Genomic DNA, 45,181 nt, shown 5'->3' with positions numbered 1-45,181 from the left:
CGCGAAGTCGGTCGAGGACAACGGCGGCGCGTACTTCGTGCCCGCCTTCTCGGGGCTCTTCGCCCCGTACTGGCGTCCGGACGCGCGAGGCGCGCTCGTGGGCCTGACCCGCTACGTGAACAAGGGGCACATCGCGCGGGCGGCACTCGAGGCGATCGCGTTCCAGACGCGCGACGTCGTGGAAGCCGTGAACGCCGATGCGGGGATCGACCTCACGGAGCTGCGCGTCGACGGCGGCGCGACGGCCAACGACACGCTGCTGCAGTTCCAGGCCGACATCCTCGGCGTGCCCGTCGTCCGTCCGGTGGTCGCCGAGACGACCGCGCTCGGCGCCGCGTACGCGGCAGGCCTCGCGGTCGGCTTCTGGGCCGACCTCGACGACCTCGCCAAGAACTGGCAGGAGGACCGTCGCTGGGAGCCGGCGATGGACGAGGCCGAGCAGGGGCGCCTCGTGCGCAACTGGAAGAAGGCCGTCACGAAGACCCTGGACTGGGTCGACGACGACGTCCGCTGACGCGGGCGGGATGACACGGGCCGGGCGCACGGGAAGGCGCTCGGCCCGTTTCCGTGCCGCCACGGTGGTCGAGTCCCACGCGGCGGAGCCGCGCACCCTCCGGTGGTCGAGTCGCACGCGGCGGAGCCGCATCCTCCGGTGGTCGAGTAGCACGCGGCGGAGCCGCGAGCGTATCGAGACCCTCGCACCCTGGTCTCGATACGCGCCGGCCGACGCCGGTGCTACTCGACCACCGGCAGCGCGACCGGCGCTACTCGACCACCAGCCGGTCGGCGAGGAGGGGCGCGAGCTCGGCGAGCGTCCGGATCTCGAGCACGCCCGCCGCCGCGGCATCCGTCGCCTCGGGCTCGGCGGGGCGCTCGCCCGAGCGGTTCAACCACACCCCGACGAGCCCCGCCTCGGCCGCCCCGATCGCGTCGGTCCGCAGGCGGTCGCCGACGTACGCCGCCCCGGAGACCGCGGCGTCGCCGGCGAAGCGCTCGACCGCCACCTCGAAGATCCGCGGGTCGGGCTTCGTCACGCCCTCGGCGCCGGATGCCACGAGGTGCTCGATCCGGCCCGGGTGGCCGACCTCGAGGCCGAGTCGCACGAGCTTGGCCAGCTGGAAGTCGGCTTCGCCGTTCGTGATGATGCCGAACCGCACGCCGGGCAGTGCCCGCTCGATCTCGTCGAGCGCGGGCAGGACGTCGTCGTGCAGCGCCCACGACTCGCGGTACCGCTCGAAGTACGTCGCGAACCACGCGCCCGCGGACTCGTCGTCGAGCTGGTCGCCGTGAGCGAGCGCGAACTCGGCCGCGCGGGCGCGCCGCTGCCCCTCGAACGTCAGCTCGCCTGCGAGGTACGCGTGGTAGTGCCGCTCCTCGAGTTCGTGCCAGAGCGCCTGCGCCGCGGCCTCCTCCGCGGCGTACCCGCGCTCGCGCAGGTGCAGCGCGATGCCCGTCGCCACCGCCTCGCGGTGCGCCATGAGCGTGTCGTCGAGGTCGAACAGCACGACCGGCCCGCCGGCCGGAGTGGCCGACCGCGAGCGCTGCACTCCGCTCACGCCCGGCGCAGGAACCCGACCCGGTCGTACACCGTCGCGAGGGTCCGCTCGGCGCGCTCCGACGCCTTCTCGGCGCCGATCGCGAGCAGTCGGTCGAGCTCGGCCGGGTCCTCCATGAGCTCGAGCGTGCGCTCGCGGATCGGGGCGACGCGCTCGACGACCACGTCGGCGAGGTCCTTCTTGAGGTCGCCGTAGCCCTTGCCGTCGTACTCCGCCTCGAGGTCGGGGATCGAGCGGCCCGTGACCGTCGCGTAGATGTCGAGCAGGTTCGCGATGCCCGGCTTGGCCTTCGGGTCGTAGCGGATCTCGCGCTCGGTGTCGGTCACGGCGCTGCGGATGCGCTTCGCGATGACCTTCGGATCGTCCATGAGGTTGATCAGGCCGTTCGGGCTCGCCGCCGACTTCGACATCTTCGCGGTGGGTTCCTGGAGGTCGTAGATGCGCGCCGACTCCTTCGGGATCATCGCCTCGGGCACCACGAACGTGTCGCCGTAGCGCGAGTTGAAGCGGCCCGCGAGGTCGCGGGTGAGCTCGAGGTGCTGGCGCTGGTCGTCGCCGACCGGCACGAGGTGCGTGCCGTAGAGCAGGATGTCGGCGGCCATCAGCACCGGATAGGTGAAGAGGCCGACCGTCGTCGACTCCGCCCCGTAGCGCGACGACTTGTCCTTGAACTGGGTCATGCGGCTCGCCTCGCCGAACCCCGTGAGGGTGCCGAGCACCCACGCGAGCTCGGCGTGCGCGGGCACGTGCGACTGCACGAACAGCGTCGAGCGCGCAGGGTCGACGCCGGCCGCGAGGTACTGCGCCGCCGTGCGACGGGTCGCCTCGCGGAGCGTCGCCGGCTCCTGCGCCACGGTGATCGCGTGCAGGTCGACGACGCAGTAGATCGGGTCGTGGTCCTCCTGCAGGGCGACCCAGTTCACCAGGGCGCCGAGGTAGTTGCCGAGGTGGAGCGAGTCTCCCGACGGCTGCATGCCGGAGAAGACGACGGGGCGTGCGGTGTTCATCGTGGTTCGGGGGTCCTTCGGTCTCAGATGGCGTAGTCGACGACGACGGGAGCGTGGTCGGACCATCGCTCGTCGTAGGCGTCGGCACGGTCGACGGCGTAGGAGACCATCGCGTCGGCGAGTGCCGGGGTCGCGAGCTGGTAGTCGATGCGCCAGCCGCTGTCGTTGTCGAACGCCTTGCCGCGCCACGACCACCACGTGTACGGGCCGGCGACCTCGCCGGCGGAACGGCGGCCCAGGTCGACCCAGCCGAAGCCGGCGCCGGCGTTGTAGCCCTCCTCGCCCTCGGCGCCCATGAAGCGGTCGAAGTAGGCGCGCTCCTCGGGCAGGAAGCCCGCGCGCTTGACGTTGCCCTTCCAGTTCTTGATGTCGAGCGTGCGGTGGCCGACGTTCAGGTCGCCGACGACCACGGCCAGCTCGTGCGACGCGAGCTGCGACATCCGCTCGCTCATCGCGTCGAGGAAGCGGTACTTGTCGACCTGCTTCGGCGTCTCGGCCTCGCCCGACGGCACGTAGCAGCTGACGACGGTCACGATCCGGCCGTTCACCTCGTAGTCGGCCTCGAGCCAGCGCCCGGCGGTGTCGTGGTCGGCCGCGCCGAGCTCGACGCGGTGGATGTGCGCGCCCGCTCGGCTCGCGATCGCGACGCCCGCGCGGCCCTTGGCGGTCGCCGGTTCGTGCAGGATGCTCCACTCGTCGCCGAGGAGGCCCGCGAGGTCGTCGGTCGACGCCCGCACCTCCTGCATCGCCAGGATGTCGACGTCGCGCGCGGCGAGCCAGTCGCCCATGCCGCGGCGGAACGCCGCCCGGACCCCGTTCACGTTGGCGCTGACGATCCGGAGCGGGGCGGGGGAGGGCATGCCTACGATCCTAGGTGCTGCCACCCCCACGGCCGTTCCCGTTCAGCCACGGGTGCGCCTTCGTCGGCGGGGGCGGCGGGGCGGATGCCACGAGCTCGTCGAGGTCGCGCCGGGCCCTCGCGAGCCGTCGGCCCGCGGGGACCCGTTCGTACCAGCGCGCCGTCTCGGCGACGGCCCGGGCGTCGCGGACGCGGACCTTCGCAGCGGTGAGGAGCGCCTCGTACTCGCGCTGCCGGCGTTCCGCCTCCAACTGCGCTGCGGTCACCCGACGGAGCGACTCGTTCCGGTCCGCCGCCTCGACGGCGATCCACGCCGCCGCCACCAGGATGATGATGCTCGCGATGCGGAACCACAGCAGCAGCGCGACGATCACCGTGAAGGTCGCGAGCAGCGGGTTGCTGCCGGCCCACGAGAGCACCCACCCGCCGAGCATCTGCAGCACGCTGAGCGCCGCCGAGCCGAGCAGCGAGCCGGTCCACATCCGGCGCCACGGCATCTCCGCACCGGAGAGGAATCGGAACATCACGGCGAGCGCCAGGGTGTCGATGATGAACACGATGATGATCGCGCCGAACTGCAGCCCGACCCGCACCACCGGCGACTCCGTCGTGAGGTCGATGCCGAGGAGGCCGAACATCCAGTCGAGGAACCCCGTCGCGACGATCGACAGCACCGCGGCGACCAGGATGGCGACGCCGAACATGAACGCCGCGGCGAAGTCGCGCGCCTTGAGGTAGAGGTACGCTCGGTCGTCCTTCGGCAGCAGGAAGATGCTGCGCACGGCCATGCGCGCGTACGTCACCCAGCCGATGGCGGTCCAGATCAGGCCGCCGAGCGCGACGGCGCCGGTCCAGCCGAAGAGGCTCGTGCTCGCCGTCGCCGCCTCCTGCAGGTCTTCCGTGCTGATCACGCCGTCGGGGCCGACGAGGCCGGGAGCGTAGGTGTTGATCAGCAGCAGCAGCGCGTTCAGCGTCTCGGTGTCTCCGAGCAGCCAGATGCCGGCGACCGCGAACACGATGTAGACCGCCGCGAACACCGCGAACAGCGACTGGTAGCTCATCCCCGCGGTCAGCAGGAAGCCGTTGCGGGCGAGGAAGTGCCGCCACACGCGCACCGGGAACAGCGCCATCGTGCGCTGCGTGAGCCGTTCCATCCGCGTGATCGGCTCGTCGAGCCGTTCGCGGATCGGCGCGCTGGCCGCCTCGAACCGCTCCCGCACGCGCGCGCTCGTCGAGGACGTGTCCTCGTCCGGCGCCTCGGTCGTCGGGGCGCCGTCCGCGCGCGCCGACGCCCTGCCGCGCCCCCGATCGCGATCGCTCACACGCTCACCCTAGCGAGCGGATGCCGCGCACCGGCCCCGCCCGTCGGCGTGCACGCCCCCCATCGCGACGTGCGGAGCGCGGCATCCGCCCCGACACGACGGAGGGGCCGGTGCGTCGCGCACCGGCCCCTCCGCATCGCGGTCGCCCTCGGTCAGGGCGTTCCGCGCAGGATGGCCTGCTTGACCTCGGCGATCGCCTTGGTGACCTCGATGCCGCGGGGGCACGCGTCGGTGCAGTTGAAGGTCGTGCGGCAACGCCACACGCCCTCCTTGTCGTTCAGGATGTCGAGGCGGACCTTCGCCTCCTCGTCGCGGGAGTCGAAGATGAAGCGGTGCGCGTTCACGATCGCGGCCGGGCCGAAGTACTGGCCGTCGGTCCAGAAGACCGGGCACGACGAGGTGCACGCCGCGCAGAGGATGCACTTCGTGGTGTCGTCGAAGCGCGCACGCTCGGCCACCGACTGCACGCGCTCCTTGCCCGCGACGGGGGCGGAGCTGGCCTGGAGGAACGGCTGGACCTCGCGGTAGCTCGCGAAGAACGGCTCCATGTCGACGACGAGGTCCTTCTCGAGGGGAAGGCCCTTGATCGCCTCGACGTAGATCGGCTTCGTGATGTCGAGGTCCTTGATGAGCGTCTTGCACGCGAGGCGGTTGCGGCCGTTGATGCGCATCGCGTCGGACCCGCAGATCCCGTGCGCGCACGAACGGCGGAACGTCAGGGAGCCGTCCTGCTCCCACTTGATCTTGTGCAGCGCGTCGAGCACGCGGTCGGTCGCGTACATCTCGACGTCGAAGTCCTGCCAGCGCGGCTCGGCGTCGACCTCGGGGTCGAAGCGGCGGATCAGGAAGGTGACGGTGAACGACTTCGTCGCGGCATCCGTCGACGTCGTCTCGAGCGTGGCGGTCGTCACGTCAGTACTTCCTCTCCATCGGCTGGTATCGGGTGATCGTCACCGGCTTCCAGTCGAGCCGGATGTGATCGGAGGCGACCGACGAGTGCGCGTCGCCCGACAGGTAGGCCATCGTGTGCTGCATGAACTTCTCGTCGTCGCGGTTGGGGAAGTCGTCGCGCATGTGGCCGCCTCGGCTCTCCTCGCGGTTGCGGGCGGAGGCCACGACGACCTCGGCGAGGTCGAGCAGGAATCCGAGTTCGACGGCCTCGAGCAGGTCGGTGTTGAACCGCTTCCCCTTGTCCTGCACCGCGATGTTCCGGTAGCGGTCGCGCAGGCCCGCGATCACCTCGGCGACGTGGTCGAGCGACTCGCTCGTGCGGAACACCTGGGCGCCCTTGTCCATCTCGTCCTGGAGCTCCTTGCGGATCGCGGCGATCCGCTCGGTCCCGTTCGAGTCGCGGAGCACCTCGAGGAGGCGCCGGACGTCGCCGGCCGGGTCATCCGGAAGCGGCGTGAAGTCGACGCCGGAGTTGACGTACTCGACCGCATTGCGGCCGGCGCGCTTGCCGAACACGTTGATGTCGAGCAGCGAGTTGGTGCCGAGGCGGTTCGAGCCGTGCACCGACACGCACGCGCACTCGCCCGCGGCGTAGAGACCGGGGACGACCGTCGTGTTGTCGCTCAGCACCTCGGCCTTCACGTTGGTCGGGATGCCGCCCATCGCGTAGTGCGCGGTCGGCATCACGGGCACCGGCTCGTACACCGGGTCGACGCCGAGGTAGGTGCGCGCGAACTCGGTGATGTCGGGCAGCTTCGTCTCGAGGACCTCCGCGCCGAGGTGCGTGCAGTCGAGCAGGACGTAGTCCTTGTCGGGGCCCGCGCCGCGGCCCTCCGCGACCTCCTGGACCATGCAGCGCGCGACGATGTCGCGGGGCGCGAGGTCCTTGATCGTCGGGGCGTAGCGCTCCATGAAGCGCTCGCCCGAGGCGTTGCGGAGGATGGCGCCCTCGCCGCGGGCGCCCTCGGTGAGCAGGATGCCGAGGCCCGCGAGGCCGGTCGGGTGGAACTGGAAGAACTCCATGTCCTCCAGCGGGAGGCCCTTGCGCCAGACGATGCCGACGCCGTCGCCAGTGAGCGTGTGCGCGTTCGAGGTCGTCTTGTAGATCTTGCCGAAGCCGCCGGTCGCGAAGATCACGGCCTTCGCCTGGAAGACGTGGAGCTCGCCGGTGGCGAGCTCGTAGGCGACGACGCCCGAGGGCTTCTGCCTGGTCGTCCCATCGCCGGCGTCGACCTCGGTCATGACGAGGTCGAGCGCGTAGTACTCGTTGTAGAACTCGATGCCGAGCTTGACGCAGTTCTGGAACAGCGTCTGCAGGATCATGTGCCCCGTGCGGTCGGCCGCGTAGCACGCGCGACGGACCGGCGCCTTGCCGTGGTCGCGCGTGTGGCCGCCGAACCGCCGCTGGTCGATCTTCCCGTCGGGCGTGCGGTTGAACGGCAGGCCCATGTTCTCGAGGTCGATGACCGCGTCGATGGCCTCCTTCGCGAGGATCTCGGCGGCGTCCTGGTCGACCAGGTAGTCGCCGCCCTTGATCGTGTCGAAGGTGTGCCACTCCCAGCTGTCCTCCTCGACGTTCGCGAGCGCTGCGGCCATGCCGCCCTGCGCCGCGCCCGTGTGGGACCGCGTCGGGTAGAGCTTCGAGATGACGGCCGTCTTCGCGCCGGGCCCGGCCTCGATGGCCGCCCGCATGCCCGCGCCGCCGGCGCCGATGATGACGATGTCGTACTGGTGGTGGTGGACGCCGTCGACGACCGTCGTCTCGACGTGGTTCTCGCTGGTCACGTGTCTCCTATGCGGCGGGGCAGAACGAGGGGAGCAGCTCGGCGGGCGAGCCTGCGGGGCACGGGTCGAAGGTGAAGACCACGAGCGTGCCGAGGACGAGCAGCACGATCGTGGAGAGGAGCAGCGCGCCCTTCAGGATCCGCTGCACGGTGCCCGGGTTCGTGTAGTCGCTGACGATGGTCCGCATGCCGTTGGCGCCGTGGATGAGCGCGAGCCAGAGCATCAGCACGTCCCACCACTGCCAGAACGGGTCGGCCCACTTGCCGCCGACGAAGCCGAAGTCGATGGCCTTCACGCCCTCGCCGACCATGAGGTTGACGAAGAGGTGGCCGAAGACGAGCACGACGAGCACGACGCCCGACGCGCGCATGTAGATCCAGCCCCACTTCTCGAGGTTGACGCCGCGCTTCGGCGCGGGGCGGGCGGGGGTGCGCGGGGATTCGATGACGGTCATCTCGGCGCTCCTAGTGGCTGAAGACGTTCATGAGGTGCCGGGGCACGAATCCGAGCATCGTGACCACCCAGAGCGCGATCACGATGTAGAAGAGCACCTTCTGGTTGCGGGTCGCCCAGGACCAGAAGTCGACGAGGATGACGCGCAGGCCGTTGAAGGCGTGGAACACGATCGCGCCGACGAGTGCGACCTCGCCGAGGCCCATGATCGGCGTCTGGTACGTGCCGATCACGGCGTTGTACGCCTCGGGGCTCACGCGCACGAGCGCGGTGTCGAGGATGTGCACGAGGAGGAAGAAGAAGATCGCCACCCCGGTGATCCGGTGCAGCACCCACGACCACATGCCCTCGCGGCCGCGGTAGAGCGTGCCGCCCGGCTTATGCGTCGCCGGCTTCTCGGGTGCGATCGGGGTCCGTGTCGTCGTTGCTGACATGGACGTCCCTCCTGGCGGTGTACGTCGCCCGACTGCGGGCATACGGGACCGATGGCCCGGGTCCGAGTCTAATGCGCTCGCGGAGGTGCTCCGTTCGCCGCCGTGGCGACGCATCCGCCTGCGGATCTCCCGGGCGGCCCGCGGCTATCCTGATCGGATGCGACAGGCTCCGCTCGACCGCTTCTACAGCGTCATCCCCGCCGGCGGCGTGGGATCACGGCTCTGGCCGCTCTCTCGCGCGGACGCCCCGAAGTTCCTGCACGACCTGACCGGGTCGGGGCAGACGCTGCTGCGCGACACGTGGGATCGGCTGGCGCCGCTCTCGGGCGAGCAGCGCATCATGATCGTCACGGGCCGGGCGCACCGTGCGGCCGTCGAGGCGCAGCTGCCCGAGCTGGCCGACGCGAACATCGTGCTCGAGAGCGAGCCGCGGGACTCGACCGCGGCGATCGCGCTGGCCGCGGCGATCCTCGAGCGGCGCGAGCCGGGCGTCGTCATCGGCTCGTTCGCGGCCGACCACGTCATCTCGGGCACCGCGCTCTTCCGCGACGCCGTGACCGCGGCGGTCGCCGCCGCCGACGCGGGCTACATCGCGACGATCGGCATCACCCCGACGGAGCCCGCGGTCGGGTTCGGGTACATCGAGTGCGGCGAGCCGCTCGACGTCCCCGGCACCCACGAGGTCACCGCGGTCTCGAGCTTCGTCGAGAAGCCCGACCTCGAGACCGCGCGCGGGTACCTCGAGGGCGGTCGCCACCTGTGGAACGCCGGCATGTTCATCGCCCGGGCCGACCGGCTCCTCGAGGAGCTCGCACTCACCGAGCCCGGCCTCCACGCGGGCGTGGTCGAGCTCGCGGAGGCGTGGGACGACCCCGAGGCCCGCGGGCCCGCCGTCGACCGCATCTGGCCCACGCTCGAGAAGATCGCGATCGACTACTCGGTCGCCGAACCCGCGGCGGCGAGGGGCCGGCTCGCGGTCGTCCGCGCCCACTTCCAGTGGGACGACGTCGGCGACTTCGCCTCGCTCGCGAAGCTGAACACGGCGGGCCGCTCCGGCGAGCTCGCGATCCTCGGCGAGCACGCCCGGGTCCTCTCGGACGCGTCGAGCGGTATCGTCGTGAGCCGGGCCGACCGCGTGATCAGCCTCATCGGCGTGAAGGACATCGTGGTCGTGGACACGCCCGACGCGCTGCTCGTGACGACGAGCGAGCACGCGCAGCGGGTGAAGGCCGTCGTGGACGCACTGCGCCTCGGCGGATCGAACGACGTGCTCTAGGCACGGGAAGGTGGTCGGGCGGATGTCGCTGCGACGGGTCGTCACGTTCGGGGCCGCGCTCGCCGTGGCATCCGCGGTCCTCACCGCCTGCGCGCCGGCGCCCGAGGGCGGCGGTACGACGGATGCCGCGGAGTGCGTGCGCATGGTCACGAACTCCGGTGGCCTCGAGGACCGCTCCTTCAACCAGTCGAGCTGGAAGGGCCTGCAGCAGGCGGAGGACGAGCTCGGCGTCGAGGCGGAGGCACTCGTGTCGACGAGCGAGACCGACCTGGCGCCGAACGTCCGCCAGGCCGTCGACTCGGGGTGCCCGCTCGTGGTCACCGTCGGGTGGGAGCTCGCCGAGGCGACGCTCGCCGAATCCGAGGCGAACCCCGACGTGTCGTTCGCGATCGTCGACGAGACGGTCGACGCGGAGAACGTCAAGCCGGTCGTCTTCGACACCGCGCAGGCGTCGTTCCTGGCGGGCTACCTCGCGGCGGGGGTCTCGAAGACGGGTGTCGTGGCGACCTTCGGAGGCGGCAACCAGCCCCCGGTGACGCTGTTCATGGACGGCTTCGTCGACGGGGTCGCCCGGTACAACGAGGTGCACGGCACGGACGTGCGGGCGCTCGGCTGGAACAAGGAGGAGCAGGACGGGTCCTTCACGGGCGACTTCGAGGACATCAACAAGGGGAAGGTGCTCGCCGAGGGCTTCATCGACCAGGGCGCCGACGTGATCCTGCCCGTCGCGGGCCAGGTGGGGGAGGGAGCCGCGGCGGCGGCCGTCGAGCACGGTTCGACCTCGGTGATCTGGGTCGACAGCGACGGCTACGACACGCTCCCGGCCGAGTTCCGGCCCGTGGTGCTGACGAGCGTCCTCAAGAACACCCAGCAGGCGATGGTCGAGATCGTGCGCGCGGTCCAGGACGACACGTTCTCGAGCGAGCCCTACGTCGGCACGCTCGAGAACGGCGGTGTCGAGATCGCTCCGTTCCACGACCTCGAGTCGCTCGTGACACCCGGGTTGCAGGGCGAGATCGAGGGGCTCCGGCAGGCGATCATCGCCGGCGAACTCGTCGTCGAGTCGCCTTCGGCGCCCTGAGTGTCCCCTGCTCGGGGGAGCCTCGAGACTGCTCATATGAGCAGAAGGTCGCGGGTTCATAACCTTTGACCGCTGCGGGTCGGACGGCCGATGGCGCGGGTCGAAACATTGGGTAACGTGACCTCACGGTCCCCGCGATCGTTCGGGGTGCACTGTCTTTTGGAGGACACTGTGACGTTCACGTTCAAGAAGGCCGCGGTCGGCGGTCTCGCGACCATCGGTGCGGTCGCGCTCCTCGCAGGTTGCGCGTCGGCTCCCGAGGAGACCGACGGCGACGGCGGCGAGGCGCTCGACTACATCCCCTGCATGGTCTCCGACGCCGGTGGCTTCGACGACAAGTCGTTCAACCAGCTGGGCCGCGAGGGCCTCGAGGCGGCGTCCGAGGAACTCGGCGTCGAGCCGACCCTCGTCGAGTCGGCCGCCGAGACCGACTACGCGTCCAACCTGCAGAGCCTCGTCGACCAGGGCTGCAACACCATCGTGACGGTCGGCTTCCTGCTCGCGCCCGCAGCGCTCGAGTCGGCGACCGCCAACCCCGACCTCGAGTACGTCTCGATCGACGACACCGTCGACACGGACTTCGACGGCACGACCGACGCCGAGAACATCAAGCCGATCATCTTCGACACCGCCCAGGCCGCGTTCCTCGCCGGCTACCTGTCGGCCGGCATGTCCGAGACCGGCTCGGTCGGCACGTACGGCGGCATCAACATCCCGACCGTGTCCATCTTCATGGACGGCTTCGCGCAGGGCGTCGAGTACTACAACGAGGAGAACGGCGCCGACGTCCAGGTGCTCGGCTGGGACCGCGAGGCGCAGGACGGCTCGTTCACCGGCGGCTTCGAGGCGAACGACACCGCTCGCCAGGTCGCGCAGGGTCTCATCGACCAGAACATCGACGTGCTCCTGCCCGTCGGCGGCCCGATCTACCAGTCGGGTGCCGCGGCGATCCGCGACTCCGGCCGCGACATCATGCTGCTCGGCGTCGACGCCGACGTGTACGAGACCGACCCGTCGGTCGGCGACCTCCTGCTCACCTCGATCCGCAAGGGCATCGACGTCGGTGTCGAGGATGCGATCCTCGCCGCCGGCAACGGCGAGTTCGACCCGGAGCCGTTCGTCGGAACCCTCGAGAACGAGGGCGTCGGCCTCGCGCCGTTCCACGACTTCGAGGACGCGGTTCCGGCCGACCTGTCGTCGAAGCTCGACGAGCTCCAGCAGATGATCATCGACGGCGACATCACCGTCGAGTCCTACCTGGCCGGCTGAGCCGAGCCGTTCGCGGAGGGAGGCCGGTGCTGCACCGGCCTCCCTTCGCCGATTCCGGGCGCCGTTGAGCACGCCCGCCAACATCTGAGCAGTTCGGGACGCTCATCGGCGCACTTCGGCGCACGACCGCTGCGAAACCCGGCGCGATCATTAGGATCGGTGGCATGAAACTCGAACTCCGAGGAATCACGAAGAAGTTCGGTTCCCTGGTGGCGAACGACCATATCGACCTCACTGTCGAGGCTGGCGAGATCCACTGCCTCCTCGGTGAGAACGGGGCGGGGAAGTCGACGCTGATGAACGTCCTGTACGGCCTGTACCGGGCCGACGAGGGCGAGATCCTCCTGGACGACCGGCTGCAGCACTTCGAGGGTCCGGGCGATGCGATGCGGGCGGGCATCGGCATGGTGCACCAGCACTTCATGCTGATCCCGGTCTTCACGGTCGCGGAGAACGTGATGCTCGGACACGAGCAGACGCGGGCCGGCGGGCTGATCGACCTGGCCGCTGCGCGGCAGAAGGTGCGCGAGATCAGCGACCGGTTCGGGTTCGACGTCGACCCGGACGCGCTGGTCGACGACCTGCCGGTGGGCGTGCAGCAGCGGGTGGAGATCATCAAGGCGCTCTCGAGGGATGCCCGGGTGCTGGTCTTCGACGAGCCGACCGCGGTGCTCACGCCGCAGGAGACCGACGAGCTGATGGCGATCATGCGGCAGCTGAAGGAGTCCGGTGCGTCGATCGTGTTCATCACGCACAAGCTGCGCGAGGTCCGCGAGGTCGCCGACCGCATCACGGTCGTGCGTCTGGGCAAGGTCGTCGGCGAGGCCGAGCCGACCGCGACGAACGCGGAACTGGCGTCGCTGATGGTCGGCCGTGCGGTCGAGCTGACGGTGCAGAAGGAGGAGCCGACCCTGGGTGAGGAGGCGCTCGAGGTCGAGCACCTCACGGTGGTCGATCCGATCGGCCAGCTCGTGGTCAACGACGTGAGCTTCTCGGTGCGTCGCGGCGAGGTGCTCGCGGTCGCGGGCGTCCAGGGCAACGGGCAGACGGAGCTGACCGAGGCGCTGGTCGGCCTGCAGTCGCGGGTGCAGGGCACGATCACCCTCGACGGCCAGGACCTCACGCGTCACTCCGTTCGTCGGATCCTCGACGCCGGGGTCGGGTTCGTCCCCGAGGACCGCACCGAGGACGGCCTGGTCGGCGAGTTCACCGTCGCGGAGAACCTCATGCTCGACCGATCCGACGGCGAGCCGTTCGTGAAGGCGGGCAACGTGCAGCGCGGGTTCCTCGCGGAGTTCGCGCGGGACAAGGTCGCGGAGTTCGACGTCCGCACGCCCGGCATCGAGACGAAGGCGGGACGGCTCTCCGGCGGCAACCAGCAGAAGGTGGTCCTCGCCCGCGAGCTCAGCCGCGACCTGAACCTGCTGGTCGCGGCGCAGCCGACCCGCGGCGTGGACGTGGGGTCGATCGAGTTCATCCACAAGCGCATCATCGAGACCCGCGACGCGGGCGTGCCGGTCGTGGTCGTCTCGACCGAGCTCGACGAGGTCACCGCCCTCGCCGACCGGATCATGGTGATGTACCGGGGCAAGGTCGTGGGCATCGTGCCCGGCGACACGCCCCGCGAGGTCCTCGGCCTGATGATGGCCGGCGAGCGTCCGGCCCCGTCCGGTGACGCCCCCACCCCCGAAGGAGCCGCCGCATGAGCGACCGCTACGACCCCGATGTCGCGCTCGAGACCGGCGCGCAGGTCCCGCCCGACGAGCCGGTGATCGAGAAGGAGCCCGAGCCCGGGGAGCCCTCGCGCTGGCAGCAGGCCCTGCGTCAGATCGCGACCGGCAACGCGATCATCTCGGTGCTGGCGGTGCTGCTGGCCCTCGTGGTCGGCGCGGTGATGATCGCGTTCACCGACGAGCGGGTGCAGGCGGCATCCGGGTACTTCTTCGCCCGGCCGGGTGACACGTTCGTCGCGATCTGGGATTCCGTCGCAGGCGCGTACTCCGCGCTGTTCCAGGGCGCGGTGTACAACTTCCGTCGGGACGACTTCATCTCGGGCATCCGGCCGCTGACCGAGACGCTGAACTTCGCGACACCGTTGATCGCCGCCGGCCTGGGCGTCGGCCTGGCGTTCAAGGTGGGCATGTTCAACATCGGTGGCCGCGGGCAGATGCTGCTCGCGGCATCCGCCGCCGGCTGGGTCGCGTTCTCGTTCGACCTTCCGTTCGGGGTGCACATGATCGTCGCCACGGTCGCGGGCATCGTCGCCGGCGCCCTGTGGGCCGGCATCGCGGGCGTGCTCAAGGCCCGCACCGGTGCGCACGAGGTGATCGTGACGATCATGCTGAACTACGTCGCGTTCTACCTGGTGTCCTGGATGCTGCGCACCCAAGGGCTGCTGCAGGCGCCCGGCACGAACAACCCGACCACGCCGCCGATGAAGGACACCGCGATCTTCTTCGACCTGCTGGGTCCGCGGTTCAACCTGCACTTCGGGTTCATCCTCTCGATCGCGTGCGTGGTCCTGGTGTGGTGGATCCTGGAGCGGTCGAGCCTGGGCTTCCAGTTCCGCGCGGTCGGCCTGAACCCGAAGGCCGCCCGGGTCGCGGGCATCAACGTCAACCGCATGTACGTGTACGGCATGCTGATCGCCGGCGCCCTGGTCGGCCTGGCCGGCGTGGACCAGGTGCTCGGCACCGTGACCACCGGATTCTCCTCCGGCATCGACGCCGGGATCGGGTTCGACGCGATCACGGTCGCGCTGCTCGGCGGCTCGAACCCGTGGGGCATCCTCGCCGCGGGCATCCTGTTCGGCGCGTTCAAGGCCGGCGGGTTCGCGATGCAGGCGGCCGAGGGCGTGCCGATCGACATCGTGCTCGTCGTGCAGTCGCTGATCGTGCTGTTCATCGCGGCCCCGCCGCTGGTCCGCGCGATCTTCCGGCTCCCGCAGCCGGGCTCCAAGCCCAAGAAGCGAACGCGCTCGACCCGCAAGGAGGAGGTGGCGGCGAAGTGACCGCAACCAGTCAGCACCACGCCACGTCCAGCCCTGCCGAGCACCTCGACAGCACGACCGTGATCAGCTGGAAGGCGCCGATCTCGTTCGCCGTCGTGACCGCGCTGCTCGCCGTGCTCTTCCTCACCACACGCCACAGCGGTGATGCGGTATTCCGGTTGTCCGCGCCGCGCGATCTCATCCAGATCCCCGAGATCGTCCTGAACGGCCCCGTCACCACGTGGACCTGCGTGGTCCTGCTGACCGCGATCACCGCGGCCGCGGCCGCGCTCGTCCGCGCGAAGCGCCGGGTGCCGCTCTGGGTCGTCGTGATCTTCGCCGTGATCGGCCTGGTCGCGTTCCTGACCTGGGCGGCCGCGGGCGCCCGCACCCCGGTGATCCCGCTGCCCGGCCTGCTCGCCGGAGCGCTCAGCCTGTCCGTGCCGCTGATCTTCGGCGCCCTGTGCGGCGTCATCAGCGAGCGCGTCGGCGTGATCAACATCGCCATCGAGGGCCAGCTCCTGGCCGGTGCGTTCACGTCCGCGGTGGTCGCCTCGGTCATCGGCCAGCAGTGGCTCGGCCCGATCGTCGGCCTGTTCGCCGCCGCGATCTCGGGCGTGCTCGTCGCGTTCGTGCTCGCCGCGTTCTCGATCAAGTACTTCGTCGACCAGGTCATCGTCGGCGTCGTGCTGAACGTGCTCGTGATCGGCCTGACCAGCTTCCTGTTCTCCCAGGTCCTCGCCCCGAACGCGGCCCTGCTGAACTCCCCGCCCCGGCTGCAGCGCATCCCGATCCCGCTGCTGTCCGAGATCCCCCTGATCGGACCGATGTTCTTCCGGCAGACCCTCATCGTGTACGCGATGTACGTCATCATCGTGCTCGTCTACATCGGCCTGTTCCACACCCGGTGGGGGCTGCGGCTCCGCTCGGTCGGCGAGCACCCGCAGGCCGCCGACACCGTCGGCATCAACGTCGCCCGCACCCGGTTCTGGAACGTCTCCCTCGCCGGCGCGATCGCCGGGTTCGGCGGTGCGTTCTTCACCCTCGGCGCGGTCGGCGCGTTCAACAAGGAGATGACCGCGGGCGCGGGCTTCATCGCCCTCGCCGCCGTGATCTTCGGCCAGTGGGACCCGATCAGGGCGACCCTCGCGGCGTTGCTGTTCGGCTTCGCCTCGAACCTGCAGAACACCCTGTCGGTGATCGGCTCCCCGGTCCCGAGCGAGTTCATGCTCATGCTGCCCTACGTCGTCACGATCCTCGCCGTGGCCGGGTTCGTCGGCAAGGTCCGCGGCCCCGCCGCCGCCGGCAAGCCCTACATCAAGTCCTGACCGAGGAGCTGCACCCATGACCGACCACCAGTCGATCGACTGGGACCACCTGCGCGAGATCGCCCGTGAGGCGATGGCGAAGGCCTACGCGCCGTACTCCCAGTTCCCCGTCGGGGCCGCGGCCATCGCCGACGACGGCCGCGTCGTCAGCGGCTGCAACGTCGAGAACGCCTCCTACGGCGTGACCCTCTGCGCCGAGTGCTCGCTCGTCTCCGCCCTCGTCATGTCGGGTGGCGGCAAGCTCGTCGCCTTCACGTGCGTCGACGGCCACGGGAACGTCCTCATGCCGTGCGGCCGGTGCCGTCAGCTGCTCTACGAGCACTCCGCGGAGGGCATGGTCCTCGAGACGGTGTCCGGCCTGAAGACCATCGACGAGGTGCTGCCCGACGCGTTCGGGCCGCGCCAGCTCGCCGAGTTCCGGGGGGAGAGCGCATGAGCGCCGTCGAGGCCTTCGACGCCGTCGACCTGATCCGCACCAAGCGCGATCGCGGCGAGCTGACCACCGAGCAGATCGGCTGGCTGGTCGACGCGTACACGCGCGGGTACGTGGCCGACGAGCAGATGTCGGCGATGACCATGGCGATCTTCCTCAACGGCATGACGCGTCGCGAGATCCGCGACATGACCATGGCGATGATCGCCTCGGGCGAGCGCATGGACTTCTCGGGGCTCGGCAAGCCCACGACCGACAAGCACTCGACGGGCGGGGTCGGCGACAAGATCACGCTGCCGCTCATGCCGCTCGTCGCCTCCTTCGGGGTCGCCGTGCCCCAGCTCTCCGGTCGCGGCCTCGGCCACACCGGCGGAACGCTCGACAAGCTCGAGTCGATCCCCGGCTGGCGCGCCGAGTTGTCGAACGAGGAGATGTTCGCGCAGCTGCGCGACGTGGGCGGCGTGATCTGCGCGGCGGGGGCAGGGCTCGCTCCGGCCGACAAGAAGCTCTACGCACTGCGCGACATCACCGGGACGGTCGAGGCGATCCCGCTCATCGCGTCCTCGATCATGTCGAAGAAGATCGCCGAGGGGACCGGCGCACTCGTGCTCGACGTCAAGTTCGGCTCGGGCGCGTTCCTCCAGGACATCGAGCGCTCGCGCGAGCTGGCGCGCACGATGGTCGAGCTCGGCGAGGACGCGGGCGTCGCGACGTCGGCGCTCCTGACCAACATGAACGTCCCGCTCGGGCTCACGATCGGCAACGCGAACGAGGTCCGCGAGTCCGTCGAGGTGCTCGCGGGTGGCGGCCCGGCCGACATCCGGGAGCTCACGATCGCCCTCGCTCGCGAGATGCTCGAGCTCGCCGGCGTCGCGGACGCCGACGTCGAGGCCGCTCTCGACGACGGCCGCGCGATGGACACGTGGCGTGCGTCGATCCGGGCCCAGGGCGGCGACCCCGACGCTCCGCTTCCGGTGGCGAGGGAACAGCACGTCGTGACCGCCGACCGCGACGGCGTGCTCGTTCGCCAGGAGGCGCTGCCGTTCGGCATCGCCGCGTGGCGGCTCGGCGCGGGCCGCGCCCGCAAGGAGGACCCGGTGCAGCACGCGGCGGGCATCGACCTGCACGCCAAGCCGGGCGATGTCCTGCGTGCGGGCCAGCCGCTGTTCACCCTCCACGCCGACGAGCCCGCGCGGTTCGCCCGTGCGCTCGAGGCCGTGGAGGGCGCATGGGAGATCGGCGACGCCGGATCGCCCGTGCAGGACGGCGGCCCGCTCATCGCGGAGCGCATCGGACGCTAGCCCCGTCGACGCGCACGTCCGTTGCGTCGCGCGCCGTCGCACGCAGGGATTTCCCTGCGTCGGCGAGGGTGTGCGCCGCTATCGTGGTGGGGTGGACACGCACGCGACCGAATACCGGATCGAGGGGGACGGCACCGACATCCGGTCGCTGCCGAAGATCTCGCTGCACGATCACCTCGACGGCGGACTGCGGCCGCAGACCGTCATCGAGCTCGCCGACGAGGTCGGGTTCGAACTGCCGGCGACCGAGGCCGACGATCTCGGTCGATGGTTCGCCGACCAGTCCGACTCGGGTTCGCTCGTCGAGTACCTGAAGACGTTCGACGTGACCACGGCCGTCATGCAGACCCGCGACGGGTTGGCGCGCGTGGCACGCGAGTTCGTCAACGACCTCGCCGAGGACGGCGTGATCTACGGAGAGGTGCGCTGGGCGCCCGAGCAGCACCTCACGCGCGGGCTCTCGCTGGACGACGCCGTCGAGGCCGTGCAGGCGGGCCTCGAGCAGGGCGTCGACGACGTGCGGCGCCAGGGCGCACGCATCCGCGTCGGCCAGCTCATCACCGCCATGCGCCACGCCGATCGGGGTCTCGAGATCGCCGAGCTGGCCGTGCGGCATCGCGATCGCGGGGTCGTGGGCTTCGACATCGCGGGCGCCGAGGCCGGGTTCCCGCCGAGCCGGCACCGCACCGCGTTCGACTTCCTCGCGACCCGGTTCATGCCGGTGACCGTGCACGCGGGGGAGGCCGACGGCCTGGATTCGATCCGGAGCGCCCTGTTCGACGGCCGAGCGCTGCGTCTCGGCCACGGCGTGCGGCTGGCGGAGGACCTCACCATCGAGCGGCAGGACGACGAGAACACGTACGTGTCGCTCGGTCCGATCGCCCAGTGGGTGCGCGACCGCGAGATCGCGCTCGAGACGAGCCCGTCGTCGAACCTGCAGACGGGCGCCATCGCGGCGTGGGGCGACGAGCTCGTCGACCATCCGTTCGACCTCCTGTACCAGCTGGGCTTCCGCGTCACCGTCAACACCGACAACCGACTCCAGTCGGGCACCTCTCTCTCGCGCGAGCTCGCGCTGCTCTCGGACGCGTTCGGCTACGACCTCGACGACTTCGAGGTCTTCCAGCTCAACGCCGCCGCGGCGGCCTTCCTCCCGCTCGACGACCGCGAGGACCTCGTGGAGCAGATCCAGGACGGCTTCGACGAGGCCTGAGCCGGGCCTCGGCCTCGGGCCGAAGCGCCCGGCGAGGCCGGCCCCGCCGAGACCGCGAACCCCGGGCGACGCGCCGACCGGCGCTCCACCAGATCACCAGGACCACCCGCCGAACGGACATCGATGACCCTCCCTCCGCTTCCCGACGACGCGATCGTGCTGCGCGCCGACGTCGCAGACTGGCGCGACGCCGTCCGCGCCGCCGGGCGTGCGCTCGCCCGGTCCGGTGCGACGCTTCCGGGATACGCCGACCGCATGATCGACGTGCTCGTGGAGTTCGGGGCGTACATCGTGATCGCACCCGGCCTGGCGCTCGCGCACGCCCGACCCGGGCCCGACGTGCGCCGGAGCGGCCTGTCGGTCGTGACCCTCGCCGAGCCCGTCGCGTTCGGACATCCGCACAACGATCCCGTCCGCGTGGTGCTGGGACTCGCGGTCTCCAACGCCGAGGAGCACGTCGCGAGCGTCGCCGACCTCGCCAACGTCTTCAACGAGCGCGACGCGATCGACCGCATCGCGACCGCGGAGACGGCGGCCGAGGTGCGCGCGGTCCTGCGCGTCGCGGGTGGCGAGGGCGACCGGCCGACGGATGCCGCGGAGCCGTCGTCATGAGGATCGTCGCGGTCTGCGGGGTCGGCGTCGGCACCTCGGCCATCCTCAAGGGCAACGCCGAGCGGGCGCTCGAGCGGCTCGGCCTCACGGCCGAGGTGACGGCGAGCGGCCTGGCGGGGCTGCGCGAGGCGGCGGCGGACGCGCAGGTCGTGCTCACCTCGACGGAACTCGCCGACCGGGTCCGGGAGGAGCTCGGCCGGACCTGGGCGGAGGTCATCGAGGTCGAGAACTACTTCGACGTCGAGGAGATCGGCCGGCGGCTCGACGCGTCGCTCGGCTGAGCGCGCAGGCGCGGTGCTTCGCCGCCGTCGCCGGCGGGACGGCGGCGTCCGTCAGGAGACGAGCGCCCGCATCCCCGCCTCGAGGCGGGCGACGGCATCGGATGCCGCGACGCGACGCTCCTCGAGCGAGCCGTCGGTCGCCACCGCGTCGATGTACACCTTGAGCTTCGGCTCCGTTCCGCTCGGTCGCACCATCACGCGCGCGCCGCCCTCGAACACGAGGCGGAGGACGTCCGACGGCGGGTGGCCGTCGACGCCGACGGCGAGATCGTCGATGCGCTCGACCGCGATGCCGCCGACCTCGGACGGCGGCTCGGCCCGGAGGCGCGCCATGACGTCGGCGATGCGCGACAGGTCGGTCACGCGGATCGACACCTGGCTCGAGTCGAAGCGCCCGAACCGCAGGGCGAAGTCGTCGAGGTGGTCGGCGATCGTGCGCCCCTCGGCCGCGAGCCGGGCCGCGAGGGAGAGGAAGGCGATCGCCGCCGAGATGCCGTCCTTGTCGCGGACCGTCCCGGGGTTCACGAGGTAGCCGAGCGCCTCCTCGAAGCCGAACACGAGGTCGGGTGCGCGCGAGATCCACTTGAACCCGGTGAGCGTCGCGCGGAAGTCGAGCCCGTGCGCGCGTGCCACGGCCTCGAGGCCGGGGGAGGAGACGATCGAGCACGCGAGGGTGCCGTGCGAGCCCGCGGCCGCCTCGGCGACCTGCCAGCCGAGGAGCAGCCCGACCTCGTTGCCCGTCAGGCGGCGGTAGCCCTCGGGATCGGCGGCGTCGGGGATCGCGACGGCCAGCCGGTCGGCGTCGGGGTCGTTCGCGATGACGAGGTCGGCGCCGGCCGCCCGCGCCGCGGCGAACGACAGGTCCATCGCGCCCGGCTCCTCGGGGTTCGGGAACGAGACGGTCGGGAACCGGCCGTCGGGCTCGATCTGCTCCGCGACGAGCGACGGCGCATCGAAGCCGGCGGCCTCGAGCACCCGGCGCATCGTCTCCCATCCCACACCGTGCATCGCCGTGTAGACCACGCGCGGCTGTGCCGCCGGGGCGGATGCCACGGCCGCCGTCGCGTCGACGTACGCGTCGACGACGGATTCGCCTGCCGTCTCGAACGCTCCGCGCGGGAGTTCGGTGACCGGGACGGTCGCAGCGACCCGGTCGATCTGCGCGGCGATCTCGGCGTCGGCCGGAGCGACGATCTGCGAGCCCTGGTCGGCTCCGCCGAGGTACACCTTCATGCCGTTGTCGTTCGGCGGGTTGTGCGACGCGGTGATCATCACCCCGGCGCTCGTGCCGAGATGCCGGACGGCGAAGGCCAGCACGGGCGTCGGCAGCAGCCGGGGGAGCAGGATGGCGCGGAGCCCCGCGCCCGCCATGACCTCGGCGACGTCGCGCGCGAACGCCTCGGAGTTGCGCCGGCCGTCGTAGCCGACGACGACGCTCGGCGCCGCGGCATCCGTCGACGTCTCGACGAGGTGGGCGGCGAGGCCGGCCGCGCCCTGCGACACGAGCACGCGGTTCATCCGGTTGGGGCCGGCGGCGATCTCGCCGCGGAGGCCCGCGGTGCCGAAGGCGAGTCGCGCATCGAAGCGGTCGGCCAGGTCGGCGGATGCCGCGGCATCCCCCTCGCGCACGCGCGCCACGATCGCGGCGAGCTCCTCGCGCGTCTCGGGGTCGGGGTCCTGTGCGATCCACGCCTCGGCGCGGGCGATGCGGTCGGCGTCGGTGAGCTCTGGCATCCGTTGCCTTCTCTCTCGTAGCGGCGGGCGGGGCCCGGCAGCGCGGGACGTTCCGGTGTTCGGTTCTGCTGGGTCGCGGGGCGGGGTCAGATCGCCGCGACGACCTTCGCGAGCAGGTCGGAGATCTTCGTCTCGGCCGTCCGTCCGGCCTCGATGACCTCCTCGTGGCTGAGCGGCGTGGTCTGGATGCCCGCCGCCAGGTTCGTGATGAGGGACATGCCGAGCACCTCCATGCCGGCCTGGCGGGCCGCGATCGCCTCGAGCGCCGTGGACATGCCGACGATGTGGCCGCCGATCGCCTTCGCCATCTGGACCTCGGCCGGCGTCTCGTAGTGCGGGCCGCGGAACTGCACGTACACGCCCTCGTCCAGCGACGGATCGATGCCCTTCGCGATGCCGCGCAGTCGCGCCGAGTAGAGGTCGGTCAGGTCGACGAACGTCGCGCCCTCGAGCGGCGAATCGGCGGTGAGGTTGATGTGGTCGCTGATCAGCACCGGGGTGCCGGGCGTCCAGTGCTCCTTGATGCCGCCCGCGCCGTTGGTGAGGATCATGGTCTTCGCCCCCGTCGCCGCGGCGGTGCGGACCGAATGGACGACCCGGCGCACGCCGTGGCCCTCGTAGTAGTGCGTGCGGGCGCCGATCACGAGCGCACGCCGGCCGTCGGGCAGGGCGACCGAGCGGAGCGTGCCCACGTGGCCCTCGAGCGCGGGCTTCGAGAACCCGGGGACCTCATCGGCGGGGATCGTGTGCGTGGTCTCGCCGATGAGCCCGGCGGCGGCGCCCCAACCCGAGCCGAGCGTGAGTGCGACGTCGTGACGCTCCACGCCCGTGAGTTCCGCGATGCGGGCGGCCGCGTCGCGTGCGACGGCGAACGGGTCGGCGGCGGGGTCGTCGAGCGGATTCTGCTGCTGCATCCCCTCATCGTACGCAAGGGGCGGATGACCCGGCACGGCGTGCGCGCCGACGTGCTCGTCTGCGCGCGGCATCCGCTCGCCCGCCCGCGTTCGCGCGGTCGCCCGCGCGTACGCGAGAATGGGGGCCATGCACACCACCTTCGAGCGCACCCAGAGGATCGCCGTACTCGGAGGTGGTCCCGGCGGGTACGAGGCCGCCCTCGCCGCCGCGCAGCTCGGCGCCGAGGTCACGCTCGTCGAGCGGGCCGGGGTCGGCGGCTCGGCCGTGCTCACCGACGTCGTGCCGTCGAAGTCCCTCATCGCCACCGCCGAGGCCTCGAACGCCGTCAAGGAGGCCGCCGACCTCGGCGTGCAGTTCTTCGCGCGCGGCGGCGATGCGAAGGCCGTGAAGCCGGATGTCGCGATCAACCTCCAGGCCGTGAACAAGCGCCTGCTCGGCCTCGCGGCCCAGCAGTCGGAGGACATGCGGACGAACCTGCTCGACGCGGGCGTGCGGCTCGTCCAGGGCGAGGGCCGCCTCGACGGCCCGAACGCGATCATCGTCGCGACCGCCAAGGGCGGCACGGACTTCGACCGCATCGACGCCGACACGCTCGTCATCTCGACCGGCGCCACGCCGCGCGTGCTGCCGTCGGCGGTGCCCGACGGCGAGCGGATCCTGACGTGGACGGAGCTCTACGCGCTGAAGCAGGTGCCAGAGCACCTGATAGTCGTCGGCTCCGGTGTCACCGGGGCCGAGTTCGCGTCGGCCTACCGCGCACTCGGCGCGAAGGTCACGCTCATCTCCAGCCGCGAGCACGTGCTGCCCGGCGAGGACGCTGACGCGGCCGCCGTGATCGAGAAGGTCTTCAAGCGCAACGGCATGAAGGTGCTCTCGAAGTCGCGCGCCGACTCGGTCGTCGTCGACGGCGACGGGGTGCTCGCGACGCTCTCCGACGGCCGCGAGGTGCGCGGGTCGCACTGCCTCATGGCGGTCGGCTCGGTGCCGAACACGGCCGACCTCGGCCTCGAGGAAGCCGGCGTGCAGCTGGCCGAGTCGGGCCACATCCGCGTCAACCGGGTCGCGCGCACGTCGATGCCGAACATCTACGCGGCGGGCGACTGCACGACGTTCCTGCCGCTGGCATCCGTCGCCTCGATGCAGGGCCGCACCGCCGTGTTCCATGCGATGGGCGACATCGTGAACCCGCCGGAGAACCGCAACATCACCTCGAACATCTTCACGCAGCCCGAGATCGCCACGGTCGGCTGGACCGAGAAGGAGATCGACGAGGGCGTCGTGCCCGGAACCGTCTACAAGCTCCCGCTCGCGTCGAACCCGCGGGCGAAGATGATGGGCATCCGCGACGGCTTCGTGAAGCTGTTCGCCTCGGCGGGGTCGGGCGCGATCATCGGCGGCGTGATCGTGGCGCCGAAGGCGTCGGAGCTCATCTTCCCGCTCGCGCTCGCGGTCGAGCACCGGCTCACGGTCGACCAGTTCGCCGAGGCGTTCCCGGTCTACCCGTCGCTGACGGGCTCGCTCACCGACGCCGCGCGCGCGATGCACGTCGTCCGCTAGCGCGGTGCCGCCGCCGCTCCTGGGACGGCGGCGCCCCGCGACCCGGGGCTAGGCGTCGGCGATCGAGAGCAGGAGGTGACCGCTCGACACGGTCGTGCCGGCCTCGGCGTTGACGAGGCCCACGATGCCGTCCTTGTGGGCGACGATGGGCTGCTCCATCTTCATCGCCTCGAGCACGAGCACCAGGTCGCCCTTGACGACCTTGTCGCCCTCGGCGACGGCGACCTTGACGACGGTCGCCTGCATCGGCGCCGTCACGGCGTCGCCGGTCGACGTGTCCACGGAGTGGTGCGCGGCGCGGCGACGCGGCGCGGGTCCGCGCGTGCCGTTCGTCGACGGTGCGCCCGCGAGGCGCTTCGGAAGCGACACCTCGATGCGCCGTCCGTCGACCTCGACCACGAGCGCCGTGCGGGCGGCGGGTCCCTTCGTCTCGGCGAGCTCGCCGGTCCACGGCTCGAGCCGGTTGTCGTACTCGGTCTCGATCCAGCGCGTGTAGACCGAGAACGGCTCGTCGCCCTCGGGGGCGAAGGCCGCGTTGCGGACGATGTCGCGGTGGAAGGGGAGCACGGTCGGCAGGCCGGCGACGTCGAACTCGTCGAGGGCGCGGCGCGCGCGCTCGAGCGCGTCCTTGCGGGTCGCGCCGGTCACGATCAGCTTCGCGAGCAGCGAGTCGAACGCCCCCGAGATCTCGTCGCCGCTCGTGACGCCGGAGTCGACGCGCACGCCGGGGCCGCCGGGGAAGCGGAGCTGGTGGATGGGCCCGGGCGCCGGGAGGAAGTTGCGGCCCGGGTCCTCGCCGTTGATGCGGAACTCGAACGAGTGGCCGGTGGTCACGGGGTCGGGGTAGTCGAGGACGCCGCCCTCGGCGAGGCGGAACTGCTCGCGCACGAGGTCGAGGCCCGTGACCTCCTCGGACACGGGGTGCTCGACCTGGAGCCGGGTGTTCACCTCGAGGAACGAGACGGTGCCGTCCTGGCCGATGAGGAACTCGCACGTGCCGGCGCCGACGTAGCCGACCTCCTTGAGGATCGCCTTCGACGACTCGTACAGCAGGCGGTTCTGCTCGTCGGTGAGGAACGGCGCGGGCGCCTCCTCCACGAGCTTCTGGTGGCGGCGCTGCAGCGAGCAGTCGCGGGTGGAGACGACGACCACGTTGCCGTGCTCGTCGGCGAGGCACTGGGTCTCGACGTGACGCGGCTTGTCGAGGTACTTCTCGACGAAGCACTCGCCGCGACCGAACGCGGCGACGGCCTCGCGGGTCGCGGACTCGAAGAGCTCCGCGACCTCGCCGCGCTCGCGGGCGACCTTGAGCCCGCGACCGCCGCCGCCGAACGCGGCCTTGATCGCGACGGGCAGCCCGTGCACGTCGACGAACTCGAGCACCTCCGCGGCATCCGCGACGGGGTTCAGGGTGCCGGGAGCGAGCGGCGCGCCCACCTTCTCGGCGACGTGGCGGGCCGAGACCTTGTCGCCGAGGCGCTCGATCGCCTCGGGCGAGGGCCCGATCCAGATCAGCCCGGCGTCGATGACCGCGCGGGCGAAGTCGGGGTTCTCGGCGAGGAAGCCGTAGCCCGGGTGCACGGCGTCGGCGCCCGAGCGGCGCGCCACCGAGAGGAGCTTGTCGATCACCAGGTAGGTCTCGGCGCTCGTCGAACCGTCGAGGGCGTAGGCCTCGTCGGCCAGCTTCACGTGACGCGCATCGCGGTCCTGGTCGGCGTAGACGGCGACGGAGGCGAGCCCGGAGTCCCGAGCGGCGCGGATGACGCGGACGGCGATCTCGCCGCGGTTGGCGATGAGGACCTTGGTGATGCGACGCATGATGACCAAGCCTATTGGCGGATTCCCAGCCGACTTTGGACGCGGCCCACAAAAAAGCCCCGCAGCTGTTTCGGTGAGCGACAACGGCGGATGCCTCGGGCCTCGCCGAACGGACAGAAGCCGAGCGGCTCCGGGCTCAGCGCCCGCCGAGGTCCCAGAGGTCGATCCAGTCGACGCCGAGCTCGCGGACGAGGTCGCGAAGGGTCGACAGCGAGAGCCCGACGACGGTCGACGGGTCGCCGTCGACGGAGCGGATGAACGGCCCCCCGAGGCTGTCGACGGTGAACGCGCCCGCCACGGCGAGCGGTTCGCCCGTCGCGATGTACGCGTCGATCTCGGCGTCGTCGAGCCGGGCGAACTCGACCACGGCCGACGCCGGGCGTCCGACCGCGCCGCGCGCCGCGCCGCCCCGGTGGTCGATCACCCAGTGGCCCGACCAGAGCACGCCGGAGCGCCCGTTCTGCCCCGCCCAGCGCTCGCGCGCGACCTCGGGGCGATGCGGCTTGCCGTGCAGCACGCCGTCGACGAGGAACGCCGAGTCGCCGCCCAGGATCAGGCCGTCGATCGGCGCGCCGTCGAGGTCGCGACCGATGATCGCCTCGGCCTTGCGCCTCGCCAGCAGCTGCACGAGCTCCTCCGGGGCGAGCGGACCGTGCTCGGCCTCGTGGCGGGCGACGGCCGCCTCCTCGTCGACGCCGGGCGCCAGCAGGAGCGGTTCGATGCCGGCCTGACGGAGCAGCTGTCGGCGAGCGGGGGAGGTCGACGCGAGGTACAGGCGCATGCCTCCATCCTGCCGGTGCCGCTCCCGGCCCGCATACGGCTCCGTGTGCGATGCTCGGACGATGGCCAACTCCCGTCGTCGCCACGCGCGGGTCGCCCGCCCGGCGGGCACCCGTCATCGAGCGCCCACCCGCCCGGCCGAGCCCGGTCCCGTGCTCGAGCTCGACGTCGACCGCATCGCCCACGGCGGCGTCGCGGTCGCCCGTCACGAGGGCCGGGTCGTCTTCGTCGCCGACGCGGTCCCCGGCGAGCGCGTGCGGGTCCGGGTGACGGATGCCGGGCACGACCGCTTCTGGCGCGCCGACACGCTCGAGGTGCTCGACGCCTCGCCCGACCGCCGCGAGCACGTCTGGGCGGAGGCATCCGTCGATCGCGCCCCCGAGCATCGGGTCGGCGGCGCCGAGTTCGGGCACATCGCGATGCGGCGCCAGCGCGAGCTGAAGGGCGAGGTGCTCCACGACGCCCTCGCGCGCATGGGCGGCCTCGAACGCGAGGTCGACGTTCGGCCGGTCGATCCGGCGCTCGCACCCGGCGTGGACCCGGAGTCGGGCACCGGCTGGCGCACGCGCGTGCGGCTGCACGTCGGTGCGGACGGAACGGTCGGGCCGTACGCCGCGCGCAGCCACCGGATCGTGCCGGTCTCCTCGCTGCCGCTCGCCGTCGCGGAACTCGAGGCGATCGCCCCGATCGGCGCGGACGGTCGCCCTGCGGGCGCGGGCACGGGCGCGGACTCCGGCGCCTCGGCGATCGACCTCGTCGCGCCGTCGACCGGCGCTGCCGAGCTCGTGGTCCGGAACCCGGGGGATCGACGCCGCGACCATCCGCCGACCATCGTCGAGCGCGTCGGCGAGCGGCGGTTCACGCTCGACCGCGGCGGCTTCTGGCAGGTCCATCGCGGCGCCGCCGCGACGCTGACGCGTGCCGTGCAGGAGGCCGTCGACCCGGACCGGTTCGACCCGGAGGCGGACAACCAGGACCTGTACGGCGGAGTCGGTCTCCTCGCGGCCGCGATCGGGGACCGGTTCGGCCCGTCGACGCGGATCACGACCGTCGAGGCCGATGCTCGCGCGACCGAGCACGCGGGCGCCAACCTCGCCGACTGGGTCGGCGCGCGAGCCGTGTCGGACCGCGTCGACCGCTACCTCGACCGGCTGGCCGGTGCGGCGGATGCCGCGTCCCGCGGGCTCCGCGGCGCCACCGTCGTGCTGGATCCGCCGCGCGCCGGTGCGGGTCGCGCGGTCGTCGACCGTCTCGCGGGGCTGCGGCCGGCCCAGGTGGTCTACGTCGCCTGCGACCCGGTCGCGCTCGCGCGCGACGTGGCGACCTTCCGCGAGCACGGGTACGAGCTCGAGACGCTGGACGCCTTCGACCTCTTCCCGAACACCCATCACGTCGAGGCGGTCGCGCGTTTCGCCGCTATCGTGTGAGGACGGCGGGAATCGAGCGGCCGGGTCCGCGCGTGACGCCGCACGACAGGAGGACGGCGTGACGGGGGAGTTCGCGTGACGACGGTGACGGGCGAGGCGGGTGCGACGAACGCCACGACGGTGGCGATCGTCGACGACCACGAGGCCGTCCGGCTCGGGCTGCGCGCCGCGTGCCGCGACGCCGGCTACGAGGTCGTCGCCGACACCGCGGACGTGCCGACGCTGCTCGCGGCGTTCGACGACCCGGCGGTCGATCCGCCGAAGGTCGTGCTGCTCGACCTCTCGCTCGGCGACGGGTCGAACGTGACCGACAACGTCCGCGCCGTGCTCGCCGTCGGAAGCCAGGTACTCGTCCACAGCATCGCCGACCGGGTCGCCGCCGTCCGCGAAGCGCTCGCGGCCGGAGCGGCGGGGGTCATCCCGAAGTCGTCGCCGACGGCCTCGGTGATCGCGGCGATCGCGACCGTCGCACGCGGCGACGCGCTGAACAACGTCGAGTGGGCGAGTGCCATCGAGGCCGACCGGGACTTCGCGAAGGCGCAGCTCGGACGCCGCGAGCGCGACGTCCTCCACCTCTACGCGTCGGGCCTGCCCCTGAAGCTCGTCGCCCAGCAGCTCGGCATCGCGCACTCGACGGCGCGCGAGTACCTCGACCGCATCCGCGCGAAGTACGTCGAGGTCGGCCGGCCCGCCCCGACGAAGGTCGACCTGCTGCGTCGCGCGGTCGAGGACGGCATCCTCCCCGGGCTGGATGCCGAGGCCGGGGATGCCCGCCGCTGACTGGCGGGCGAGCCGGCTCGTCCCGCGTCGTGCGGCGGTGAGCCGCGCCCAGGTCGAGACCGTCGCGGGACGCGCCCTTGGGGCGTTCGGGCTGGTGTTCGGGGCCCAGACCGTGCCGACGGCCGTCGACCAGGCCCGGTTCATGGCGGACGGCTCGGGCGTAGCGATGATGGCCGTCGTCTACGGGGCCATCGCCGCGCTCGCCGCGGCGACGTTCACGCGGGTCGCGGTGCGGGCGGCGGCGCTCGCGTTCGCCGCCATCTACGTCATCGCCCTGCTGGCGTGGCCCTTCCTCGTGGTCGACGCCGCGGGCATGGCGGGCCGGACGCCGTGGCTCTACTACCTCTGCACGGTCGCCACGACCGCCGCGGTGATCGCGCTCCCGGTCGCGCCGGCCGCCGCCTACACCAGCGCGGTCCCCGCGATCTACGGCGTCGTGCGACTGAGTCCGTCGGGCGGCGGCGCGAGCGCGCTGATCGCGGTGCTCGACACCATGTACGCCGTGATCCTCGGCATCGTCGTGCTCGTCATCATCACCATGCTCCGGCAGGCGGCGATCGCGGTGGATGCCGCGCAGGAGGCCGCACTCGAGCGCTACGACGCCGTCGCGCGACGGCACGCGACGGAGATCGAGCGCGTGAAGGTCGACGCACTGGTGCACGACAGCGTCCTGACGACGCTGCTCTCGGCGGCGGCGTCCCGCACGCCCGCCGAGCGCGCGCTCGCGGCGCGCATGGCCGCCGACGCGGTGCGCCGGCTCGACGAGGCCGCCGTCGAGGTCCCGGGACTCGACGACCGCGTCGCCCTCACGGTCCTCACGCGACGGCTCCGCGGCGGCGTCGCCGGGTTCTCCGCGCCGTTCATCGTCCGCGTGGACGGCACCGACGGGGTGGAGCTGCCGGTCGAGGCGATCGACGCGCTCTCGTCCGCGGCGATGCAGGCGATGGTGAACAGCGTGCAGCACGCCGACGGCCCGATCGGCCGCGTGCGCCGCGAACTCGAGGTCCGGGGCGTCGGGGCGGGCGGATGCGTCATCCGCGTCATCGACAACGGGTCGGGCTTCGACCCGGCCGCGGTCCCGCCGAGCCGCCTCGGCCTCCGGGTCTCCATCGAGGAGCGCATGGTGAACGAGGGCGGATCGGCGAGGGTCGAGTCCGTCCCGGGCGAGGGGACGACGGTGACGCTCGCCTGGCCCGCGGGCGTGGAGGGGAGCGGCGAATGATCTCCGTGCCCCGCTGGCTGCTCATGGCGCTCGCCGCGATGTTCTCCGGGTACCACGTCGTGCTCGGCATCTCGTCGCTGTCGACGGAGGTCGCGGCGTCGCCGTGGCCGATCATCGTGGCGCTCGTGCTCTACGCGATCGCGACCGTCCTCAGCCTGTGGCCGGCGCGGCGGGCGCGCATGCCGGACTGGCTCGCCGCACTCGACCTCGCGGTCGGCATCGTCCTGCCGGTGCTCGTCACGAGCCAGCTCGATCCGTCGGCTGAGAACGGGTACGCGACCTGGTACGTCGCGGCCGTCGGGACGCTGATGACGATCGCGGCCGCGCGTCGGCAGCTGGTCGTCGCGTGGGCCGGCGTCATCGTGCTCGCCGTGCAGACCGTCGTGTGGGCCGGGCCGCTCGCGCTCGGTCAGCTCGGCGTGATCGGCAGCCTGGTCTGGGTCGGCATCGCCCACATGCTCTCCGCGGCCCTCGCGGGCGCGGCGCGGGCCACCCGGCGCTACGCGCAGGCCGAGCGCGAGGCGGCGGCCTGGCAGGCCGCGCAGGACGCGCACCTGTTCGAGGGGCGGATGCGCCTCGCGCAGACCCAGCGCCTCGCCTCGCCGATGCTCCGGCGCATCGCCGACGGCGGCCATGCGCTGAGCGACGCCGAGCGCGCGGAGTGCCGCACGCTCGAGGCGGCGATCCGCGACGAGATCCGAGGGCGGATGCTGCTCACCGACGCCGTCCGGGCGGCGGTGCGCAGCGCGCGCGATCGCGGCGCCACCGTGACGCTCCTCGACGAGGGCGGCATCGACGAGCTCGACGAGGCGGAGCGGGACCGGATCCTGTCGCAGCTGGCCGAGGTGGTCGAGTCGACCCGGGCGGACCGGATCATCGCGCGCACCGCCGCGGAGGGGTCGCCGGTCGCGGTCACCATCGTCGGACTGAGCGGGGGCGACGGCGAGGCGGCCGAGTCCGAGGACGCCGAGGTGCAGCTCTGGCTGGAGATCCCGCGTGCGGGCTGAGCCCGCTCGGGCGTCGGGCGGCGCCGTCGCGCGGCGTGGCCGCGGCGACGGTGCCCGGACATGGAAGCGGGGGGTCGGCCCCTACCGACCCCCCAGCAAGCCCGAGTCACGGCGACAACCCGAATATCGCCCTGACTCGCCCCCAGAGCGCCACCGGTTACCCAGCCGGTGACGGATACGACTCCGATGGAGTGCGTACACCCAATCGTACGGATCCGTCGCGTCGTGCGAAGTCAGCATTTCGGGGGACATGGGGGACACGGTCGACGGGATACGTGGGGGCCGGACGCATCCGCCCCCTCAACCGGGGGACGCCAGGCTCGCAGGGGACGCCGGAGGCCGGGTCAGCGCGCCGACGCTGCCCAGCGACCCGGGCCGACCTCGACTCGGGGTCGCAGCGCGTTGCGCGGGTGCGACCAGTCGTTGCGGGACGGCACCTCGTGCTCGCCCCGGGCCTCGCGGACCGTCGTGACGAGCACCGCGGTCACGGCCGCGGCCTCGTCGGCCGTGACGTCGCGGGTCAGGAACCGGAGTTCGAGGGCCTCGGCGTCGCCCTCGGGGGATGCGCTGGTCATCATGCCTCCTAGAGCGGGATGTTGCCGTGCTTCTTCGGCGGCAGGCTCGCCCGCTTCGTGCGGAGCGCGCGGAGCGCCTTCGTGACCGACACGCGCGTCGCCGCGGGCTCGATCACGCCGTCGAGCTCGCCGCGCTCCGCGGCGAGGAAGGGCGAGGCCACGTTGTAGGTGTACTCGTTGGCGAGCTTGGTCCGCACCGCCGCGACGTCCTCGCCGGCCTCCTCGGCCCGCTTGATCTCGCCGCGGTACAGGATGTTGACGGCGCCCTGGCCGCCCATGACCGCGATCTCGGCGGTCGGCCAGGCGAGGTTGATGTCGGCGCCGAGCTGCTTCGACCCCATGACGATGTACGCGCCGCCGTACGCCTTGCGGGTGATGACCGTGACGAGCGGCACGGTCGCCTCGGCGTAGGCGTAGAGCAGCTTCGCACCGCGGCGGATCACGCCCGTCCACTCCTGGTCGGTTCCGGGCAGGTAGCCGGGCACGTCGACGAGGGTGAGGATCGGGATCGAGAACGCGTCGCAGAACCGGACGAACCGCGAGGCCTTCTCGCCCGCGGCGATGTTGAGCGTTCCCGCCATCTGGCTCGGCTGGTTCGCGATGATGCCGACCGAGCGGCCCTCGACGCGCGCGAAGCCGACGACGATGTTCGGGGCGAACAGCGGCTGCACCTCGAGGAAGTCGCCGTGGTCGACGATCCCCTCGATGATCGAGTGCATGTCGTACGGCTGGTTCGGCGAGTCGGGGATGATCGCGTTGAGCCTGCGGTCGTCGTCGGTGATCTCGAGCTCGGCCTCGGCCTCGTAGACCGGCGCCTCCGACATGTTGTTGTCGGGCAGGAACGACACGAGCGTGCGCGCGTAGTCGAGCGCGTCGGACTCGTCGCTCGCGAGGTAGTGGGCCACGCCCGAGACGGTGTTGTGGGTGAGCGCGCCACCGAGCTCCTCCATCCCCACGTCCTCGCCGGTGACCGTCTTGATGACGTCGGGGCCCGTGACGAACATCTGGCTGGTCTTGTCGACCATGATCACGAAGTCGGTGAGCGCGGGCGAGTACACGGCCCCGCCGGCGGCGGGGCCGCAGACGATCGAGATCTGCGGGATGACCCCCGAGGCGGCCGTGTTGCGGCGGAAGATCTCGCCGTACTTGCCGAGGGCGACGACGCCCTCCTGGATGCGGGCGCCGCCGGAGTCGAGGATGCCGATGATCGGGACGCCCGTCTTCAGGGCGTGCTCCATGACCTTGATGATCTTCTCGCCCGCGACCTCGCCGAGCGAGCCGCCGAAGATCGTGAAGTCCTGCGAGTAGACCGCGACCGGACGGCCGTGGATCGTGCCGAGGCCGGTCACCACGGCGTCGCCGTACGGCCGCTTCGCGTCCATCCCGAACGCGTGCGTGCGGTGCCGCACGAACTCGTCGAGCTCGACGAACGAGCCCGGGTCGAGGAGCTCGTCGATGCGCTCGCGCGCGGTCATCTTGCCCTTGGCGTGCTGCTTCTCGATGGCCGCCTCGCCGGAGGCCGTCACGGCTTCGTGGTAGCGATACTTGAGGTCGGCGAGCTTGCCCGCGGTGGTGGAGAGGTCGGGGCCGTCGTTCGTCGATTCGGTCACGCCGTTCACTCTACCGGCGCCCTTCCGGGCCGGTTCGTTGACGGATTCCCACAAAAAGCCGGCGGTGCGTGGTGGTGATCGCCACCGCCGGGGCGCCGGCGGACACTACCCTGAACCTCGACGGAAGGGGAGGTCGCATGGACTGGGAGCGATCGCGACGAGCGGTGCCGAGGTTCGAGTGGCTCGACTCGACCGGGTCGACGAACGACGTCCTGCGCGAGGCCGTCACCGGTGCGGATGCCGCGGGCTGGCCCCACGGCGCGACCGTCGTGACCGACGACCAGACGAGCGGTCGCGGGCGCCTCGGACGCACCTGGCTCGCGCCGACCGGGAAGACGCTCGCGATCTCGGTCCTCATCCGCCTATCCGAGCTCGGCGGCGCGAAGCTCCCGCCGGACGCGCTCGGCTGGCTCCCGCTCCTCGCGGGCGCGGCGATGACCGAGGCGGTCCGCGGGGCGCTCGCCGCGGCATCCGTCGACCGGGGCGGCGAGGAGGACGGCACGGGCGGCGTCGAGGCGTGGCTGAAGTGGCCCAACGACGTGCTCGTGTCGGGGTTCAAGGTGTGCGGCATCCTCTCGGAGCTCGTCGCCGGGGACACCGTCGTGATCGGAGCGGGCCTCAACCTCACGCTCGACGAGCACGACCTGCCGACGCTGACGTCGACCTCGCTGCAGCTGGCGACGGGCGTCCGGCCGGACGCCGACGCCGTCCTCGCCGACTACCTGGAGCGCCTGCTCGCGTCGACGGCCGAGTTCGCCGCCGCCGGCGGAGATCCGATCGCGAGCGGCCTCGCCGACCGCGTGACGACGCTGTGCGGCACGCTCGGACAGGACGTGCGCGTCGAGCTTCCGGGGGGCGGCGAGCTCGTCGGCGTCGCGGAGCGCATCGACGCCGACGGGCGCCTCGTGGTCCGCGACGACGAGAACGGCGAGGAGCAGGCTGTCGCCGCGGGAGACGTCACGCACCTGAGGTATTAATGGGCCTATGGGGGAGACGGCCGAGGTTCCCGTGCCCGACGGCGCCGAGCACGTCGTGGCGCGACTGCGCCGCCACGGGCGCGCGCTCGTGCTGCCCGCCGTCCTGCTGATCGCCGTCGCGGGCGTCACCGCGTACGCGGTGCCGTGGCTGGAGGACGGCTGGCCGAGCCTCGCGGCGATCGTCGCCGGGTCGCTCGTCGTCGTGCTCGGCAGCCTGCTGCCCTACCTCGGCTGGCTCAGCTCGCGCACCACGATCACCACGCGTCGCGTCATCGTCCGTCGCGGGCTGTTCGTCCGCGTCAGGCGCGAGCTCTGGCACCGTTCGGGGTACGACGTCCAGGTCACCCGGTCCTGGCTGCAGCGGATGTCGGGTTCGGGCGACGTGCGGCTGGAGACCGGGCACGAGGTCGCGGTCGTGATCCGCGACGTGCCGAAGCCGCTCGAGGTGCAGGCCGCGCTGCACGAGCTCATGGCCGGCGCGCACGCACTCGGCGGACCCGCCGTCGGACCCGCCGCGCGCCCGGCGGCGTTCACGACCGCCGAAGCGCTCCCCTGGAACGGCCGCTGAGCGGTCGCCGAGCGGTCGCCGGACCGACCGTGGACCCCACCCGGAGGCGGAGCGCGTACTCTGGTCCGCGGCCCGCGCACGGTGTCGGGCCGTTCGGGACGAAGGGCGAGACCACTTGGGCGAGGAATGCATCCACGGATTCGACGAGGGCCTCTGCGCGATCTGCTCGCCCCCGCCTGAGCCCGCAGCCGCGCCGAAGCCCGCACGCGCGACGCGGAAGCCCACCGGCCGGAGCGCCCCGAGGGAGCGCGCCGCGGTCCGCGGCGCCGGGCCCGCGGCATCCGCCCGTTCGGCCCGCGCGGCGAGCGGCGCCTCGGCCGCCCCGGTCGACGTGGGGGCCTCCCGCATCTACCACGTCACGCACATCGAGAACCTCGGGCGGATCCTCGGCGCCGGAGCGATCCTCGCCGACGCGGGCGACCCGCCGGCGGCGCCCGCGGTCGACATCGCCGCGCCGGCCGCGCGGACGTACCGCCGGACCGCCACCGTGCCCGGCGCCGACGCGACCGTCGCCGAGTACGTCCCGTTCCTGCTCAGCACCGACGCGCACGTGTGGGACGCGATCCGCACCGGCACGCCGGACCCGCGGCTCGCGGCCGAGGCCGTCGAACGGGCCGCCGCCGATCACGTCATCCTCGTGTCCTCCGTCGCGGCCGCGGCCGGGGCCCGACGCGAGGTCGACGGCGAGGTCGTGGTGAGCGCGACGGATGCCTCGGTCGGCGGCGCCGAGCTCGCAGCCGACTGGTCCGCGGTCTCGCGCGCCGTCGTGCGGCTCACACTCGCCGACGACGGCGAGGGCCTGCGGACCGGCGAGCTGCTCGTGCGCGGCGGCGTGCCGCTCGAGCGGATCGCGCTCATCGCGGTGTCGAACGACCGCGTGCGCGATCGCGTCCGCGCCGCGCTCGCCGCGGTCGGGGCGAAGACGCGCGTCGCGGTCTACCCGCCCTGGTTCCTCGGCTCCTCCGACTGAGCCCGGTCCGGGCCGTCGTCGGTCGGGCTCGGCGACGCGGCGACGGGCCGCCCGCGATCGAGCGGCGCGTGCTCGAGCGGCGGCTGCTCGAAGAGCGCGCGCTGCGCCTCCTCGACGCGGGCCAGGTTCGACAGCCCGTCGCTGCGGTGGTGCCCGTACACCCAGTACCGGTACAGCACGAACCGGAAGGCGGTGCCGAGCCCGAGGCCGATCACGTTCGAGGAGATGTTGTCGGCGAGCAGGCTCGTGAAGCCGAGCACGTGGTGGCTGACCCACAGGCAGATCAGCGAGATCGCCATGCCGCCGAGCGAGACGACGAGGTACTCGGCGAACTCGCGCAGCACGTGGCGTCGCCGATGGCGGCGGAAGGTCCAGTAGCGGTTGCCGAGCCAGTTGAAGACGATCGCGACGCTCGTCGAGATCGTCTTCGCCCCGATCGCCGTCTGGGCCCAGGTGTCCGTGCCGAAGACCCCGACCCGCAGCGCGTTGAAGAGCGCGACGTCGATCACGAAGCCGATGAGCCCGACGATGCCGAACTTCAGCAGGTAGGCGAGGAACCCGTGCCACGCCCGCGATGCGAGGGTGCGGACGGTCTCGGACACCCCCCGATCCTAGACGAGCGGTCGCCCTAGACTGGGATGTCGCGGCGACCGGCGTCGCGAGAACGGAAGGTGCGCACGTGCGAGTCGGAGTGATCGGCGCAGGACAGCTCGCCCGCATGATGATCCCCGCGGCGATCGAGCTCGGCGTCGAGCTCCGGGTGCTCGCTGAGGCCGACGGGATGGCGGCCGGACTCGCGGCCGACCGCGTCGGCGACTACACCGACCTCGACGCGGTGCTCCCGTTCGCCCGCGAGGTCGACGTCGTCACCTTCGACCACGAGCACGTGCCGCAGGACGTGCTGCGCGCGCTCGTCGACGCGGGGATCCGGGTGCACCCGGGCCCCGACGCCCTGCGCTTCGCGCAGGACAAGCTCCTCATGCGCGAGCGCCTCGCCGAACTCGGTCTCCCGGTCCCCGAGTGGGCCCGGGTGTCGAGCCCCGAGGAGCTCGACGCGTTCATCGCCGAGCACGGCGGCTCGGCCGTCGTGAAGACGCCGCGGGGCGGCTACGACGGCAAGGGCGTCCGCGTGGTGCGCGCCGCCGCCGAGGTCGCCGAGTGGTTCGCGGCCATCGCGGAGGACGGTCGCGACGGTGCGCTCCTCGCGGAGGAGCTCGTCGACTTCCGCCGCGAGCTCGCCCAGCTCGTCGCCCGTCGCCCGTCGGGCGAGGTGGTCGCCTGGCCGCTCGTCGAGACCGTGCAGGTCGGCGGCGTCTGCAGCGAGGTCATCGCCCCGGCGCCCCACTCCGCCGGCCGGCTCGCCGACGTCGCCGCCGACGTCGCCGTCGCGATCGCCGAGGGGCTCGACGTCACCGGCGTGCTCGCGGTCGAGATGTTCGAGACGACCGACGACCGCGTGCTCGTGAACGAACTGGCGATGCGACCCCACAACTCCGGCCACTGGAGCATGGACGGCGCGACCACCGGGCAGTTCGAGCAGCACCTGCGCGCCGTGCTCGACCTGCCGCTCGGCGGCACCGGATGCCACGCCGAGTGGGCGGTCATGGTGAACCTGCTCGGCGGCCCCGCCGAGGGCACCCTCGCCGACCGGTACGCCGAGGCGCTCGCGTCCCACCCGACGGTGAAGATCCACAACTACGGCAAGGCCCCGCGCCCGGGCCGGAAGGTGGGCCACGTGACGGCGATCGGCGACGACCTCGACGACGCGGTCTACGAGGCGCGCGCGGCGGCCGCGGCGTTGCAGGACTGAGACCCGCCGGCGAGCGCCCGGGCGGAGCGCCGCTGCGGGAACTCGCAGCAGTCGGCCCTAATATCGATCGAGTGATCGCAGGCAACCCCACCGCCCCCCTCGTCGGCGTCGTCATGGGCTCGGACTCCGACTGGTCCGTGATGAAGGACGCCTCGGAGCTCCTCGACGAGTTCGGCGTCCCGCACGAGGTCGAGGTGGTCTCGGCGCACCGCACGCCCGAGAAGATGATCGCGTACGGCAAGGAGGCCGCCGCCCGCGGCATCCGCGTCATCATCGCCGGCGCGGGCGGCGCCGCACACCTGCCCGGCATGCTCGCGTCGGTGACGACCCTCCCGGTCGTGGGCGTGCCCGTGCCCCTGTCGCGCCTCGACGGGCTCGATTCGCTGCTCTCGATCGTCCAGATGCCGGCCGGCGTGCCGGTGGCGACCGTGTCGATCGGCGGCGCGAAGAACGCCGGCCTCATCGCGGTGAAGATCCTCGCCACCGCCGACGACGCGCTGCGCGACGCGCTCGCCGGGTACGCCGCGTCGCTCGCGGCGCTCGTCGAGGAGAAGAACGAACGGCTGAAGTCGAGCCGATGAGCCTCGCCGACAGCCCGATCCGCTACCCGGACACCGGTTCGCGCCCGATCATGACGCGGCGCGGGTGGTGGCTCGTCGGCCTCAACATCCTGATCCCCGGGTCCGCGCAGTCGCTCGCCGGGAACCACCGGCTCGGACGGCTCGGCCTCGGGGCCACGCTCGCGCTGTGGACGCTCGTCGTCGCCGCGTTCGTGACGTGGCTCGTCGCACCCGCCGTCCTCTACACGCTCGCGTCCAACAGCATCGTCCTCTGGATCGTCGCGATCGCCGCGGTCTTCTACGCCGTGCTGTGGGTCGTGCTCACGTTCGACACGCTGCGCCTCGTCCGCCTCGTCAAGACGGTGCCGGCGGCGCGCGGCGGGATCGCGGCGCTCGCGATCGCGGCCATGGTGCTGGTGTCGGGCGGCGCCGCCTACGGCGCGTACGTGGCGACCACCGCGAGCGGCTTCCTGTCCTCGGTCTTCGTCGCGGGGCCGAGCGAGCCGCCCGTCGACGGGCGCTACAACATCCTGCTGCTCGGCGGCGACGCCGGACCCGACCGCGAGGGCCTGCGTCCCGACAGCATCCGCGTCGTGAGCGTCGACGCCGACACCGGCCAGGCGGTGACCATCGGCCTTCCGCGCGACCTCGCGAACGTGCCGTTCGACGAGGACTCGCCGCTGCGCGCGACGTACCCGGAGGGCTACGGCGCCAACGGCGTCTGCGACGTCGACGTGTGCCAGCTCAACTCGATCTACACCGAGGTCGAGCTGAAGAGCCCCGACCTCTACCCGAACGCCGTCGCCGAGGGCAGCGAGCCGGGCATCGAGGCGATGCGCGACGCGGCCGAGGGCATCACGGGGCTCACGATCCAGTACTACGTGCTCATCGACATGGCGGGCTTCCAGCAGCTCATCGACGCGCTCGGTGGCGTCACGGTGGACGTCCCGCACGACGTGCCGATCCACGCCGACGAGACCTTCACGACGGTCGCCGAGTGGATCCCGGCGGGTGAGCAGCACCTCGACGGCTACCACGCGCTGTGGTACGCCCGCTCGCGGCACGGCACCAGCGACTACGACCGGATGGCGCGGCAGCTGCAGATCCAGGAGGCGGTGCTCGCGCAGTTCAACGCCGCGAACGTGCTCTCGAAGTTCCAGGAGGTCGCCGCGGCCGGCTCGCAGGTCGTCAAGACGGATGTCCCGCAGTCGATGCTCGGGTACTTCGTCGACCTCGCTGGCAAGACCAGGGAGCTCCCGATCGTCGACGTCCCGCTCGTTCCGGACAACGGCGTGGATCCGCTCGATCCCGACTACGAGTTGATCCGGCAGATGGTCCAGGACGCGCTCGTGCCCCCGACGACGGAGCCCGAGGAGGGCTGACGCGGCCTGACAGGGCTGACGCGGCGCGTCTCGCGCCGTCGCCTCAAAGGTCGGCGTGGAGGTGCCAGATCCGCTCGGCCGCGTCCCGCCAGTCGTACGCGCGGGAACGATCGTGCCCGGACACCGCGAGCCGGTACGCCGCGTCGCGGTCCTCGACGACGCGGGTGATCGCGGCGGCGAGGCGATCGACGAAGCCGTCGCCGACGCCGACGGGCACGACGAGACCGGCCCCCGCGGAGACCTCGAGGTACGCCGGCGTGTCCGAGTGGATGACCGGTGCCCCCAGGGAGAACGCCTCGATGAGCTCGGTGCCCGAGTCGTCGTCGTGCGCCGGTGCGAGGTAGGCCGCAGCGCCGGCGATCACGACCGCGAGGTCCTCGGCGGCGAGATCGTCGAAGCGGTGGATCCGTCGGGCGTCGACCCCCAGCTCGTCGGCGGCCTGAACCAGGTGCTGGTCGCCCCAGCCCTCCGGGCCGATGACCACGATCGGGATGTCGGGGACGCCGTTTCGCCCGAGCGCCGCCAGGACGTCGACGAGTCCCTTGCGCGGCTCGAGCGTTCCCGAGACGGCGACGTAGGCATCGGGGAGTCCGAGACGAGCGGCGCGGTCGTCCGCGTCGGAACCGACCACCAGGCCGGCACGGGGGGCGGTGCCGACCACGCGGACCCGGTCGCCGAAGTCGGCGATCATGGAGAGCCGGTCGGCCAGCGCGTGCGTCGGGACCACCACGGCGTCGGCGTGACGGCGGGCGCGCTTCAGCATCCCCTTCTGCCACGCGACCGACGTCGAGCTCAGCGCCTCCGGATGGGTCCAGGCGAGGACGTCGTGGACCGTGACGACGGTCTGGTCGCCGGCGTCGGCGTCGTGCTTGCGCAGCGGGGCGAACAGGCTCGTCCCGTGGATCATGCCGCCGCCCGGGGAGGTGGTCACGCCGAACTGCCATGCCGCGGCGAGTTCGCGGCGCGCGAGCGAGGACTTGTACAGGCCGGACAGCCCGGGCAGCTCGGCCTCGACCCGTGCGTAGTCGGCGGGCAGCGACGACGAGACGATGCCCTCGACCTCGCAGCCCGCAGGGGCGGCGGCGATCAGCGCACGGCCGAGGTCGTGCGTGTACCGGCCGATCGCGCCGGGCACCGGCGCGACGATCTGGTCGACGATCAACCGGAGGGTCGTGGTCACCTCGGTCCTCTCCTTCGGCGGGGTCGGGCGGTTCGCCGGGCTTCGGGCGTACGACGGCCCAAGACTAGTGGTGGTCGCTCGGAGACGGCCGCGATCGCTCACAGGAGCGACGCGCTCAGCCTCGGAGGTAGCGCAGCAGGCCCGGCGGGATCGGCCCGCGGATGCGCAGCAGTCCGTGGACGCCCCCGACGAGCGTCGCGACGAGATGCTTGGTCCTCTTCGGCCCGCTCACGATCGCATCGAACGTCGGGCCGATCTGGCGCTTGACCACCGCGAGGGTCCAGCGCCGGCGCCGGATGAAGTTCCGGAACACCAGGTCGATGTTGTTGCGGATGATGTAGTACTGCCGGAACGGCGAGTGGTACTGGTACAGGTGGCCGCCGTCGCGGTGGGTGAGCGGGAGGCCGAAGGGCCGGAACGGGACCATCTCGCCGAGCGCGTGCGCGATGTCGGTGTCCTCGGCGATCGCGATGCGGAAGCCGTGGTCGCGGACGCGGAGGCAGTACTCCGTGTCGACGCAGTCGATGACGAGGCGCTCGTCGAAGAGGCCCGCGGACTCGAGGCAGTCGCGGGAGATGACGAAGCCGGACTGGATGGCCTCCGGCACGAGGCCCAGGCCCTCGGGCGAGTACCAGGTCGGGATCGAGGGCTGGCCGTTCACCCGGTCGGTGCAGACGATGCCGACGCGGGTGACCCGATTCGCGCGGGCGAACGTGTCCAGGCACGCCTCGACGTAGCCGGCGGGCAGGTCGGTGTCCTGATCGGTGTTCACGACGAAGTCGGCGCCGTCCTCCAGCGCGGCCCGGACGCCGACGTTGAGGGCACGCGCGATGCCGGAGTTGCGGTCGAGGCGGATGCGCCGGCTGTTCGCGATCTCGTCGCCGATCCTCGCGAGCACGGCGTCGGCGGCGGGGCCCGTGCCGTCGTCGACGATGATCAGTTCGTCGACCTGCGCGGCCAGCGACCGCATGTTCTCGACGACCTCGTCGTCGGGGTGGAAGGTCGGAACGACGGCGATGACGCGGGCTGGGACGGTCGTCGTCGGCGACGCCGTGACCGTCGCCAGTGGTGCTCGGGGCGGTCGCGAACGGGGCATTAGGCTAGCTTACGTGTCGCCGACGGAAGGAAGAGATCGAGCGTGAGCGCCGTCCCTGATGCGAACTGGGCCGAGGGGAGGTCCGACACGGGCCTCAGCCCCGAGGAACGCGCGGTGGAGCAGCATCTCGAGCTCCTCGACCGGGTCATCGGCCTCGAGGAGCAGCTCCGGGAACTCCGCGTCCCCGACCTGCTCGGGCCGACGGAGGTGGTCGCGGTCGAGCGCAACCTGGCCTCGATGCGGACGTCGATGACCTGGCGCGCCGGACGCGTCGTCACCCTGCCGATCCGCGCGGCGCGCGTCATCAAGCGGCGGCTGCTCGGATGAGCGAAGACCGGTCGCAGGCGACGGACCGCTTCGACGTGTGGATCGACGCGGCGGGCCTCGCCGAAGGCGAGGCGAAGCGCGCCGTCGACGCCGTGCTGGCCGCGGGCGTCGCGCCGGGCTCCGTGCAGGTCGTCGCGCACGAGGGCATCGACGAGTCGATGCGGGCCGAGCTCGCCGAGACGGCGCGGCAGGCCGGCGCGGCCGTGACCGTCGCGGATGCCGCCGTCCTCGACGACCTCGTCGCGCGAACCTCCGCGGAGACGCTCGTCATCGTCCGCGGCGGCCGGATCGTGCCCGACGGCATCGCGAAGCTCGACGGCTTCCTCGCACGATTCCCGGCGGTCCAGGCCGTCTACGGCGACTCGACCACCGAGACCGGCGCTCCGCTCCTCCGGCCCCTGTTCTCGCCGCTGCGTCTCCTCGGCAACGACTACCTCGGTCCGGTCGTCGCGATCCGGATCGATGCCCTGCGGCGTCTCGGAGGCCTGCGTGCCGACGCCCGGCGCTCCCAGGTGCTCGACCTCGTGCTGCGGCTCGATCGCGCCGGCGAACCGGTCGCGCTCGTTCCCGAGGTCCTCGCGGTCGAGGACCTGGCCCACGACGACTACGCCGGAACGTCCGACGCGCAGCGTCGGGTCGTGGAGCACGAACTCGACGCGCGCGGCATCCGCGCGCGCGTCGAGGAGGTCGAGCCCTTCCTCCGGCGGGTGCGCTACGACGTCGACGACCAGCCGCTCGTCTCGGTGGTCATCCCCACGCGCGGCAGCAGCGCGGTGATCGGCGGCGTCGACCGGGCGCTGGTCGTCGAGGCCGTCCGGGGAGTGATCGACGGCTCCGGCTACGACAACGTCGAGGTCGTGATCGTCGCGGACGCCGAGACGCCGAGGCCCGTCGTCGACGAGCTCGAGCGGATCTGCGGCGATCGGCTGCGCCTCGTGCTCTGGGACGCGCCGTTCAACTTCAGCGGCAAGATGAACCGCGGCGCTGCCGCGGCTCGCGGCGAGTTCCTGATGCTCCTCAACGACGACGTCGAGATCGTGACGCCCGACTGGCTCGAGACGATGGTCGGCCTCGCACGCCAGCCGGGCGTGGGCATCGTCGGCGCGCAGCTCTACTTCGAGGACAGCACCCTCCAGCACTCCGGGCAGGTGTACACCGGCGGGGTCGCCGGTCATGCCGCGTTCGGCTGGGAGGGCGGCCGGGACGACTCGATCAAGTCGCTCAGCGTCGACCACGAGGTCTCCGGCGTCACCGCCGCCTGCGCGCTGGTCCGACGCGACGTGTTCCTGGAGGTGGGCGGGTTCAGCCTCGCCTTCCCCGGCAACTACAACGACGTCGACCTGAACATGAAGATCCGCGCGACCGGTCGCTCCGCAGTGTTCTCGCCGTGGGCCCGCCTGTACCACTTCGAGTCCAAGACGCGCGACCCGAAGATCCTCGACACCGACATCTCCACCCTCCAGTCGCGGTGGTCCCGCCGGATGCAGGTCGAGATGTACTCCCGGATGCTCTGAGGCGACGCGCGCCGCGGCATCCGCTCGGTATCGAAGACGGATGCCGCGACGCGACGACCTCGGTGCGTCGGCGTCGAGCGGGTCAGGCCGTGAGCGCGCCGGAGCGGACCGCGTCGGCGAGCGCGTCGCGCCACGGCCGCATCTCGGCGAGTCCGGCGGCCGCCCACGCGGCGTGCCCGAGCACCGAGTACGACGGACGCGGAGCCGGGCGCACGAACGACGAGCTGTCCGTCGGCGTGATCCGCTCGGGGTCGAGGCCGGATTCCTCGAGCACGGCCCTCGCGAACTCGTACCAGGTGGCCTGGCCGGAGTTGGTGCCGTGGTAGACGCCCGCGGGGGCGTCGGCGTCGAGCAGCAGGACGATCTGCGCCGCGAGGTCGGCCGTCCACGTGGGCTGGCCGAGCTGGTCGTCGACGACCGACCACGTGTCCTTCGACCTCGCGAGGTTCAGCATGGTCTGCGCGAAGTTCGCGCCGTGCTCGCCGTACAGCCAGGCCGTGCGGACGACATAGGTGCCGTCAGGATGCGCGGCGAGCGCGAGCTCCTCGCCGGCGGCCTTGGTGCGGCCGTAGGCGTTGATCGGATCGCGGGGGAGGTCCTCGGCGTACGGCTCCGTCGCGTTCCCGTCGAACACGTAGTCGGTGGAGACGGTCGCGAAGCGCGCTCCGACGGCCGCGCACGCGGCGGCGAGGTTCGCCGTGCCGGTGGCGTTGACGGCGTAGGCCTGCTCCTCGTGCGACTCGGCGTCGTCGACCTTCGTGTAGGCGGCGCAGTTGACGACCACGTCATGACCCGCCACGGCCGCGGCGACGGCGGCGGCATCCGTCACGTCGAGGTCGGCACGGCCGAGCGCGGTCACCTCGCGGCCAGCGAGCGCCGACTGGAGGTCCCGGCCCAGCATCCCGTTCGCGCCGGTGATGAGCACGCGCACGGCTACTGCCCCTGCGCCTTGTACTTCGCCTCGGTCTCGTCCTTCTGCGGCGCCCACCAGGCCTCGTTGTCGCGGTACCACGCGATCGTGTCGGCCAGGCCCGACTCGAAGTCGGAGAACTGCGGCTCCCAGCCGAGCTCGGTGCGCAGGCGCGTCGAGTCGATCGCGTAGCGGAGGTCGTGGCCGGGGCGGTCGACGACGTGGTCGTAGGCGTCGGCGGGCTGCCCGAGGGTCGTCAGGATGAGTTCGACGACGTCCTTGTTGTTGCGCTCGCCGTCGGCGCCGATCAGG

The 45,181-nt window shown here is 72.0% G+C and carries 44 protein-coding genes (1 of these 44 cut by a window edge); 25 read left to right on the top strand and 19 right to left on the bottom strand.

The genetic code is table 11. The annotated features are described in order from the left end of the window. Positions 1 to 514 (top strand): FGGY-family carbohydrate kinase (locus GLX25_RS08095; RefSeq protein WP_240898231.1); only part of this gene is annotated, 514 nt, incomplete at its 5' end. Between the two features lie 250 nt (positions 515 to 764). Here the strand turns inward: GLX25_RS08095 and GLX25_RS08090 are convergent. The 8 genes from GLX25_RS08090 to sdhC all read right to left on the bottom strand — a co-directional run bounded on the left by GLX25_RS08090 (position 765) and on the right by sdhC (position 8,367). Then, positions 765 to 1,556 (bottom strand): HAD family hydrolase, encoded by a 792-nt coding sequence (locus GLX25_RS08090; protein WP_271192498.1) that lies wholly within the window; start codon positions 1,554 to 1,556, stop codon positions 765 to 767. Continuing rightward, positions 1,553 to 2,563, bottom strand: a complete 1,011-nt coding sequence (trpS, locus tag GLX25_RS08085) for a tryptophan--tRNA ligase (RefSeq protein WP_155841965.1) — start codon at positions 2,561 to 2,563, stop codon at positions 1,553 to 1,555. Before trpS ends, GLX25_RS08090 begins: the two co-directional genes overlap by 4 nt. A 23-nt stretch (positions 2,564 to 2,586) precedes the next feature. Further along, complete coding sequence (locus tag GLX25_RS08080) at positions 2,587 to 3,423, bottom strand: exodeoxyribonuclease III (RefSeq protein ID WP_155841963.1); 837 nt, start codon at positions 3,421 to 3,423, stop codon at positions 2,587 to 2,589. 10 nt (positions 3,424 to 3,433) lie between these two features. Then, positions 3,434 to 4,744 (bottom strand): YihY/virulence factor BrkB family protein, encoded by a 1,311-nt coding sequence (locus GLX25_RS08075; protein ID WP_155841961.1) that lies wholly within the window; start codon positions 4,742 to 4,744, stop codon positions 3,434 to 3,436. A gap of 152 nt (positions 4,745 to 4,896) precedes the next feature. Continuing rightward, positions 4,897 to 5,655, bottom strand: a complete 759-nt coding sequence (locus GLX25_RS08070) for a succinate dehydrogenase iron-sulfur subunit (protein WP_166548602.1) — start codon at positions 5,653 to 5,655, stop codon at positions 4,897 to 4,899. 1 nt (position 5,656) lies between these two features. After that, positions 5,657 to 7,480 (bottom strand): succinate dehydrogenase flavoprotein subunit, encoded by a 1,824-nt coding sequence (gene sdhA, locus GLX25_RS08065; RefSeq protein WP_166548601.1) that lies wholly within the window; start codon positions 7,478 to 7,480, stop codon positions 5,657 to 5,659. 7 nt (positions 7,481 to 7,487) lie between these two features. After that, complete coding sequence (locus GLX25_RS08060; RefSeq protein WP_155841959.1) at positions 7,488 to 7,934, bottom strand: succinate dehydrogenase hydrophobic membrane anchor subunit; 447 nt, start codon at positions 7,932 to 7,934, stop codon at positions 7,488 to 7,490. A gap of 10 nt (positions 7,935 to 7,944) precedes the next feature. Next, a complete protein-coding gene (gene sdhC, locus GLX25_RS08055; RefSeq protein ID WP_155841957.1) occupies positions 7,945 to 8,367 on the bottom strand; it encodes a succinate dehydrogenase, cytochrome b556 subunit in 423 nt (140 codons plus the stop codon). Between the two features lie 157 nt (positions 8,368 to 8,524). On the opposite strand from sdhC, the gene GLX25_RS08050 reads away from it, so the two are divergent. The 11 genes from GLX25_RS08050 (at position 8,525) to GLX25_RS08000 (ending at position 20,150) form a co-directional block, all read left to right on the top strand. Then, positions 8,525 to 9,643, top strand: a complete 1,119-nt coding sequence (locus tag GLX25_RS08050) for a mannose-1-phosphate guanylyltransferase (protein WP_155841955.1) — start codon at positions 8,525 to 8,527, stop codon at positions 9,641 to 9,643. 22 nt (positions 9,644 to 9,665) lie between these two features. Then, a complete protein-coding gene (locus GLX25_RS08045; RefSeq protein WP_155841953.1) occupies positions 9,666 to 10,724 on the top strand; it encodes a BMP family lipoprotein in 1,059 nt (352 codons plus the stop codon). A 171-nt stretch (positions 10,725 to 10,895) separates the two neighbouring features. Continuing rightward, positions 10,896 to 11,993 carry a BMP family lipoprotein gene (locus tag GLX25_RS08040; protein ID WP_271192499.1) on the top strand — a complete coding sequence of 366 codons (1,098 nt, stop codon included), beginning with the start codon at positions 10,896 to 10,898 and terminating at the stop codon, positions 11,991 to 11,993. Positions 11,994 to 12,157: 164 nt separating this feature from the next. Then, entirely contained in the window at positions 12,158 to 13,699 is a 1,542-nt protein-coding gene (locus GLX25_RS08035) for an ABC transporter ATP-binding protein (RefSeq protein ID WP_155841949.1), read from the top strand. Then, positions 13,696 to 15,003 carry an ABC transporter permease gene (locus tag GLX25_RS08030; RefSeq protein WP_155841947.1) on the top strand — a complete coding sequence of 436 codons (1,308 nt, stop codon included), beginning with the start codon at positions 13,696 to 13,698 and terminating at the stop codon, positions 15,001 to 15,003. Before GLX25_RS08035 ends, GLX25_RS08030 begins: the two co-directional genes overlap by 4 nt. Beyond that, the gene (locus GLX25_RS08025) at positions 15,000 to 16,310 is read left to right on the top strand and encodes an ABC transporter permease (RefSeq protein ID WP_166548600.1); all 1,311 of its coding nucleotides are present in this window, start codon (positions 15,000 to 15,002) and stop codon (positions 16,308 to 16,310) included. The genes GLX25_RS08030 and GLX25_RS08025 overlap by 4 nt, the downstream gene beginning before the upstream one ends. A 16-nt stretch (positions 16,311 to 16,326) precedes the next feature. Then, complete coding sequence (locus GLX25_RS08020; RefSeq protein ID WP_155841945.1) at positions 16,327 to 16,746, top strand: cytidine deaminase; 420 nt, start codon at positions 16,327 to 16,329, stop codon at positions 16,744 to 16,746. After that, positions 16,743 to 18,044, top strand: a complete 1,302-nt coding sequence (locus GLX25_RS08015; RefSeq protein WP_155841943.1) for a thymidine phosphorylase — start codon at positions 16,743 to 16,745, stop codon at positions 18,042 to 18,044. The genes GLX25_RS08020 and GLX25_RS08015 overlap by 4 nt, the downstream gene beginning before the upstream one ends. Before the next feature lie 91 nt (positions 18,045 to 18,135). Then, positions 18,136 to 19,257 (top strand): adenosine deaminase, encoded by a 1,122-nt coding sequence (locus GLX25_RS08010; protein ID WP_166548599.1) that lies wholly within the window; start codon positions 18,136 to 18,138, stop codon positions 19,255 to 19,257. Positions 19,258 to 19,380: 123 nt separating this feature from the next. Then, the gene (locus GLX25_RS08005) at positions 19,381 to 19,869 is read left to right on the top strand and encodes a PTS sugar transporter subunit IIA (protein ID WP_155841941.1); all 489 of its coding nucleotides are present in this window, start codon (positions 19,381 to 19,383) and stop codon (positions 19,867 to 19,869) included. Then, complete coding sequence (locus GLX25_RS08000) at positions 19,866 to 20,150, top strand: PTS sugar transporter subunit IIB (protein ID WP_155841939.1); 285 nt, start codon at positions 19,866 to 19,868, stop codon at positions 20,148 to 20,150. The genes GLX25_RS08005 and GLX25_RS08000 overlap by 4 nt, the downstream gene beginning before the upstream one ends. Positions 20,151 to 20,201: 51 nt before the next feature. On the opposite strand, the gene GLX25_RS07995 is transcribed toward GLX25_RS08000, so the two are convergent. Together GLX25_RS07995 and GLX25_RS07990 are read right to left on the bottom strand one after the other, a co-directional pair. Then, entirely contained in the window at positions 20,202 to 21,884 is a 1,683-nt protein-coding gene (locus tag GLX25_RS07995; protein ID WP_155841937.1) for a phospho-sugar mutase, read from the bottom strand. A gap of 86 nt (positions 21,885 to 21,970) precedes the next feature. Beyond that, on the bottom strand, positions 21,971 to 22,798 hold the full coding sequence (locus GLX25_RS07990) for a purine-nucleoside phosphorylase (RefSeq protein WP_155841935.1): 828 nt from the start codon (positions 22,796 to 22,798) through the stop codon (positions 21,971 to 21,973). 127 nt (positions 22,799 to 22,925) lie between these two features. Here GLX25_RS07990 and GLX25_RS07985 point away from each other — a divergent pair, with 127 nt between their 5' ends. Then, on the top strand, positions 22,926 to 24,356 hold the full coding sequence (locus GLX25_RS07985) for an NAD(P)H-quinone dehydrogenase (RefSeq protein WP_155841933.1): 1,431 nt from the start codon (positions 22,926 to 22,928) through the stop codon (positions 24,354 to 24,356). A gap of 48 nt (positions 24,357 to 24,404) precedes the next feature. Here GLX25_RS07985 and GLX25_RS07980 read toward each other — a convergent pair whose 3' ends face one another. Both GLX25_RS07980 and GLX25_RS07975 read right to left on the bottom strand, forming a co-directional pair. Beyond that, on the bottom strand, positions 24,405 to 26,174 hold the full coding sequence (locus GLX25_RS07980) for an acetyl/propionyl/methylcrotonyl-CoA carboxylase subunit alpha (protein WP_155841931.1): 1,770 nt from the start codon (positions 26,172 to 26,174) through the stop codon (positions 24,405 to 24,407). Between the two features lie 136 nt (positions 26,175 to 26,310). Beyond that, positions 26,311 to 26,955, bottom strand: a complete 645-nt coding sequence (locus tag GLX25_RS07975) for a Maf family protein (protein ID WP_155841929.1) — start codon at positions 26,953 to 26,955, stop codon at positions 26,311 to 26,313. Positions 26,956 to 27,016: 61 nt separating this feature from the next. Between GLX25_RS07975 and GLX25_RS07970 the strand changes: the two genes are divergently transcribed. The 4 genes from GLX25_RS07970 (at position 27,017) to GLX25_RS07955 (ending at position 31,390) form a co-directional block, all read left to right on the top strand. Beyond that, complete coding sequence (locus GLX25_RS07970) at positions 27,017 to 28,381, top strand: class I SAM-dependent RNA methyltransferase (protein WP_155841927.1); 1,365 nt, start codon at positions 27,017 to 27,019, stop codon at positions 28,379 to 28,381. Between the two features lie 75 nt (positions 28,382 to 28,456). Continuing rightward, a complete protein-coding gene (locus GLX25_RS07965) occupies positions 28,457 to 29,161 on the top strand; it encodes a response regulator transcription factor (RefSeq protein ID WP_166548598.1) in 705 nt (234 codons plus the stop codon). After that, complete coding sequence (locus GLX25_RS07960) at positions 29,148 to 30,383, top strand: sensor histidine kinase (protein ID WP_155841925.1); 1,236 nt, start codon at positions 29,148 to 29,150, stop codon at positions 30,381 to 30,383. Before GLX25_RS07965 ends, GLX25_RS07960 begins: the two co-directional genes overlap by 14 nt. Continuing rightward, entirely contained in the window at positions 30,380 to 31,390 is a 1,011-nt protein-coding gene (locus GLX25_RS07955; RefSeq protein ID WP_155841923.1) for a hypothetical protein, read from the top strand. Before GLX25_RS07960 ends, GLX25_RS07955 begins: the two co-directional genes overlap by 4 nt. A gap of 344 nt (positions 31,391 to 31,734) precedes the next feature. Here GLX25_RS07955 and GLX25_RS07950 read toward each other — a convergent pair whose 3' ends face one another. Then, on the bottom strand, positions 31,735 to 31,965 hold the full coding sequence (locus tag GLX25_RS07950) for an acyl-CoA carboxylase epsilon subunit (RefSeq protein ID WP_155841921.1): 231 nt from the start codon (positions 31,963 to 31,965) through the stop codon (positions 31,735 to 31,737). An 8-nt stretch (positions 31,966 to 31,973) separates the two neighbouring features. Next, positions 31,974 to 33,575: an acyl-CoA carboxylase subunit beta gene (locus tag GLX25_RS07945; protein ID WP_166548597.1), complete on the bottom strand. Its 1,602-nt coding sequence runs from the start codon at positions 33,573 to 33,575 to the stop codon at positions 31,974 to 31,976. A 137-nt stretch (positions 33,576 to 33,712) separates the two neighbouring features. Here GLX25_RS07945 and GLX25_RS07940 point away from each other — a divergent pair, with 137 nt between their 5' ends. The 3 genes from GLX25_RS07940 to GLX25_RS07930 all read left to right on the top strand — a co-directional run bounded on the left by GLX25_RS07940 (position 33,713) and on the right by GLX25_RS07930 (position 36,090). After that, entirely contained in the window at positions 33,713 to 34,552 is an 840-nt protein-coding gene (locus GLX25_RS07940) for a biotin--[acetyl-CoA-carboxylase] ligase (protein ID WP_155841917.1), read from the top strand. A gap of 7 nt (positions 34,553 to 34,559) precedes the next feature. After that, positions 34,560 to 35,120 carry a PH domain-containing protein gene (locus tag GLX25_RS07935; protein WP_155841915.1) on the top strand — a complete coding sequence of 187 codons (561 nt, stop codon included), beginning with the start codon at positions 34,560 to 34,562 and terminating at the stop codon, positions 35,118 to 35,120. A gap of 115 nt (positions 35,121 to 35,235) precedes the next feature. Further along, positions 35,236 to 36,090 carry a DarT ssDNA thymidine ADP-ribosyltransferase family protein gene (locus GLX25_RS07930; protein WP_155841913.1) on the top strand — a complete coding sequence of 285 codons (855 nt, stop codon included), beginning with the start codon at positions 35,236 to 35,238 and terminating at the stop codon, positions 36,088 to 36,090. On the opposite strand, the gene GLX25_RS07925 is transcribed toward GLX25_RS07930, so the two are convergent. Next, positions 36,057 to 36,692 carry a GtrA family protein gene (locus tag GLX25_RS07925; RefSeq protein WP_166548596.1) on the bottom strand — a complete coding sequence of 212 codons (636 nt, stop codon included), beginning with the start codon at positions 36,690 to 36,692 and terminating at the stop codon, positions 36,057 to 36,059. The genes GLX25_RS07930 and GLX25_RS07925 overlap by 34 nt on opposite strands. 89 nt (positions 36,693 to 36,781) lie before the next feature. Here GLX25_RS07925 and GLX25_RS07920 point away from each other — a divergent pair, with 89 nt between their 5' ends. From GLX25_RS07920 to GLX25_RS07910, 3 genes are all read left to right on the top strand, one after another. Beyond that, the gene (locus GLX25_RS07920; RefSeq protein WP_420837646.1) at positions 36,782 to 37,900 is read left to right on the top strand and encodes a 5-(carboxyamino)imidazole ribonucleotide synthase; all 1,119 of its coding nucleotides are present in this window, start codon (positions 36,782 to 36,784) and stop codon (positions 37,898 to 37,900) included. Positions 37,901 to 38,013: 113 nt separating this feature from the next. Then, the gene (purE, locus tag GLX25_RS07915; RefSeq protein WP_155841994.1) at positions 38,014 to 38,481 is read left to right on the top strand and encodes a 5-(carboxyamino)imidazole ribonucleotide mutase; all 468 of its coding nucleotides are present in this window, start codon (positions 38,014 to 38,016) and stop codon (positions 38,479 to 38,481) included. Further along, the gene (locus GLX25_RS07910; protein ID WP_155841909.1) at positions 38,478 to 39,842 is read left to right on the top strand and encodes an LCP family protein; all 1,365 of its coding nucleotides are present in this window, start codon (positions 38,478 to 38,480) and stop codon (positions 39,840 to 39,842) included. Before purE ends, GLX25_RS07910 begins: the two co-directional genes overlap by 4 nt. A gap of 43 nt (positions 39,843 to 39,885) precedes the next feature. Here the strand turns inward: GLX25_RS07910 and GLX25_RS07905 are convergent, their stop codons facing one another. Next, positions 39,886 to 41,022 (bottom strand): glycosyltransferase, encoded by a 1,137-nt coding sequence (locus GLX25_RS07905; protein ID WP_166548595.1) that lies wholly within the window; start codon positions 41,020 to 41,022, stop codon positions 39,886 to 39,888. Positions 41,023 to 41,137: 115 nt separating this feature from the next. Further along, positions 41,138 to 42,118, bottom strand: coding sequence for a glycosyltransferase (locus GLX25_RS07900; protein WP_155841907.1), 981 nt, complete (start codon positions 42,116 to 42,118; stop codon positions 41,138 to 41,140). A gap of 42 nt (positions 42,119 to 42,160) precedes the next feature. Here GLX25_RS07900 and GLX25_RS07895 point away from each other — a divergent pair, with 42 nt between their 5' ends. After that, positions 42,161 to 42,445, top strand: a complete 285-nt coding sequence (locus GLX25_RS07895; RefSeq protein WP_155841906.1) for a hypothetical protein — start codon at positions 42,161 to 42,163, stop codon at positions 42,443 to 42,445. Further along, the gene (locus tag GLX25_RS07890; RefSeq protein ID WP_155841904.1) at positions 42,442 to 43,959 is read left to right on the top strand and encodes a glycosyltransferase; all 1,518 of its coding nucleotides are present in this window, start codon (positions 42,442 to 42,444) and stop codon (positions 43,957 to 43,959) included. The genes GLX25_RS07895 and GLX25_RS07890 overlap by 4 nt, the downstream gene beginning before the upstream one ends. Positions 43,960 to 44,041: 82 nt before the next feature. Here GLX25_RS07890 and rfbD read toward each other — a convergent pair whose 3' ends face one another. Together rfbD and rfbB are read right to left on the bottom strand one after the other, a co-directional pair. Then, the gene (gene rfbD / locus GLX25_RS07885; protein ID WP_166548594.1) at positions 44,042 to 44,890 is read right to left on the bottom strand and encodes a dTDP-4-dehydrorhamnose reductase; all 849 of its coding nucleotides are present in this window, start codon (positions 44,888 to 44,890) and stop codon (positions 44,042 to 44,044) included. Positions 44,891 to 44,892: 2 nt separating this feature from the next. Further along, positions 44,893 to 45,181 carry the end of a dTDP-glucose 4,6-dehydratase gene (gene rfbB / locus GLX25_RS07880; protein WP_166548593.1) on the bottom strand. Its footprint extends 710 nt past the window's final position, so only the last 289 of its 999 coding nucleotides appear in the window; the start codon falls outside the window, past its right edge; the stop codon is at positions 44,893 to 44,895.

It is taken from the genome of Agromyces luteolus (genome assembly GCF_009729855.1).
Lineage (GTDB): Bacteria > Actinomycetota > Actinomycetes > Actinomycetales > Microbacteriaceae > Agromyces > Agromyces luteolus.
Note: the sequence above shows the minus strand (reverse complement) of the source record. Positions and strands in the feature narration are given on the sequence as shown.

Bases quoted from the DNA above. Each gene is read 5' to 3' on its own strand.
- trpS (WP_155841965.1), bottom strand. From the start codon at position 2,563: ATGAACACCGCACGCCCCGTCGTCTTCTCCGGCATGCAGCCGTCGGGA.
- GLX25_RS08080 (WP_155841963.1), bottom strand. From the start codon at position 3,423: ATGCCCTCCCCCGCCCCGCTCCGGATCGTCAGCGCCAACGTGAACGGG.
- GLX25_RS08060 (WP_155841959.1), bottom strand. From the start codon at position 7,934: ATGACCGTCATCGAATCCCCGCGCACCCCCGCCCGCCCCGCGCCGAAG.
- sdhC (WP_155841957.1), bottom strand. From the start codon at position 8,367: ATGTCAGCAACGACGACACGGACCCCGATCGCACCCGAGAAGCCGGCG.
- GLX25_RS08050 (WP_155841955.1), top strand. From the start codon at position 8,525: ATGCGACAGGCTCCGCTCGACCGCTTCTACAGCGTCATCCCCGCCGGC.
- GLX25_RS08045 (WP_155841953.1), top strand. From the start codon at position 9,666: ATGTCGCTGCGACGGGTCGTCACGTTCGGGGCCGCGCTCGCCGTGGCA.
- GLX25_RS08035 (WP_155841949.1), top strand. From the start codon at position 12,158: ATGAAACTCGAACTCCGAGGAATCACGAAGAAGTTCGGTTCCCTGGTG.
- GLX25_RS08030 (WP_155841947.1), top strand. From the start codon at position 13,696: ATGAGCGACCGCTACGACCCCGATGTCGCGCTCGAGACCGGCGCGCAG.
- GLX25_RS08020 (WP_155841945.1), top strand. From the start codon at position 16,327: ATGACCGACCACCAGTCGATCGACTGGGACCACCTGCGCGAGATCGCC.
- GLX25_RS08015 (WP_155841943.1), top strand. From the start codon at position 16,743: ATGAGCGCCGTCGAGGCCTTCGACGCCGTCGACCTGATCCGCACCAAG.
- GLX25_RS08005 (WP_155841941.1), top strand. From the start codon at position 19,381: ATGACCCTCCCTCCGCTTCCCGACGACGCGATCGTGCTGCGCGCCGAC.
- GLX25_RS08000 (WP_155841939.1), top strand. From the start codon at position 19,866: ATGAGGATCGTCGCGGTCTGCGGGGTCGGCGTCGGCACCTCGGCCATC.
- GLX25_RS07995 (WP_155841937.1), bottom strand. From the start codon at position 21,884: ATGCCAGAGCTCACCGACGCCGACCGCATCGCCCGCGCCGAGGCGTGG.
- GLX25_RS07990 (WP_155841935.1), bottom strand. From the start codon at position 22,798: ATGCAGCAGCAGAATCCGCTCGACGACCCCGCCGCCGACCCGTTCGCC.
- GLX25_RS07985 (WP_155841933.1), top strand. From the start codon at position 22,926: ATGCACACCACCTTCGAGCGCACCCAGAGGATCGCCGTACTCGGAGGT.
- GLX25_RS07980 (WP_155841931.1), bottom strand. From the start codon at position 26,174: ATGCGTCGCATCACCAAGGTCCTCATCGCCAACCGCGGCGAGATCGCC.
- GLX25_RS07975 (WP_155841929.1), bottom strand. From the start codon at position 26,955: ATGCGCCTGTACCTCGCGTCGACCTCCCCCGCTCGCCGACAGCTGCTC.
- GLX25_RS07970 (WP_155841927.1), top strand. From the start codon at position 27,017: ATGGCCAACTCCCGTCGTCGCCACGCGCGGGTCGCCCGCCCGGCGGGC.
- GLX25_RS07960 (WP_155841925.1), top strand. From the start codon at position 29,148: ATGCCCGCCGCTGACTGGCGGGCGAGCCGGCTCGTCCCGCGTCGTGCG.
- GLX25_RS07955 (WP_155841923.1), top strand. From the start codon at position 30,380: ATGATCTCCGTGCCCCGCTGGCTGCTCATGGCGCTCGCCGCGATGTTC.
- GLX25_RS07950 (WP_155841921.1), bottom strand. From the start codon at position 31,965: ATGACCAGCGCATCCCCCGAGGGCGACGCCGAGGCCCTCGAACTCCGG.
- GLX25_RS07940 (WP_155841917.1), top strand. From the start codon at position 33,713: ATGGACTGGGAGCGATCGCGACGAGCGGTGCCGAGGTTCGAGTGGCTC.
- GLX25_RS07935 (WP_155841915.1), top strand. From the start codon at position 34,560: ATGGGGGAGACGGCCGAGGTTCCCGTGCCCGACGGCGCCGAGCACGTC.
- purE (WP_155841994.1), top strand. From the start codon at position 38,014: ATGGGCTCGGACTCCGACTGGTCCGTGATGAAGGACGCCTCGGAGCTC.
- GLX25_RS07910 (WP_155841909.1), top strand. From the start codon at position 38,478: ATGAGCCTCGCCGACAGCCCGATCCGCTACCCGGACACCGGTTCGCGC.
- GLX25_RS07900 (WP_155841907.1), bottom strand. From the start codon at position 42,118: ATGCCCCGTTCGCGACCGCCCCGAGCACCACTGGCGACGGTCACGGCG.
- GLX25_RS07890 (WP_155841904.1), top strand. From the start codon at position 42,442: ATGAGCGAAGACCGGTCGCAGGCGACGGACCGCTTCGACGTGTGGATC.